The following is a 57671-nucleotide window of genomic DNA, read 5'->3' as shown; positions in this document are numbered from 1 at the left end:
TAATGACATAAGCAGTGGGAAGCTATCCTTCGAGAAGCTGAAGCTTGTGCCTGCACCCAAAACAGCACACTGGTCGTTTATCGAAAATACCTGTCCTAAAGAAGGCGACAATTATCTTGATAACCCATCTGATGGCCCATGCTACTGCCTTAAGTGGGAGCCTGAAACGCCTGATGACATAAAACTCCGCCCCCTTGCACATATAGGCATCAAAGAACAAACCATCATGACCCTTGTCATGATGTGCCTGGCAAATGATGTCGAAGCTCTGCAGGGCGATCCGTCGACCGATTATGATGAAGTGCACGAAAAGAAGGTTGTAAGTTACGGCAACCGGCTTTATTGCACATACAGTGAAGACTCTGAAGGAAATCTGACCGCTGAGCATAACTACGGCGCTACGACCATCTACAGCAAATACTTCACTGACTATCGCAAGTTCCTCCAACGCCCCTATCATTTTGCCGCCAAAACGCTCCCGGAAAAATCAGCCGATGAAGAGGTCTATCTGGTTGAGCTTGACCTCAAGCAATTCTTTGACCTGATCAACAGAAAAAAACTTGTCGAGAAGATTCGGGGGATCGTTCAGGCGGAGCAGGACACACCCATTTCTGCCAAAGGCACAGCTGAAACACTGCTCATGGCATTTAATAACTGGGACTGGTCAGAGTGTGCGAAAAAGGCATATCACCTTTGTGCGACAAACACTGTGCCAAAACCTCGCAAAGGTTTGCCACAAGGGTTGGTCGCTTCGGGATTTCTGTCCAACATTTACATGCTCGAATTTGACACTCAGATGTCGCAGTGGATCAAAAGCGGCTTACCTGAAACACCCGCAAAGAACCTCACCCTGATTGACTACTGCCGCTACGTGGACGATATGAGACTGGTCATAACAGGGCCTGCAAGGAATGCAGATAATCCTACTCCACTAAGGAATATCCGGAATGCGATCAATACATGGCTCGAACCAGAGCTTAAAAAAATTGGACTGGAACTAAATAAAGAAAAAACCAAGGTAGAGGTATACCGCGGTAAATCGAAAGGGATATCCAGCGCGCTTGAGGCTATGCAAAGTAATCTTAGTGGCCCCTTGAGCAACGAGAGTGCCGATGAGCTGCTCACTCAACTAGAATCGTTGTTGATGCTATCCGATAGCTCCAAGGTTGACCAGAATTCGGAAGAGGGTGAGTGTCGTATAAACCGGCTCGCCGCCATTGAGAAAAGTGTCTTCGATGTACGGGAAGACACGCTTAAACGTTTTGCCGCCAACAAAATCACACGGATTCTTAATGAGAAGCGTCACTTCACGTCACGTCAAACCGATGAAAGCGGTAACCCGATAGCCGGTGATTGGGACTACCTGCAAGAGCGTATAGCTCGCCGTCTGATTGCCTCATGGTCACATGACCCTGCCCTTGTTCTCCTGCTGAAGAAAGGTCTGGAGCTGTTTCCCAGCCCAAAAGTGCTTGAACCCGTTCTGGAGCAATTGAGGGATGTCAGACTCAGGAGATGTCAGACTTCAAAGAATATCGGCGAAGCCGAGCTAAAGCAGGCAGCGGTAGCAACTTATTGTCTGGCAGAAATTTTCAGGCACTCTGCAGTCACTATTCATCGTAAAGACCCTCAGGCGATACCAGCACATGCCGACGTGAATAGCTACTTTGATTTGCTGCAAAACGAAGCTGTGCACGTATTAAACGACATTGAGACGGATACTAAGCCAGGCAGTGATGAAAAAAGTAAGGTCAGCTCGCCTGCAAACAAAAACAACGATAGGCCATTCAATCTGCTCGCGGAGCAGGCCAGATTCCTGCTTCTTGTGAGACTCGATACTACCCTCGAAGAATCGTGCGGTGACATCGAACAAGACTTGATATTCAAACTGGCTAAAGGCTTCCGCAACATATCTCTTGAAAAGAGTATTACTGACGAAAGCATCGCATCTTGTATTCTACTTGCAAGCCAGCTTATTGATGACCAGAAGCCTATTCTGCGTGCTGCCAGCTGCTTATTTGATCTACACGTAGGACAAATAAGCATTCAAAATATTATTGAAAAGATAGCGACCCAGGATTCAGAATTTGTTCGTTCGTTGATACTGCACGCCAGAGCGATTAAGTATGAATGGTACGAAGCAAACAAGACTGGATTCATCAGCACACTATCCGACAGTATCTACCTGAATGTAAAACCATCAGCGAAGCCATTGAAAGATATTTCTAAACCGATGGGGATTTATCAGATCAGTAGTCGTGATGACAGCCCATTAGGCAACGAGATAATGGCACTCAAACTTTTTAGTGCATTATTGGACGCTGCAAAGGAATCGCCGATTGGTCAGGAAGATGTGATTGATCTGAGTCGTACAAAAGTAAAAAGCACTTCGGGATACAGTAATCCACCCTCCTTTTCAGTCTTCGAACAAGAATTAACAATAGAAGAATTTACCTCACAGACTTCATTATCTGTGATTTCAGAGCATCTTAAGCATACGGATGTTGAGCCTATGAAGCTGCAACGTATTGCCCTGGCAATGCGGGCCGTACTTGCTGGCTCTGCAGATCCAACCGGCTTCGGCCAATCGTTTACTCCAAGAACCGGTTACCGCGGCCTGAAATCAACCAGTTTCAAACGCCAATTTGGCATGATGACAACTCCTGAAGCCTTGGCAGGTGAAGCTGCGCAGTTTTCCACATGGCTATCGACCCTGTTAGCCAAGCTACTCCGTTGGCCCGGTATTCACGTTAATGACCAAGGCTTTGAATGGCCAAGGGAGTACACGTTTAAAAACGTCAGCGAATTAGTGAATAAGCGACTAAATGTTCTGAAAGAGAACTATTGTCAGTCTTCCGGTATGCCGGGGCTTCCTGAGCTTGTATACCCAGATTGGAACGAAAGCAAAAAGTCACTCAGGGTAGCCATGGTGCAGTCCAAGCTGCCGTTTAAGAAGGACTTCGTCACGGCGGGGACACTACTTGATAATCCTGACTACCGTTACAAACATCGTCGCCATGTAGCACGAGTAGCAGAGCTTGTCGTCAAACATATTCGAGCCCAGCAAATTGATGATTGTAAAGCAGGCGAACGAGAGCAGGATATTGATTTGATAGTCTGGCCGGAGTTGTCAGTTCACCAGGACGATATGGACATATTGGTTCAACTTTCCCGAAAAACACACGCGATTGTTTTAGCCGGACTAGGATTCATAAACCAGCCAAATGTTATGGGCCCAAACAATTGCGCCGTATGGATTGTGCCTCGCAAACACAATGGTAACCAAAATGAGATTAAACGCTTTCAAGGCAAGTTCCATATGATGGAAGGCGAGAGAGAATTAAAAATTCAATCCTGGCGCCCTTATCAACTCTTTATTGAACTCAAGCAGCCTAAGTTCAAAGACAAGCAAGGCTTCAAACTGACGAGTGCAATTTGCTTCGACGCAACCGACATAAAACTCAGCGCAGACTTACAGGATAAATCCAATGCACTTTTTATTCCGGCAATGAACACAGATGTAGGCTCTTTTGACACTATGGTAGAAGCATTGCACTACCACATGTATCAGCCTGTCGTTCTCGTTAATACTGGTGAGTTTGGTGGTTCTTACGCCATGGCTCCCTACAAGAAACGTCACAAGCGCCTGATTGCTCATTCAACGGGAAACAACCAAGTCGCCATCAATACTTTTGACATGAACATGTTTGACTTCAGAAGAGACAAAGTAGGTTCAGGTATGACCTCCGGCATTGAAACCAAAACACCGCCAGCTGGCGTACCACTAAAAGATGCCAAGTGATGACTGACATTCCAACACTTTATAAATACATGCCCTACCAGGCAGAGTTTTTCAGCAACTTCTACCTGCGCTGCACACCACGCAGCGCCCTGAACGACCCATTTGAAATGCTGCCGTCTACCGATTATTTAATCTATCACGCATGCAAACGGCAAATGCCGCAATCGGTCATCGATAACCTGCTGATGTGGTCGCATTACGCCGATGAACACCGGGGCATGGTGTTGGAGCTGGACAGGTCCCATTCATTTTTTCCGGTAAAGTCGAACATCACCGTCACTTGCGCCCGGTTCAGTATCGTCAACAGCGAATTACTGAACAGTCTCCGGAAAAAAGCGATTACGAATCGCTGCTGGATTTATTCTTCGTTAAAAGCCGCGATTGGGAATATGAACAGGAATACCGCCTTACCTGCGACCTTTGCTGTAGCGACGATATGCTGGAATGTAGGGATAAAACCACCCCAAAACTCCTGGGGGTAATACCAGCTGGGCTGATTCCATACGACCCGAACCGTATCCTGCATATGCCCACCGACGTCACTGTCTCGGTCATCTGCGGTGCCATGATGCCGCAAGAACAAAAAGACCGGGTAAAAAGCGGTGCAGACCAGCACGGCTTTATGTACTGCGAAGCGCAGATTGACCATAACGAATACCGGCTTGGTATTCAGACATTTTGATATTCACTAGGGTTATCTAAGCGACAGAAACCGTGGATCAAACTTACGGGCCCATTAAAATTACAGGAAGAACTTCTACAGGATTAACCGCTATGTCCTATTCCAGACCTTGGCTGAGTTACGAACAACAGCTTGAGCAACTCAAAGACCGCGGTATGCAGGTTTCTGATGATGCCGCGGCACTGACTTCGCTTGAGCAATTTGGATACTACCGTCTGAGCGCCTACTGGTATCCATTCAGGCACAAAGAGTTTGATGAAGCAGGGCGTCTGTCTCATATTACGGATAGCTTTATTCCTAATACCGAGCTGCGCGATGCTGTCAAATTGTACCTGTTTGATAAAAAGCTGAGATTATTGTTACTTGACGCTTTGGAACGTATTGAAATTGCGCTGCGTGTTGATATTGCACATTTACTGGGCAGGCTAGATACGTTTGCTCACACCAAGCCCGATAAATTGCACAAGTCATTCGCCAATAAAACAAAAGGCGGTGGCAAACCAACGGCTTTCAATGCGTGGACCCGAAAGCGCATTCACGTTGAAGCGCGCTCCAAAGAAGATTTTGTCGAGCATTACAAAGCGAAGCATGGCACAGACTTGCCTATTTGGGTGGCCGTCGAAACCTGGGATTTTGGAGCCTTATCGCAACTCTTTGCCATGATGAAAGTAAAACATCAGACTCAGATTGCCATGCAATATGGTGTTGCAGACTGGGAGGCATTTCAGAGCTGGTTGCGCTCCCTTAACTATCTTAGAAATATCTGTGCACACCATAGCCGACTATGGAATCGCAACATCGTAGACCAGCCCTCTCTTCCCGAATCTGGCGCATTAGAATGGCTGGATATGCTAAGAGGCCGTAATCTATCTGATGAAGAACTGATATCACGGCCGTTTCTGCTCATGGCCATTTGCCGGCATATGGTACTGCAGCTGAACTCATCAAGCCGGTGGCATTTGCGTGTAAAAGAACATCTTGAAGAATTCCCTGCCGTTGCGTCGGACTACAAAATCGGTTTCGAGGCAATGGGAGCGCCGGATGGCTGGGATGCATGGTGGTAAATTTTGGCTAGCAATAAAAAACCCCCGCGTATGACATCCTACCGAAGTAAGAGCAAAGAGGCGGGGGCCGTGTTACGCGTAACTTTAGTTTGTACCCGTGCATCTAGTCAAGTAACTATTACTCACCGTTACTCATTTTGAGTAACTAATCTACAAGTACGGGCTGTGGAATTGAGGGGTAACAGCCTGGGGGTATATTAAAAAAATAAAATCCAATAAATCTTATATATCAATATTTTACGCATTCTTTTCAGCCTCCAATGGAGGCCATGACTAACCCTCATCCCTCTTAGGCTGCAAGAAACGTACAAACTCTTCTGCGCTGACTGCCGGACTTTTTAAGTAACCTTGGAAATAATCACAGCCGAGGGAGCGCAACCATTCAAACTGCTCTTCTGTTTCCACCCCTTCCGCCAAGACTTTTAAACCAAGCGTATGCCCCATGGCAACGATGGTCGCGGCTATCTCACGATCATCCTGATTACTTTCGAGATCATCCACAAAACTCTTATCAATTTTGAGCACATCGATAGGGAAGGTTTTTAAATAGGCAAGAGAGGAGTAACCGGTGCCAAAATCATCTAGCGCCAAACTGACACCCAAAGCTTTTAACTCATCGAGAAGAGTTTCGGCCTCATCCTCCTGGCGCATTAAGGCGGATTCGGTCAATTCCAACTCCAGAAATTGAGCGGGATAACCGGTGCTCGCTAGCACCTCCTGGACCATGGCTAACACCTTGCCATGCCTAACCTGATAGGGTGACAAATTGACCGCCAAGGTCAGCGGTGCATAACCTTGCTGCTGCCAACGCAATCCTTGCTCACAGACCTGCTCTAACACCCAGTGACCTAAACGTAGAATCAAACCACTTTGCTCGGCGATAGGGATAAAGTGTGCGGGAGAAATCGCGCCTTGCTGGGGATCAAACCAACGCAACAAGGCTTCAGCACCGACCAGCTCACCTGTTTTTAGATCGATTTGTGGCTGATACACCACCTTTAACTCCTGCCGCTCAAGCGCCAGACGTAAACGTGCCTCTATTTCTAAGCGCTCACGCGAAGCGCGTGTTTGCTCATCACTGTAAAAGCAGACCTGCCCTCGTCCCGCTTCTTTAGCTTTATAGAGTGCGGTATCCGCTTGCCGCAGTAACTCCTCACCTCGGCGACCGCAATCTATATAACGACTGATCCCGACACAAGCACCGATACGAATCTCCATCCCCTCTGGCAGCAGAATTGGCGTCTGCAAAATCGCAATCAAATGTTTCGCCAAGCGCATCAAGTCTTGAGTTTCTGCCTCCAGCAACAAAGCAAACTCATCCCCACCTAAACGCGCCAAGGTCGCCGTTTCAGGTACTTCTCGCTGGAGAAGCTGTGCCACCTGACAAAGAAGTTGATCACCCGTTTCATGCCCGAAGGTGTCATTCACATCCTTGAAGCGATCTAAATCCAACATCAAAAGCGCTGTATTCGGATGAGCATGTGCCGCGATCTCATCTAAAACCTGTAGACGGTTATAGAGCCCAGTCAAACTATCGTGATGGGCAAGATAATCGAGACGCTGCTGGTTCTCCTTGCGCTGACTGATGTCACTGACCACACCTTCAACTGCTTGTATCTCACCTTGCTCATTACGCACCACCCTGGTGTGATCCTCAACCCAGATCACCTCACCCTGAGCGCAACAGATGCGGTACTCCTGGAAATACTCCTGAATCCCTTCCTGTTGCAGATAAGCCTCCACCTCCGCCGTGACGCGCTGCGCATCATCTGGATGCACAATATCGGCATAATTGAGCTGACCTGAAAGAAACTGTTCAACCTGATATCCCCAGCGCCGCACGTTTTGTGAGACATAACTGACGGGCCAAGTGTTAGAATCCAGCTCCCAGCGAAACAGCACCACCGGACTGGCCTCAATCACCCGCACCGCCGACTGCAAGGCTTTTCCCTGCTCCAAAAAGCGGATCGCAAACGCAATATCACTGGTCATCTCCAACAGCGTGGCCACGATATCCTGACTGAAAAAACAATCTTCATCCGCATACAGACTCAGAACCGCGTACACCCCTTCTTCAACCACGATAGGAAAACTGGCTGAGGACGCCACCTGCTGGTTTTGACAATAGGGACAATCTTGATTTAGGCGATCACAGATCACAGGTTGTAACTGAATGGCCGCAAGACTGACCGGATCCCGAGCCGAATCTGTTTCTATCTCAACACGCGCATAATGCTGACGAATAAACCCCTGATCTTGTCCTGCCTGGGCCACTGGATGCAGATGATTCTCCTCATCCAGACGACCGATCCAGGCAAATTTCAGCCCGCCGTAACGAATACAGATATCACAAATATCCTGAAAGAGCTTGGCTTCATGCGTGCTACGAATAATGGTTTGATTGGTTTGTGACAGGGTGTTGTAGAGATTACGCTGATGCAGCAGCTCCGCTTCGTGCGCCGCATGCCACTCCACTTCTTTGACCGCCGCTAACCAACGCTGACTTTGTCGCCAGACCAGATGGAGCGCACCACCCACCGCAACGGCGGTCGCCAGCGCCAGCAAAGCCACCCAGATGACTAACTGATAGACCGGCTGGTATATTTGAGCATAACTCTGCTCAGCCAACAGCCAGCCCTCATCACCTAAAGGCACCCAAGCACTGAGCTGCTTAGTTTCGGGCATCTCAAGATCTAACAGCAGCGGCCAGGTTTGCGTGTGCAGGAGGGATAAAGAAATAGGCAGATCGATGGCTGACAACTCACCGGTGGCATCCAAGCTCCACCAGCGCTCGTTTTGCCAGGTCACCCAGGTAAACTGTCCCTGCTGACTGGCGAGAGGCCAGAGTTCAAGATCCTGCTTCAGGGCTTGACGCTCAAGTGGCGACCACGCCAACACCTCAGATGTGCGACTAAGCTCATCTTCCCAATGCGCGCTCTTCAAAGTCACCAAGGCCGACAGCTGTTCACCCGCTTGCTGTAGCGCCAGCGGACGACTGAGCTGGATGGTTGAGACGGATAAGAGGGGCACCAAGAGCATCAAACCCATCGCAACCCAGAGAAAACTGCGCTTCATCGACTGAGATTGCTCAGCTCGGTTTTTTCTCGCCGTGACCCGCAGCACCAAATACAAAAGTGCCGAAGTGGTACAGACAAAAAAGATGCCCTTGAACATGCTCAAGGAGACCAGCGTACGACTGTCGCTGATCAGTCCACCCAAGAGATAATCCGAGGTCAAGATCCACAGCATGGCGAAAACAAAATAAGTCAACGCCACCCGTTCAGCACGCAACACTGGAGAATGCTTGGATGAATCAGACATACGCCTTCCTCCAGTGGTTAGCGCAATAGCAGCGCCAAGGAGCCTTTAGGTAAGGATTCAACCGGCTGTAATGACCAGTCCTGTAATTGCTGCAAGCGCTCACCTGCTTCGGGGCTCAAGGCCATCCGTGCGGTAAGCTGTAAAAAACGCTGTACCATTTTTAACCGATCGGCGCGCTTATCCGCATGATCTCGTGCCACTTCAAGATAAATTTGCGCCAAATTCAATAAGGCCAAGGCATTTGCAGGATTGTACTCAACCGCCATATTAAGATAACGCAAAGCCTGAGCGAACTTGCCGGCCAAATAATGTTGAGCCGCCAACCGATTCATCTTATCACTCATCGTCTGATCTTTCGGCATACCAACTGCCGCCGGCTCCTCTGCCACTGGCTCAAGGATCGGCACAGGATCTGCGGAGAGAATCAGGCCTTCACGGCGCAGATCGAGTGGCCTATCCAGCTGACGATTCAGCTGCTCAGCCTTACGCTGCATCTGCTCAGCTTCTACGCCATCCTGCAGATCCTCTGCCACCCGCGCACGCAACAGCGCACTGCGCACCTTCAACTCCGCATCCTTAGGGAAGGTGAACTCAGCATGATTCAACAACGTATCCAGATCGTTACGCAGTTCAATCTGACGCCCACTCGGGGCATCCTGCATCTCTAAACGCCGAATATTAGCCAGGCGTAGAAAAGGTTCTGGTGAGCGGTAACAGCTGCTGCGCCCGAGTTGGATCGAACGTTTGTACGCCCCCTCTGCCACCTGTAACTCCCGTGTTTGTGTCGCCACGCGGCCCAACTCTAACTGACGCGGGATGCCTAAGGGCGAACGCGCCGTCGCTTCCTGTAGCGCTTGCTGGGCAAGTTTTAACTCGCCCTTTTGTTCCCAAGCTTTAGACAAGAGATCCAAGGCGGGCACCAACAAAGGCCAGGTTTCTGTTAGAGACTGTAAAAGCTCGATCGCCTCATCCAGACGATTGAGCGCCAAGAGCGCTTCCGCCAAGACCAGGCCCGTATCCTTATCACTGGTGATCCAATAACGTGATTCGAGAATCTCAAAAGCTTCTTGAGCACGGCCCAATTGAATCAACAAACGCGCTTTAATACGTTGCGCTAAATCATAGCAAGGATCTTGAGCATTGATTTCATCACAAGCACGTAATGCGGCCAGCGCATCCTTTGCCTCTAAAGCGACATCAACCGGGCGCAACACCTGCTTACGCGCAATCAATGAATCGATGCGGTATTTCAGCTCTTCAGCACTAAAAGGTTTACTCAGGAGATAATCCGGATTGCTGTCAATCGCATGCAAGACAATCTCTTGCGAGGAATCGCTGGTCATAAAAATCCAGCCGGTGGTCGGGCGCATGTAACCCCGGTAACGCGCTTCTTCGAGCAACTGAATGCCGGTGATCTTGTCACGCGTATTGTGGCCCAGCAGAACGATGTCAAAGGGCTCATCACGCACCACATCCAGCACCCGCTCACTCAAGGTCATAGGGCGAATGTTCACGACCCCTAACTGGCGCAACATCTGTACGATGGTTGCACGCATATTGCCGCTGCTTTCCAGCAACAGGACCTGTTTGTCTGCATACGAAATTCTGCGAGGGTTCACGCTGCCCTGATTTCCTGTTCCGGCCAAGCGGGGGAGATGCGCCCTAGTATAACGAGCTTATTTCCTGGATGACCAGCACCTTAAGAAGGGGATTGTTTAAGAAGGCTCAAATCACAACCTGACTAAAGCCCGAACTGTTTATAACAAAAAAGAATATTTACTTTATACATTAGTTATATTTACTTTAGCTTAGGAAAAACTATACTCCCATGATCCGTCAGACCCGACCTTTAAGTCTCTGACGAGTCGATAAGAATGAAACCGGAGTCTCCCCCTTATGTCGAAACATACACCGGATTTGACGAATCTTCGTCGTCGCGATCTGCTTAAACTGGGTCTGGGTGCCGCAGCCGCGACCCCGCTGCTGGGCTTAGCCGGAAATGCAAGCGCAAACAGCATCTCTACCAATGCACACATCGTCATCAGCGGTGCCGGTGCCGGTGGTACGGCTATGGCCAACCGGTTATCGCGCAGCCTTAAGGGCGCGCGTATCACCGTCATTGATTCACGTGAAGAACATCATTACCAACCCGGCTGGACACTGGTCGCGTCTGGGGTTTGGAACAAAAATCAGACGATCAGCAAAACCGCTGAATGGTTGCCGGGTAGCGTGAACTGGGTACGTGCTCTGGTCACTGAATACGACCCTGAGAACAACCAGGTACGTCTGAATAATGGCGATAGCATCCAATATGACTACCTCATCGTGGCCTGCGGAGTGGAACTCCAGTATGACAAGATCGAAGGCATGGATGTGAATCTGATCGGCCAAGGCAAGGGGGTCGGTAGCGTCTACGCGAGCATCGATGCGGCGGACAAAACCAATCAAGAGATCGAGCGCTTCTTGGCAAAACGTCAAGGTACCGGCGTGTTTACCTTGGCACCTACGGCCATTAAATGTGCCGGCGCGCCCCTGAAAATGACCTTCACGACCCTTTCACGCATGGAAGATGCGGGCATTCGTGATGCGTTTGATATGCATTTCTTCACCCCAACCAATCGGGTGTTCAGCGTTGACTATTACAATGACTTTGTCAAAGCACGCTGGGAAGAGCAAGGCCTGACCCGCCACGACTTCCATACCTTGGTTGCACTGGATGCGGATCGTCGCGAAGCCACCTTCCGTTTACAGGACGGTGAAGAGGTTAAGCAGGATTACGACTTTATCCATGTTGTGCCGCACATGGCCGCCCCGAAAGCGGTACGTGAGAGCGAACTGATCTTTAAGGACGGTCCTTTTGCGGGCAACTGGATGGAAGTGGATCGTGAAACCCTCCAGCACCCTGTGTATAAAAATGTGTTTGGTATCGGTGATGTGATGGGCATGCCATTCAACAAAACCGCTGCCAGCGTCAAAAAGCAGGCGACGGTTCTTGAACCCAACCTCATTGCTCAGATTCAAGGCAAACCCTTACCTGAAAAACACAATGGTTACACCTCTTGCCCAATGATTACGGCAGTCGGTAAAGCGATGCTGGTCGAGTTTGGCTGGAATGCTGAACTTCTGCCCTCTTTCTCCTTCATTGATCCGAAAGAGGAATCCTGGGCGGTTTGGGTGATGAAAGATAAGATGCTGCAACCTGCTTACTACGCCATGCTTGAAGGCAAGATCTGAGGATAGACACTATGACACTTTCTGGAATTCTGACTGTTCTTTGGTTTGCTCTGAAGCCCTGGCTCTGGTTGATTATCCTGGCTTTAGTCGTGCTCGTGGCAGCACAACTGGCGGGACGTCGTAAAGGCTATCGCTGCCTGTCCACCCAAGGTCGCTTTGCCTGGATTTTCGGCCCAATACTTGGCTTGATCGCCTTCTTTGTTCTGCCGAGCTTTTTTAATTCGCAAATGGGCTATGTGCAGACCAGCATCGACTGGTTAGCACTGATCGGGGGCTCTTTAGCGGTCACTGTGTATGCACTGATGGTCTTGCGTCCACTCTGCCATCTGCGCAGCTGTAAACGTTGAGTTGAGCGCTGCAAGTTAAACCGCTGAATAGACTCAAAAGGCGCCCGGATCCTCGGGCGCCTTTTTTAGTTCTTTGGCTTTTTTTGATGCTTCAGCCGACCTAATCTAGGATTTTATCCCTCTTCACGACCTTTGCCACGAACGGCAGGTGGCTGCTCCGAATAATACTGGGGCTGATAGAGTTTGACGGCAGGGGAATTTTGCGCCCAGGTGTGGCAGGTATTAATCACCCCCTGCGAGCCGACATCCATATTATCCACTCCCTCATTCGGCCACAGCGCCTGAAAGGCGGTAGTCGCTAAAGGGCGCAGCAGATCATTCAGATGCGTACAACCTTGAATGGATCCTGTCAGCTCTGCCGCTTGGCGCAACCAGCCGGGCCCGATTCGTGTCCCTTCCAACAGCCGATAACGCTCAGCAATGCGCGGACACATTTTAAAGGGTGTGGAATCCATCACCGCTTCCACCGCATGAATCTTCATCTCTCGATCGATGGTCAAACGCATACTGATGTCATGGAAAGTTTCTCCGGCGGCGACAAAGCCTCCACGCTCAGGATTATTCACTGGATCGGTTTTGACATCCGTCATGCGTGCTTCGATATCCCACAGACCATCTTCGCGTTGAAAGGCATGGGAAAGTGTTTGACGGGTATGCAGGGTACGCCGACGTACCGGTTTTGACAGAGGCATCCTTGGCTCCTTAACGGTTGAGTAGATGATCAATACGACCTAAATAGGGACGCAAAGCATCTCGATCTGAAACAGGGACTTGCGAAAAGGCTTGGACGATCTGCATCGCCTGCTCAACCTGCAAACGCATCTCCGGCGGCAACATCGCTAACATTTGCGGATTCACACCCTGAAATTCAGATGCCATCGCAAATAACTGCGGGCTTTCCTGTTCCGCTTTTAACGCACCATACGCGAGGATAATCTGGTCACCAACCTCCGCCCAGCGCTCGGCGCTGGTAAAGCCGACCGCCGTGACGATGCCGGTCAGCTCAGCGTACTCCAGCGCGGCTTCTGTCTGCAAAAGCGCAACACCACGCTGATGCGGATTAAAGGCTTCACCTGCTTGGGGCACCACTTCCTGCAACCAGGCGTGATTGCGCCCTTCTTCCTCCATGCGCTGCCCCATCGCTTCGACCTTAGGCAGACTTTTAATATAGGCTTCGATGGCAACGGCGGACAGCCCCTCTTGTGCCCAAGCCGCTAGGGAGGTGAATCCCAAGATCAGACTTAAGACCAGCGAGCGCCCTAAACTTGAGGGTGTAAACATAGGTAATATTCCTTAGTACCAAGACTAAAGGCGCAATTCTAACAGTGTTTGCCGTTCGATCCACTCCAATACCGCATCTATTCTTGCCAGAGAGCGCCGCGCTGGATCACACACCCACCAGACCTCTCGTTTTGGACAGGCCTCTGACGTCTCGATCACAGACAGCTCTGGATAGAGTTTCAACATCCAAGTCGGCAACAATCCCCGCCCCACACCGGCTAACAACATTTGTAACCACGAGGATTCATCATTCACCGTCAAGAGCGCTGACTGGCCCGACATCTGTCGCGCTAACCATTTCGCTTCGGGCCGCTGAGCTAAGTCTCCGTTCAAACCTATCCAGGGCAAAGTGCTTGGCTCACAATCACGCCGCGCACAGGCTTGATATTGCATAAATCCAAGTGAGCGTGTCAGCAACCCCTCTTGCGTCGGGCGCGCCAGACGCAAGGCCAGATCGGCCTCACGACGCTGTAAGTTGAGGTTTTCGCGGCTGGATATAAAATTCACCTGCAACTCGGGATAGCGCGTGCGCAATTCCGGTAAAGCGGGAATTAATAAGTGATTGGCCAGCATCGGCGGGGCCGTAATCGTCACACAACCGCAAAGCCCCTGAGTTTCCTGATCCGCCCAATCGGCGGCACGGGTTAAGGCCAACTCAGCACTTTCCAACAAAGGCAATAAGGCCGTCACCGCATCACTTAACTGTAACCGCCCCTCTACTCGTTGCAGGAGAGCCATCCCCAACGCAGCCTCTAAACGTGTCACCGCACGACTAATCGTAGTATCGCTCACCTGTAGATGCCGTGCAGCAGCGGCTAAACTCCCGGCACGTACCAGCGCCATCAGATAGCGCAGATCATTCCAATTGAGTTCTCTGCTTTCTTGCGGTTGTGATCTGCTTTTTTGCGTCTGTGCGTTCATCTGACTTGCCTTTATTCTGAGTGTTCTTCTGCCCCTAACGCTTTTAAGGTGTATTTCATGACTCAAACAAAAACTCTATCTGACTACCTAGGTCTGCATCAGGACAGCGTGACACTGGCGAATGCCAATCTGGTGATCGTGGATGTACAAAATGAATACTTCAGCGGCGAACTGGCTCTACCTGAGGCCCAAACCTCCTTAGTGGTGATTCAGGATCTGCTACAACGCGCCCGTCAAGCTGGTACGCCGGTCTTTCACGTGCGTCACCTCGGATTAGACGGCAGCATCTTTGATCCGCAAGGACCGAGATCGGCGATTGTCGATGCGCTCACCCCTCTGTCCAATGAACCGGTTTTCAGCAAACAGCTGCCCAACAGCTTTACGGCTGAAGGTTTTGCTGAAGCCCTGAAAGCCAGCGGACGGCCGTATCTAATCGTAGTGGGTTACATGACGCACATGTGTATTAGCGCCACGGTGCGTTCTGCTCTGGATCATGGTTTTCTCTCCGTGGTGCCTGCCGATGCCACGGACACACGTGATCTACCCGATCCCTTGAGTGGTGAAGTCCTACCCGCCAAAGAGATCAAACGCCAGGCACTAACCGCTCTGCATGACCTCTACGCACGTGTCATCCCATCCGCTTCCAGCCTCTAATCACTCTGCCCTGTCTCTGCATCACTCGACCATAGTGCAAGTGATGCAGAGGCTCCGTACTTTAGTCGTAACTTTTCTCTGACATCCTGTATGATCTTCTTTGTGCGATAATCCTTTTGGGTAAGGCACACGTGCCTTTGCACCCAGCCAAGCATTTACAGACAAGAGATCAAAGCTGACGATGATTCTGACCCTATTTTTTGCCGCAGCGACGCTGGTCATCAGCATTCTGCTCAGCCCACTTTCCAATCGTATTGGGATGCCCGTCCTGCTGCTTTTTTTAGGTATCGGTATGCTAGTGGGTCAGAACAGCTATATTCCTTTACTCCCAACCGACACTGAAACCACCTTTCTGATCGGCCACCTCGCACTGGCCATCATCCTGCTGGATGGCGGCATGCGTACCCGCGCAGAAACCTTCCGCGTTGGCCTCAAACCGGCCATCACCCTCGCCACGATAGGTGTAGTAATCACTGCAGGAATCACCGGTCTAGCTGCGGTTTGGATTTTTGATTTACCTCTGCTGTACGGCCTCTTGATCGGCACCATCATCTCCTCAACGGATGCTGCAGCCGTTTTTGCACTCTTGCAAAACCATGGTTTACGCCTGAATCAACGCGTCAGCGCAACCCTGGAAATTGAATCCGGTAGCAATGATCCGATGGCCATCTTCTTAACCATCGTCTTACTGGAGCTGATCACACGCGACACCCCACCTCAGCTCTGGGATGCGCTTTGGTTGCTGATCAAACAAATTAGTCTTGGTGCGCTTGGGGGGCTGCTCGGGGGTTGGCTGCTTGCCAAACTGATTCAACGTGTGCACCTGCTGGCCGCTTTTTATCCACTCCTGGTGACAGCGGCAGGACTCACCGTTTTTGCGGGCACCTATCTGCTCGACGGCAGTGGTTTTCTGGCCATCTACCTGATGGGAGTCCTTGTCGGTAACCGTTGCCAGAAAAAGCTCAGCGACATCCTGCAAGTCCATGATGGCCTGGCCTGGCTCGCTCAGCTTTGCCTCTTCTTGATTCTCGGTTTAATGCTGGCACCCGAAGAGAAAATGGCCTATATCGGTGAAGGTTTGATGCTGGCTCTGGTGTTGATTCTGGTAGCACGACCTTTATCCGTCTTTCTGACACTTTGGCCCTTCGGCTTTCGTTGGCGTGAGCAACTCTTTATCGCCTGGGTCGGTTTACGCGGCGCGGTCCCCATCGTCCTAGCCATCTTCCCTCTGATGGCAGGCATTGATCAGGCACATCTTTTTCCAACAGTGGCGTTTATCGTTGTGGTCTTATCTTTGATAGTGCAAGGGGGCACTCTGGCACGCATGGCGCGTTGGCTCAAACTAGAGCTGCCCGCCGAGGCCAAACCTTTGCAGGAAATACCACTGGAGTGGGGTGGCGAGAAAGCGCATCAGCTGATGATTTTTGAGCTGGATGGCGAGCACTGGACGCCCCCCCGTACGCTGGAAGGCATCCGCCTCCCCCCCGACATTGTGATCAGTGCTCTGTTAAGAGACCATCAGCTCCTGCCTTATCATGCTCAAACTCAACTGCAACCTCAGGATCGCCTGGCGGTGATTGGCCCCATCGAGACACAAGCGCCCCTCGCAAAACTCTTCAGCTCGGCCGAGTCGATCCCGGCGCTCAAAGAAACCACCTTCTTTGGTCTTTTTGAACTGAATGCCAATATCACCCTCGCCGATTTGCAACAAGGTTTTGGTATACCAATTGAAGGGGAAGCACAGATATCCCTAGGCGATTACTTGGCACAAAATCTCCCCAACCATCCTGTCGTCGGTGATCGTGTGAAAGTAGGGCCGGTTACCCTGGTAGTCAAAGCTATCGAAGGAGATACCATCTTGCGTGTGGGTTTAAAACTTGCGAAAGCGGATAAGAATTGAGGAAGACTATGGATCACATCCTGCGCCAACTGATACTGGTTCGTCACGCTAAATCCAGTTGGAAAGACCCTGATTTGGCGGACTTCGACCGCCCGTTAAATCGCCGCGGACGCCAGAACCTGCCCGCCATGTGCGAGCGCGTACTACAGGCAGGCTTATTCCCGGATCAATTGATTTACAGCCCGGCTCGACGCACCCTACTCACCGCTCAGGCTCTCATCGGCGTACTGGATCTCCAGCCCACTCAGTCTCGCGCCGAGAAGAGCCTTTATGAATGCAGTGGCCAGCATCTGTTGCAGTTTCTCTCTGAGCAGCCAGACTCCAGCCATTCTCTGATGCTTGTCGGCCACAACCCAGGTCTCCAAGAGTTGGCCGAAATTCTATTAAAAGAGCGCTTAGAGGCCTTTCCGACTTCAGCCGTTCTCGCCCTCCAGTTGCCTCTGAATCATTGGGCTGAAATCAGTTCTGCTTCTGCTTCCATACAGCTTTTTGATTATCCGAAACTCCACCCTTAGCGTATGCTGCCTCTCCTCTGGATATGCCACCGAGGAGCGGCACCTTGAACCTCTATCTCGACACTCTGGCCTTCACTGCCAACATTGTCACCCCAATTTTTTTTATTGTCTTTTTGGGTTATCTACTCAAACGTCTAGGATTAATCGATCAAAATTTCGTGAATGTGAGCTCCAAGCTGGTATTCACCATCACCCTACCGGCACTGGTGTTCATGTCGATTGCCCAGATGGATTTTCATGCCGTCTTTAATCCAGGGCAGCTAATCTATGTGGTGATCGGCACTCTGGTGATTTATCTACTGATTTGGGTATTGGCTGCGCGCTGGATCAAAGCCGCCGAAGATTTAGGCGTGTTTATTCAAGGTGCTTTTCGGAGCAACTATGGCATTATTGGTTTAGCCGTCAGTTTTAACCTCTACGGTCAATCCGGTCTTGCTCAGGCATCCTTGTTACTGGCCTTGGTGATCCCTCTCTATAACACGCTCGCGATCATCTGTTTAACACTACCGATGCGCAGCCAGCAAGCGGTCAGCCTGGGTTCAACGCTGTTGGAGATTTTCAAAAACCCTTTAATTTTATCCGTCCTCCTAGCCCTACCCCTGTCTTATCTCAGCATTCCTTTACCCGAAGTTGTTTCAACGACTGGCCGCTATTTTGCCAACCTCACCCTGCCTTTAGCCCTCCTCGCGATTGGCGGCACATTGAATCTGAAAAGCTTACAGGACACCTCCGGACAGGCTTTCTGGGCGACCAGCACAAAACTGGTGTTTATGCCGGTGCTCCTAACGCTAGGTGCTTGGTTGAGTGGTTTTAGAGGACAAGAATTGACGGTGATGATGGTGCTATTTGCTTGCCCCACGGCGGCAGCGAGTTTTGTGATGGCCAAGTCGATGGGAGGGAATGCCGCGCTTGCCGCCAACATCGTCCTGACCACTACACTCGGCTCTGTCCTCACCCTCAGTTCCGGGATCTATCTAATGCGCCTTTTAGACATCGTTTAATCCACCCGAGTACTCAGTCTCAGCCAGTTTGCCTTGCTGGCGCTGAAGGCAAACCGGGCAAGCCGGATCTTGACGTAGCGTCATTTCCCGCCAACGTAGACTCGCCCCTTCCAGGAGAAGTAAGCGTCCAGCCAAGCTCTCGCCAATACCGGCTAGAAGCTTCACCGCTTCCAAGGCTTGCACGGTTCCTATCACGCCCACCAGAGGCGCTAGGACTCCCGACTCAGAACAGGTCATCGCTTGATCATCGCCTTCTGGATATAAGCATTGATAACAGGGTGTATGCGCCTGACGGAAATCGTAAACACTGACCTGGCCATTCAAACCAATGGCGGCACCCGACACCCAAGGTACTTGCGCTTGGGCACAGGCTCGATTCAGCGCAAAGCGGATGGCAAAGTTATCGGTACAATCCACCACCAGATCCAGATTCTGCAACAGCTGCTGCAGACGCGCTTCATCCAAACGCTCACGCAGCGGATGTAAAGTCACTCCTGGGTTTAACGCCTGCAGACTCTGCATCGCAGAATCCACCTTGCTTTCCCCGATACGCTGCGCTGTGTGTAGAATTTGCCGCTGCAAATTACTTAAATCCACAACATCATCATCGGCTAACCAGAGCTGGCCGACACCTGCGGCCGCGAGATAAAGTGCAACGGGGCTCCCCAGACCACCCAAGCCCAAAATCAGCACGCGGCTGGCCAGCAAGCGTTCCTGACCTTCCACATCCATTTCGGGCAAAAGGAGGTGACGACTGTAACGCAATAACTCTTCATCCCGCATAAAGCCCTCCACTGATACGCTCTCGACCCGCCCAGTCTTGCGCACTAAAGACTTCCTGATAACCCAAAGCCAACAAAAGTGTTCGCACTTGAGCAGCCTGCTGCCAGCCATGCTCAAGCAGCAACCGTCCTCCGGGTCGTAAATACTCAGGTGCTTGCTCAGCCAGTTCACGAATATCCGCCAATCCCTGTTCCGGTGCCACAAGTGCCGACAGAGGTTCAAAACGTACATCCCCCTGCTGTAAATGCGGATCTTCGGCATCTATATAGGGGGGATTACTCAAAATCAGATCAAACTTTCCTGTTAAGGCCTGACACCAGGAGCCCAAGCAAAATTCGATCTGCTGCGTGAGCTGCAAACGTTCGGCATTACGCTGCGCCAGCGCCAAGGCTTCGGGAATTCGATCGCTGGCGCACAAGGACCAGCTCGGGCGCTCGCTGGCAAGCGCTAAGGCAATCGCGCCCGTACCTGTCCCCAAATCCGCAACACGATAGGGGCGCGCATCATAATGCGCCAATACCCACTCAACCAGTGTTTCTGTATCGGGACGCGGGATCAGAGTGGCCGACGAGACTTCCAAGTCCAGCGTCCAGAAGGAGGCTTTACCTAACAGGTAAGCGATGGGCTCTCCCGCTTGCCGCCTGCACAAAAGCTGTTGATAGGCCTGAATCTGGGCCGGCGTTAACACCCGTTCTGGCCAGGTAAAGAGATAACTGCGTTCTTGCTCTAACACCGCACTGAGCAAGAGCTCCGCATCTAAACGTGGAGATTCCGAGGTTTCCAGCGTTGCACTCAGCGCTAAGGCTTCCGCAAGCGTCATGCGTCACTCTCATCACTCAGCGCACCCAGTTGTTCAGCCTGATACTCCTGTCGCAGAGGCAGAATGACCGCATCCAAATCCCCTTGCATCACCTCGGTGAGTTTATACAGGGTGAGGTTGATACGATGATCTGTCACGCGGCCTTGGGGAAAATTATAGGTGCGAATACGCTCAGAACGATCACCGCTGCCCACCAAGGATTTACGGGTACTGGCTTGAGCCGACTGAATCCGCTCCTGCTCAGCTTGCTGTAAACGTGAAACCAGTAGCGCCATCGCTTTCGCCCGGTTCTTATGCTGGGAGCGCTCCTCCTGACACTCCACCACCAATCCACTAGGCAGGTGAGTGATCCGTATTGCCGAATCTGTTTTATTGACGTGCTGCCCACCAGCACCCGAGGCGCGATAGGTATCAATACGCAGATCCGCTTTATTGATGGCCACCTCAGCACTTTCATCTAACTCAGGCAGGATCGCCACCGTACAGGCAGAGGTGTGAATACGCCCTTGCGACTCAGTTTCTGGAACCCGCTGAACCCGGTGAGCGCCCGATTCAAATTTCAGATGCGCATAGACTTCATCACCGGCAATGCGTGAAATGATCTCTTTAAAGCCACCATGCTCACCCTCATTGGCACTGATCACCTCAACACGCCAACCTTTCAGTTCTGCATAACGGGAGTACATACGGAAAAGATCACCGGCAAAAATCGCCGCTTCATCTCCACCGGTTCCCGCTCGCACCTCTAGAAAGACGTTGCGTCGATCATTCGGATCCTTGGGTAAAAGCAAGAGTTGCAAGGAGGCTTGTAAACGTGCGATCTCTGCCTCGGCCGCAACCATCTCCTCTTGTGCCAAATCGCGCATTTCGGCATCCGCATCCGCGCTTAACAACTGAGCCGCTTGCCAATCTTCCTCGGCTTGTTGATAAGCATGAAACTCCTGCACCAGAGGTTCCAATTCCGCATACTCAACAGAGTAAGCACGAAAGCGATTCTGATCCGCAATGACTTCAGCTTCACTCAGCAGAGCAGCCAATTCAGCAAAGCGGTCAGAAAGGTGTTCTAAGCGATCACGCAAACGGGTTTTCATTGTTTTGAATGTCCTATCAGCCTGAATTGCTGACGTCTTGATCCGGTAATTGAAACAGCTCGATCACAAGGCGATTGAGGTCTTTACGCCCGGCTGCGGACGCTTCACGCAGCTGGACCGTCGGAGAGTGAAGCAGTTTGTTGGTGAGACCACGCGCTAAAATCGACATCACCTCTTCAGCCGGCTTACCGCTTTGTAGTTGCCGCAAGGCCTTCTCCAGCATCTCGTCACAGATCACCTGCCCCTGCTGACGCAAGGCCGTGAGCGTGTCCACAGCATCCAGCTCCCGTAGCTGGCGCATAAACTCATGCGTCCCCGCTTCGATGAGCGTCTCAGCTTCTTGAGCTGCCGTTTCACGACCACGCTGATTTTCTTCGATCACATCCTTAAGATCATCCACGGTGTAGAGATAGACATCATCCAGCTCTCCCACCTGAGCTTCAATATCACGAGGAACGGCGATATCAACCATAAACATAGGTTGATGACGGCGTTTTTTTAACGCGCTTTCCACCGCGCCTTTACCCAGAATGGGGAGTTGACTGGCGGTGGATGAGATGACGATATCAATCTTCGGCAAGACCTCTGGGATATCACCCAGAGCAATCGCACGACCGGAAAACTCCTGTGCCAACTCCAAAGCACGCCCGAGTGTACGATTGGCCACCGTCATCTCACGCACGCCAGCACGGTGCAGATGGCGTGCCACCAATTCGATGGTCTCACCGGCGCCAATCAACAAGGCGCGGCTCTGGCGTAGATCAGCAAAGATATGCTGCGCCATACTCACCGCCGCGTAGGCCACAGACACCGGATTTTGGCCAATGGCGGTATGGGTACGGACCTTTTTGGCCACATTAAAAGTGTGGCGAAACCAGCGCCCCAACTCTGCGCCTAAAACACCGGCCTCTTGCGACAGGCTATAGGCTGACTTGAGCTGCCCTAATATCTGTGGCTCCCCTAACACCAGAGAGTCCAGACCGCAGGCCACCCGCATCATGTGACGCACGGCAGCCTCCTCTTCGTACAAGTAGCTGCACGGGGCGAGAAGGTGAGGATCGAGCTGATGGTACTGCCCTAACCATTGCAGCAATTGCTCTTTATCTTCACTGTTAGCAGAACAATAAAGCTCAGTACGATTACAGGTAGAAAGAATGGCAATTTCTTGCAAATCCGCATAGATCTGCGCTTGCCGCATGGCGTCCGCCAGCTTTTCCGGTGCAAAAGCCACGCGTTCGCGCACCTCAACCGGAGCGGTTTTATGATTGATACCTAACGCCAGCAATGCCATAGAAACGTTACACTACGCCGTCTAACTGAAATAAGCGGCTAATCATACACCTTTCAACTGCGCGGATTAAGTCATCCATCTGGACAGGTACCTCGTAGAGTGAGGGATAATCGACAAAAGCCTGAGAGTTACTCTATAGTGGCACTATAATCCGGCGTATAGGATCCTCCCTACTGATGAATAAGTTTGTCGCCCTGGCGATCAGCTGCGGCCTTTTCCTAACGGGCTGTGCCACCGCCCCACAAACGATGAATTCCCCACCTGAGTGGACACTCAGCGAACACCCCTTACCTGCGATTGAATACCTGCCCGGACAACTGAATCGGGAATCCCTATTTGATCTATTAAGCGCTGAGATTGCAGGGCATCGTGGCTTATTTGATGAGGCTTTGGAAAAATATCTCTTCCAAGCCAGCCTTACGCGTGATGTCGCGGTGGCAGAACGTGCAACCCGCATTGCCCAATTCATGCGTGACAGTTCCGCTGTGTTAGAAGCAGCGCAGATCTGGTCTCTAGCCGACCCGCAAGCCGCTGAACCTCGACGCTTAGTCGCCAGCATTCTTTTGCATCAGCAACGTTTTAGTGAAGCACTTCCGCTTTTACGCGATCTGTTAATGGACGAAGAAGGTGAGGCCGATGCTCTGTTGTTGATCAGCAGCCAAAGCGAGGCCCTCTCTGTAGAGGTGGCATCACAATATCTGACTCTGCTGAATGAAATCAGCGCAGTGCAGCCTGAGCGCTTGGATCTCTTTTTAGCCCGAGGCTTGTTGTATCTGCGTCTGAACGAACCCGAACTGGCACTGCAGATGTTTGATCTAGGCCTGCGGCAGCAGCCCTACCAGCCCCAGCTGGTTTTGCAAAAATCCGACATTCTGTTACAACTTGGCCGCAATAACGAAGCTCTCGATCTGCTCAGTCGCGCCGTTGCGCGCCACCCAGAGCAACAGCCTCTACAGATTCAGTATGCACGCACCCTGCTTGAGCTGGGCGAATACTCACGTGCCGAACGCAGCATTCAACAACTGCTGCAACGTGCTGCCCATGAACCACAACTGCAGCTCTATTTTGCCCTGCTCCTGCTCGATCATCAGCGCTTAGATACCAGCCGAGAATGGTTACAACGCCTACAGCGCCAAATGCCTGAGAACCGTGACCTCGAATTTTATCTTGGCCATATCGCACAACTGCAAGGGCAGAGAGAAATTGCCATTGGGCACTATCAGGCGGTTGACCAAGGTGCCACCTTCCTGCAGGCACAAGCACGCTTATTAGAGCTCTTTAACCAAGCCGAACATCGCGAACAAGTTGAAAGCCTGATGCGTCAGGCCAGTTTACGCCAGCCTGAGCAGAGCGTTGAGTTGACCCTGATGCTGGCAGAGTGGTTACGCAAACAAAACCTGAAGAAAGAGACACAAGCCGTTCTCAGCGAAGCATTAAAAACGCGTCCCAACAACACCCGTTTACTCTACGCACGCGCACTCAGCTACGAACCCGAGCAGCCCGAGCGCATGCTGCGTGATCTGCGCCGTGCTATTGCTCTCGAACCCGACAGTGCGCTCTTGCAAAACGCCCTTGGCTATACCCTGACTGTCTACACTCAGGACTATGAAGAGGCACATGCCTTAATCAGCCGTGCCCTAGAACAAGAACCCGAGGACCCCGCGATTCTCGACTCTATGGGTTGGGTACTTTTCAAGATGGGGCGCGCTGAAAAAGCGCTGTTTTTCTTAGAACGCGCCTATGCACTCTACCCAGATCCAGAAGTCTCTGCGCATCTGATTGAGGTGCTCTATAGTCTTGGACGTAAAGAAGATGCTTTAAGCTTACTCACACAAGAATTGGCCGAGCATCCGGAAGATCGTCATCTGCTCGATATGGTTCAACGCTTACACCGAGGTCAGCCCTAATGCTGCGTTTTTTGCTCCTCGTCGGATTCATGCTCCTGCTGGCAGGTTGTAGCAGCCTGCGCACAGAAGCCCCTCTTCCGGAAAATCAGGATCAACGCCAAGCACGGCTCCTCAAAGATTGGCAGCTAGAAGGACGCATTAATATCCGCCAAGCCGACAAATCAGAATCGGCCAGCATTCAGTGGCAACAAAAGGACACGGCCTATCTGATCAATCTAACCGCAGGCCCGTTTAACCAAGGTGTAGCGCGCTTAGAAGGACGCCCTGGACAGGTCGAAATGACGGTTGCCGGGGAAGACGATCGTTATGTCGCACGCTCTCCCGAAGCCTTAATGCAGGGAGTGCTCGGCTGGAGCCTACCGGTCAGTCATGCCAACTGGTGGATACGTGGTGTTCCCGACCCCTTTTTCCCCTTCCAAGAAGTGGTGATGGATCAAGGTTATGCGTTTCATCAAGCCGGTTGGCAAATCCAGATACAGCGTTATCAACAAACCGAGCAAGGTTTGATTTTACCAGGACGTTTACGTATGCAGCGCGAGAGTTTACAGGTCACGCTGGCGATACACCGTTGGCGGCTGCCGTAACCCCTGACAAGGTGTGCAGGCAGCAGGCCTCTAAACCGCACTCAACCGGAGCCTAAAGGCAGTATCAGGGTTGATTTCCGATCAATTTTTGTGGAGAATACGCGCCTTCCTAACCAGGCAGTTCTCTGCTTAACAGGAGATTACTGGGGTATCGCCAAGTTGGTAAGGCACTGGATTCTGATTCCAGCATCCGGAGGTTCGAGTCCTCCTACCCCAGCCATTGAATATGACTGAGATCCTCTCTGCTCCCTCAATCCATACTGAAACGATCGAAAAGGTAAAGCGCATGTCCAGCATGATGATCTTCACCGGCAATGCCAACCCTGAACTGGCAAAAAAGGTGGTAGAACGCCTCGACATCCCTATGGGAAAAGCCTCTGTCGGTCGTTTCAGCGACGGTGAAGTCAGCGTCGAAATTCAAGAAAACGTTCGTGGTAAAGACGTTTTTATCATCCAATCGACCTGTGCCCCCACCAATGATAACCTGATGGAACTGATCGTGTTTGTGGATGCGATACGTCGTGCCTCTGCAACGCGCATCACCGCTGTTGTTCCCTATTTTGGTTATGCTCGCCAGGATCGTCGTCCACGCTCAACACGTGTTCCGATCAGCGCTAAAGTGGTTGCGACCATGATGACCAGCGCCGGCGTCGATCGTGTACTAACCGTAGATTTACATGCCGATCAGATCCAGGGTTTCTTTGACATTCCGGTTGATAACGTTTACGGCTCTCCGGTTCTGCTCGACGATATTATGGATCAGCACTACGACAACATCATGGTGGTTTCACCCGATGTCGGTGGTGTAGTCCGTGCGCGTGCGGTGGCTAAACAGCTGGATTGTGATCTGGCGATCATCGACAAACGCCGCGAGCGTGCAAATGAATCTCAAGTGATGAACATCATCGGGGATGTCGCGGGACGTACCTGCATCCTGGTCGATGACATGTGCGATACTGCTGGCACGCTCTGCAAAGCCGCACGCGCTCTAAAAGAGAAAGGCGCCGCGCGCGTTGTTTCTTATGTCACACACGCTGTACTTTCTGGCCCAGCCATCAGCAACATCAGCAACTCTGAACTGGATGAGCTGGTCGTGACTGACACGATTCCGCTGTCGCCTGAAGCAATGAAGTGTGCAAAAATTCGCCAGTTAACGCTGGCACCTATGTTGGCAGAGGCGGTACGCCGCGTTTGCAACGAAGAATCCATCAGCGCCATGTTCCGTTAAGGAAACAGGCCTGATTCTGCCCAGCCGGGCATCACAACAAAACTGCAAATACCTGGTCGCGGGATTTGCAGTTTTTAATTTATAAGGGAAAAACCCATGTCTAAGTTTGTTGTTCATGCTGTTAGCCGTGAAGATCAGGGGAAAGGTGCGAGCCGCCGCCTGCGTCATCAGGGCCTGGTTCCAGGTATCATCTACGGTACTGAAGCACCTAAAGCCATCTCTGTCATCGGTAAAGATCTGTACCGCATGCTGCTGGAAGACGGCTTCTATTCGTCTATCCTGAGCATCGACCTGGAAGGCACTCTGACTCCTGTTATCATCAAGGATCTGCAGCGTCACCCAGCGAAGCCTGTGGTTCTGCACGCTGACTTCCAGCGCATCGATGAGAGCAAAAAGATCAAGATTCAGGTACCTCTGAACTTCATCAACTTCGAAAAATCTGCTGCATCTAAAGCTGCTGCGAAGTTTGCTGCTGAAGCCTCAACCGCTGAAGTCCTGTGTCTGCCAAAAGATCTGCCTGAAATGCTGAATGTTGATCTGTCGAAGATCGAACTCGGCCAGATCGCTCACTTGTCAGACATCGTTCTGCCAGAAGGCGTTGAAATCGTTGCACTGCGTCGTGGTGAAGATCACGATCAGGGTATCGGTTACTGCTACGCTCCACGCGGTGCTAAGAAGTAAGTTTCACGAACTTCTTAAACCGGCATGAACGATCGGATTCAGCTCATTGTTGGCCTCGGCAACCCCGGCAGCCAATATGCCCACACCCGACACAATGCCGGTGAAGATCTGGTGGCGCAGCTTGCTGCCCACCAGCATCTCTCCTTAAAGGCCGATCCTCGCTTTCACGGCCTCTATGGCAAAACCCTGATCGAAGGGCAAGCCATACATCTTCTTATTCCCAGCACCTTTATGAATTTAAGCGGCAAAGCCGTTGCGGCACTGGCCGGTTTTTATAAGATCCCGCCAGAAGCCATTCTTGTGGTGCATGATGAACTCGACCTACCTCCAGGCTGCGCGCGCTTCAAACAAGGCGGCGGACATGGGGGGCACAACGGTTTACGCGACATCATCAGCCGACTGGGTAATTCGCGCAATTTTTACCGCTTACGCCTCGGCATCGGCCACCCCGGCCATGCTAGCCAAGTCGCCGGTTTTGTTTTAACACGCGCCCCAGAGACTGAACGCCTGAAAACTCAAGCGGCAAGTGATGAAGCCCTCAGATATCTGCCACTCGCCCTCAGCGGCCACTGGCAAAGAGCAATGAATCAACTACACAGCTTTAACGGCTGAATAATCAACAGGATAGGATCATGGGTTTTAAATGTGGCATTGTTGGCCTGCCCAACGTAGGCAAATCAACCCTTTTCAACGCTCTGACCAAAGCGGGTATCGAGGCACAGAACTTTCCTTTCTGTACCATTGAGCCGAACGCCGGCATTGTCCCCATGCCTGATCCACGCCTCAACGCCCTGGCTGAGATCGTGAAACCTGAGCGCATTCTGGCAACAACTATGGAGTTCGTGGACATTGCTGGGCTGGTTGCCGGAGCCTCACGCGGTGAAGGCCTAGGCAATAAGTTTCTAGCCAATATCCGCGAAACTGACGCCATCGCACACGTAGTCCGCTGCTTTGAAGATGACAATGTCATCCACGTGGCGAACACCATTGATCCCCTAGCGGACATAGAAACGATTAATCTCGAACTGGCTTTAGCCGATCTCGAGTCCGTGGAAAAACAGTTGCAGCGTGTTCAGCGCAACGCCAAGGGCGGAGATAAAGAAGCCCTTGCCATCAAGGCGCTATTAGAAAAACTTCTCCCCCACCTCAGTGAAGGCTTGCCGGCGCGCGCCCTCTCTCTGAATGAAGAAGAGCAACGCTTAAGCAAAACCCTACACCTCCTAACCACTAAACCCACCATGTATATCGCCAACGTGGCGGAAGATGGTTTTGAAAACAATCCACATCTCGACAAGGTGCGCGAACTTGCCGCTGCGGAGGGGGCTGAAGTTGTTGCCATCTGCAATAAGCTGGAATCCGAGATCGCCGAACTGGATGACGAAGAAAAGCTTGAGTTTCTACAAGAGATGGGCATGGAAGAAGCCGGCCTTGACCGTGTTATTCGTGCCGGATACCAGCTTTTGGGGTTACAAACCTACTTCACCGCTGGTGTCAAAGAGGTTCGCGCCTGGACCATCCGCGTGGGTGATACCGCACCGAAAGCAGCGGGCGTCATTCATACTGACTTTGAAAAAGGCTTTATTCGTGCTGAAGTCATCGGCTACAACGACTTCATTCAGTACAAAGGTGAACAAGGTGCTAAAGAAGCCGGCAAGTGGCGTCTGGAAGGCAAAGACTATGTCGTTCAAGACGGCGACGTTGTGCACTTCCGCTTTAACGTCTAAAGCCTGACGCCTAACTGTTTTAATTGAAGTTTTTTTCGCAAAACACTGTTGACACAAGGCCGCAAAAAGCGAATAATTTGCGGCCTTGAAAGAGCGCTGGCAATGTAGCTCAGTTGGTTAGAGCAACGCATTCATAATGCGTGGGTCGCAGGTTCGAATCCCGCCATTGCCACCAAAGCGCGTTTCAAGTCGGTCTAGGGGTATCGCCAAGCGGTAAGGCAACGGGTTTTGATCCCGTCATGCGGAGGTTCGAATCCTCCTACCCCTGCCATCTGGCAATGTAGCTCAGTTGGTTAGAGCAACGCATTCATAATGCGTGGGTCGCAGGTTCGAGTCCCGCCATTGCCACCATTATGTTTGGGGTATCGCCAAGTTGGTAAGGCACTGGATTCTGATTCCAGCATCCGGAGGTTCGAGTCCTCCTACCCCAGCCATTCGTCACTTCTCCCCTCTTCATATATTTTATCAGCCGTTATTTCGTTACCCTTGAGTTTGAGCTGACAGCTTGCATCAGAGCGATTATCATTAGATTCAGTTTGTGAACATAGCTTAGCAGCTGAAACCAGCACTCACAGCCAAGCACTCAAGGGATCGTCTGAATGTCAACACCGGATGCGTTACTGGAAAAACTTTCGCAACTGAGCAATCCTGCCAATCGGCCTAGTGTTTCAATTCTGTTCATTGGTTTTTTTAAAGAACATGCGGCAAGCATCCAGGCCGTTTTACGCCATGTGCAAATGTCACCGATGTGCCGGTTTATTAATGATGAGAAAGAATTCCTCAGTTCTTTACCTGAACGCAGCTGGGATCTGATCTTGAGTTGTGATGAGAATGCACAAGCTCCTACCCCTATCGATATCAGCCTGCATCTAAAACGCTTGGAAAAAGAAATTCCAGTCCTAGCCTTGCTCCATCGGATACCCGATACAGCAGAATATCTCGCTCTACTTAAAGCGAATACGTTACCTATTCTGGCTGCAAAAGATCCCCAAATAATTATCCAATACATCAACCGCACACTCGAACAGAGCAAGGTTAAACGTGAGTTGCGTCACATCGAAAATCTACTGATAAAAACAGAGCAGCGTAATCAGGATTTAATTGCACACTCACGCACGGCCATCGCGTATTGCCAAGAAGGGCAATTACAATATGTGAATGAGAGTTTTGTGGAGTTATTTGGTTATGATCAGCTCGGTAGTTTAAAAGGATTATCTTTAGATCGGTTTATCACATCCGCTGATCGTGAGGCGCTATATACAAGCTTAGCGCAAGTTGAAAAAGGTGAGTTCAATCAGAGTGAACTTCTCGTTACGGCGTTGCGCCCAGATCATACCGAATTCCGTGCTCAGTTCACTTTCTTTATATCTGCGTTTCAAGAAGCCACTTGTCTACAATTAGAAGTCACTCTGCCTTTTCATTCAGATCAAGATGTTTTTGCCAAAGAAGATCCGATCAGCGGCCTTCATAACGATGCCTTTTTCCTAGCAGAATTAGATAAAGCGATTAATAAGGCACGCGAAGGCGGACATGACTGTAACCTTCTTTACCTATCCCTAGATCAATATGAAACTATCTTGCAAGAAGCAGGCAGCGAAGCGGCCGATTTGATGACCCATGCCGTAGGTAAACTTCTGGAAGAAAAGATCAATCCTGCACACTGTGTCGCACATCTGGATAATGAAGCCTACGGCATTATTTTTTCTGATGCGAGTACCGAAAAAGCCACCGCTTTAGCACGGCAACTCTGTTTAGCCATCGCAGAAATCGAAGAAAACTTTGCCAACATCTCTTTGCGCACCACCTGTTCGATCGGTATTGCTTCGATCAATGAGACGGCACCACGCGTCACCGAAATGCTGACCCGCGCCAAAACGGCGGCCGCCAGCCTGCATCACGCTGGGCGGCGCGGTAATGGTTATAGCCTGCATAAACTGGAGCATTCAGGCCACCTACCCGAAAGTGACCATCAAGCCGTACGCAAGCTGATGGATGCGATCAGCCATAATCGCTTTCGCCTGCTCTTCCAGCCCATCGTGCCGTTGAATACCGAAGACAAGGCCTGCAACTACGAGATACTCTTGCGCCTGTTAACCGATCAGGATCACGAAATCTCACCGAATATTTTTCTCAGCTCCATCAGTGATGACTCGGTGATGGCACGTATGGATATGTGGGTGTTAGAGGAGTGTATTCTGCTGTTGCGCCAGGCGCTCGATCAAGGCGAACGCAACCGTCTTTTCATCAATATCACCAGCCGCACTCTCAAGAACAAGTCGCTCCTTCCCTGGTTATCCGAGCAGCTACGCAATATGCGCTTACCTGCGGATCATCTGGTGTTCCAGATCAGCGAAACAGATGCGCTCGCCAACCCATCTCACTATAAGGCCTTCTGCCGCGCCTTGAAAAAATTGCATTGCCGTATCTGCCTGAAACACTATGGCAGTACTTCAGAATCGGAGTATCTGTTAAAAGATACGCCTTTGGATTATATCAAGCTGGATGGTAATTATATGAAAGACCTGTCCTCTGGGCAGATCACTCTGAAGCAGTTACAGCGTGTACTAGAACCCGTGCAGGCACAACATATCTCTTTAATCGTCCCGATGGTGGAAGATACACGCGTCATGGGCAAACTCTTCCACCTGGGTGTCCACCTGATTCAAGGGCATTATTTACAGCCGCCTCGTCCGAAGATGGATTATGCGTTTTTTGAACACTGATCCTACACGCGGGGCTTTATCCAAAAAAATCACCTCGCTTAAGCGAGGTGATTAGACAAGCACATGTTCTCTACTGGTTTAGGAAGACGCGTGCTGATCCTGGTCAAGATCATCCCGGTCGCGGAAACCGATCAGATATAAAATACCATCTAGACCGAGCGTTGAAATCGATTGCCGCGCACGTTCGCGCACCAAAGGCTTGGCGCGGAAAGCAATACCTAATCCGGCAATGGATAACATCGGCAGATCATTGGCGCCGTCTCCGACAGCAATGGTTTGCTCTAAACGTATTCCCTCACGCTCAGCCAACTCGATTAAGAGTTGTGCCTTACGCTCGCCATTAACGATACTGCCTACCACTTCTCCGGTAACTTTCCCTTCAGAAATATCCAGCTGATTAGCGTAGACGTAGTCAAAACCTAAACGTCTCTGTAAATATTCAGCAAAGTAGGTAAATCCACCTGAGAGAATAGCCGTTCGAAAGCCTAGGGCATGCAAACGCGATACTAGACGTTCTGCTCCTTCCGTCAACTGCAGTCGCTGGGCAATTTTTTCCAAAACACTCGCATCCAAGCCTTTTAGCAAGGCCACTCGACGCCGGAAGCTTTGATCAAAATCCAATTCACCGCGCATGGCCGCTTCGGTAATCTGAGCCACCTGCTCACCGACACCGGCCTCTTTCGCCAACTCATCAATGACCTCTGCCTCAATCAAGGTTGAGTCCATATCAAATACCACTAGGCGGCGATTACGTCGAAAAATATCATCCTGTTGGAAGGCGATATCTACATCGTAATCCGCAGCCGCTTTCAGAAACTCCTGACGCAGTGCCGAGGCATCTGCGGGAATCCCCCGCACCGAAAACTCGACACAGGCTTTGGTATTCAGATCATGACTGGCAATCTTCTCCAAGGGTAAACGCCCAGAGAGTCGATTCACGTTATCAATATTCAGCCCATGACGTGCGGCTATATCCGTCACACGTGCAATATGGGCCGCACTGATACGCCGTCCAAGCAAGGTAATGATATGGCGAGATTTGCCCTGGCCGGCGACCCAATCCTGATAATCCGCTTCGGAGACAGGCTCAAAACGTACCATCATATCCAGCTCATGGGCGCGAAATAGAAGATCACGCAACAAGGGCGAAGACTCAGACTCAGGTGGAACCTGCAATAGAATACCTAAAGACAGGGTGTTATGAATCACCGCCTGACCGATATCAAGAATATTGACCTGATAGTTCGCCAGGATGGCCGTGAGGGCCGAAGTCACACCCGGCTTATCCTTGCCGGAGAGGGTCATGAGTATTATTTCAGTCATTTAAATCAGCGTTTCCGAGACGGTTTTTTACCGGATGCAGAGGTTGCGCCACGTGGGCTTTTAGCGGCTTGGGTATCCCCACGACGCAACTTATCACGGGTTGATTCTTTACGTTTAGGGGCAGGCGCTTTACTCGCATTGGAACCTGAGCTCGAAGCGGCATCCACCAGTTCAAAATCAATTTTACGCTCATCTAGGTCAACCCGCACTACCCGCACTGAGACTCGATCTCCAAGCTTAAAGATTTTGCGCGTACGATCACCCACTAAGCGCTGCTTGGCCGCATCAAAATGATAATAATCGCTCGGTAAACCCGAGATATGCACTAAACCTTCGACATACAGATCACTGATTTCGACAAACAAACCAAAACCTGTGACCGCCGCGACCACACCGCTGAAATGACTGCCGATATGATCCAGCATATATTCACATTTCAACCAGGACACGACATCACGTGTGGCTTCATCCGCACGCCGCTCGGTCATAGAGCAGTGCTCACCCAGAGCTAAAGCCTGCTCAACACTGTACTCATGGACAAAATGAGGTTGCGGTTTAAAACCGTCGGGACGCGCTAGATGCTTTAACTTCACCCCGGCGTGCAAGGCACTACGAATCACTCGATGCACTAAAAGATCAGGGTAACGACGAATAGGGGAAGTGAAATGCGCATAGGCCGCATAGGCCAGACCAAAGTGTCCTAAGTTTTCTGGACTGTAGATCGCTTGCTGCATCGATCTCAACATCATTGTTTGGATGATATGTTGATCTGGACGCGCTTCTATCACCGAAGCCAGCTTCAGATAATCTTTGGGTTCAGGCTTAGCTCCACCGGGCAGATTCAAACCCAGCTCACCTAAGAAGGCTCGCAGATTCTCCAGCTTCTGATCTTTTGGGCCTTCATGGATACGGTAAAGTGCGGGCTTTTTTGCCTTCTCGAGAAAACGAGCCGTCGCCACGTTGGCACACAACATACATTCTTCAATGATTTTATGCGCATCGTTGCGGTGAATCGGCACTATCTCTTCAATTTTTCGATCAGCACCAAATTTAATCCGTGTTTCAACGGTATCAAAATCGATCGCTCCACGCTCATCGCGTGCTTTTCGCAGCGCTTTGTAGAGGCTATACAACTGCTCTAAATGCGGCACCACCTCGGCATAGGTCGTGCGCAACGCCTCCTGCTGATCCGACTCCACCGCACCCAAAATCGCAGCCACCTTGTTGTAGGTCAAACGCGCTTTCGAGTTGATCACCGCCTCATAAAAACGGAAATCACTCAACTTACCGGAACGGCCCAGTGTCATCTCACAGACCATCGCCAAACGATCCACTTTGGGATTCAGCGAACAAAGGCCATTGGATAGGAGTTCAGGCAGCATCGGTACAACATATTCTGGGAAATAAACCGAGTTACCGCGCTTAATCGCCTCTTCGTCTAAAGCACTTTGCGGACGCACATAATAGGAGACATCCGCAATGGCCACCCAGAGACGCCACCCCCCAAAACGCTTTTTCTCCGCATAAACCGCATCATCAAAGTCGCGCGCATCCTCACCATCTATCGTCACAAACGGCATCGCTCGCAGATCAAAACGGTTCTGTTTATCCGCTTCAGCGACTTCGGGGGTCAACTCACCGATCTGCTGATGTACTGCTTCAGGCCACTCATTGGGAATGTCATGGCTATGAATCGCCACTTGAATTTCCATGCCAGCCGCTAAATGATCCCCCAGCACCTCCACCACACGTCCACGTGCAGGCAACTTACGGCTTGGTTGTTGGATCAGCTCCACCACAACCAGTTGGCCACTTTCGTAGTTCAAACCGGCCTCAGCATCAGGTACGACGATCACTTGATGGGTGATACGCTGATTCTCTGGGATCAGGGTGCCAAAACCGTTCTGGCCATCAAAACGCCCGACCAGCTTACGCGTATTACGCTCAAGCACTTCAACGATCTTACCTTCGCGGCGCCCCTTGGTATCAAAACCGATTTGCTGCACCAAGGCACGATCGCCATCAAAGACCTCACGCATATTGCGCGGGCTTAAAAACAGATCATCACTGTTGTCGTCTGGGCGAATAAAACCAAAACAATCCCGATGACCGATCACTCGCCCAGAGATTAGGTTCATCTTCTCGATCAACCCGAACTCATTACGGCGATTGGAGATCAACTGCCCATCGCGACACATTGCGATTAAGCGGCGGCGGATCGCCTCAATATCCTCCTCCGAGTGCAGGTTTAACTCGGCACAAAGATCAGGGTGAGAAATGGGTACGCCCCACTTCTTCATAAACTCCATGATAAATTCACGGCTGGGCACAGGCTTCGCGTATTTTTCGGCTTCCTGCTGTGCGTTGGGATCTTTAGAAATCCACTCTTTACTCATATTAATTCCGTATTTTTCTCATTAATTCGCTCACCTGAAGAGAAAAAGCCGGCTATCTGGCCGGCTTTTCAATCACGGGAGCTGTTCCGCCTCATCCTCTTCTTTCGGAGGAGGCGGTATCAGATCTTCACGACTGACATTCAACATCAGCAGGATATTGCCTGCTACATAGATCGAAGAGTAGGTTCCAACCACCACCCCCACCAGGAGGGCAATCGCAAAACCATAAATCATCTCACCACCAAAAAACGCCAGTACCACCAACACTAAGAGTGTAGTCAAAGATGTAACAATAGTACGGCTTAGGGTTTCATTTAAAGATTGATTGAGTACTTCGATCGGCTCACTCACCCGCATAATGCGAAAATTCTCACGAATCCGATCATAAACTACGATGGTATCGTTAAGTGAGTAACCAATCACGGCCAAGGCCGCTGCCAACACCGTTAAATCAAAATCGATTTGCAGAAAGGAGAAGAAACCCAACACCAGAATCACGTCATGCGCCAGAGCCAAGACCGCTCCAACCGAAAACTTAAACTGGAAGCGAAATGCCAGGTAGACCATGACCATCATCAAGGCAACCAGCAGGCCCAGCCCACCTTGCTCGCGCAGTTCTTCACCGACCTGGGAACCCACAAACTCATTACGCCGCAGCGTGACGGTTTGCTCTTCTGCTGATTGCAGAAGCTGCAGGATGGTCTGCCCCAGCTGCGGATCATGCGCCTCACCCAAGCGAATCAAAATATCGTTAGCGGCACCAAAGGTTTGCACAACCGCATCCTGATAGCCTGCACCACGCAGAGTGGCACGCACAGCCTCCAACTCAATAGGGCGCTCATAGGTAACTTCTACAAGACTACCGCCGGTAAAATCCAAACCAAACTTTAAACCATTAATGGCCAAAGACAGAATGGACGCCAACAGAAGGATGATCGATAGGGCTGCAGCACCTTTGCGCAGCCCCATGAAATTAATTTGACGCTGAATATGAATCATTCTTTTGCCTCACAACCAAAGCTTTTCAAGCTTACGACTTCCATACACCAGATTCACCAGCGCGCGTGTAATCACCAAGGCCGCAAACATCGAGGTGACGATCCCTACGGACAAAGTCACGGCAAAACCTTTAACCGGCCCGGTTCCCATCGCAAACAGGATCACCGCCGCAATCAAGGTGGTCACGTTAGCATCTAGGATGGTACTAAAGGCGCGTGAAAAGCCGGCATGGATCGCAGTCTGTACCGGACTTCCTGATCGCAGCTCCTCTTTAATGCGTTCAAAGATCAGCACATTGGCATCCACCGCCATACCCACTGTGAGAACAATACCGGCAATCCCTGGCAGCGTGAGTGTCGCAGACAACAAAGACATGACCGAAACCAATAAAATCAAGTTCAAGGTCAGCGCAATATTCGCTAAAAGACCAAACACCCGATAGAAAAGCAGCATAAAGATCAGTACCAGGGCAAAGCCTATCTGTACCGACTTCATTCCCATTTCGATATTTGCGGCCCCCAAACTCGGGCCAATGGTACGCTCTTCAACAAAATAGATAGGCGCAGCCAAAGCCCCGGCCCGCAACAACAAGGCTAACTCTGAGGATTCACGCGGACTGTCCAAACCGGTAATTCGGAACTGATTGCCTAGCACGCTTTGGATAGTCGCCAGAGAGATGATACGCTTTTCGGTGTAAGGGATACGACGCTCAACCATCTCCCCATCCACTCGTTCCATCACATTCCGCGTTTTATGCTCGACAAAAACCACCGCCATACGCCGTTGAATGGAGGTACGCGTAACACGACTCATCATCTGCCCGCCACGTGCATCCAGCGTGATCGAAACCTGGGGCATGCCATTCTCATCAAAGGCCGCATTCGCGTTAGCGACACTAGAGCCGGTTATAATAATTTCACGTTCCAGTGTCGCTTTGCGATCTGGATCGGAGCGGAACTCAAAGACTTCTGTACTCGCACGACTGGCATCTGCTAACGCCTCGAGACGGAACTCCAGATTAGCCGTCTGACCAATGACGCGCTTCGCGGCCGCCGCATCTTGCACACCCGGCAACTGCACCACGATACGATTACGCCCCTGACGCTGCACCAAAGGCTCCGCCACGCCTAACTCATTTACACGGTTACGCAGTGTCGTCAAGTTCTGTGCGATCGCATAATCTTCAATTTCACGCACCGTTTGCTCATTTAAGCTGATAAAGAGCAGATACGCTTCCTCTTGTTGAGCCGCTTCAAAAGCAAACTCAGAGAAATCACGACGCAAACGGCTCTGCGCCTGGTCACGCGTTTCCGCATCCGCGAAACGTGCGGCCAAACGACCATCTTCCATCAATTCAACACTGCGGTAGCGCAAACGCTGCTCACGCAAAGTTGTGCGAATATCGCTGGCATAGACTTCAAGACGCTGCGCCACGGCCTGTACCGTATCCACCTCCATCAAGAAGTGCACACCACCGCGCAGATCAAGTCCTAACTTCATCGGACCTGCACCCAAGGCCATCAGCCAATCGGGTGTCGTGGGGGCCAAATTCATCGCCACCACATAATTCTCGCCCAAGCTACGCGCCAACACCTCGCGGCCACGCAACTGTGCATCACTGTCGCTGAAACGAATTAAACCGGCTCCCCCTTCAATCCCACCTGATTTGATGGCAATCCCTTCATTTTCCAATACGGAGAGCGCCTGACCCATCACACGGTCATTCACTTCATGGACTGCGCGTGAACCGGAAATCTGCACAGCATAGTCATCCGGATAGAGGTTAGGGGCGGCATAGATCGCTGCCACCGCTAAGACCAGTACAATCAGGAGATTTTTCCACAGGGGATAACGGTTGAGCATCGTGCTCCGTCCTCAGCAAACAAAAGCGCCACCTGTTTCAGTGGCGCTAGATTCAACCTAAAAGGTTTTAGATTTCTTTGATGGTACCTTTCGGCAACTCTGCCGCGACATGCGCTTTCTGGAATTTCAGTTCCACGCCATCGCTGACTTCAAGCACCACATAGTCATCCGTCAAACGCACGACTTTACCAATGATGCCACCAGCGGTGATCACCTCATCGCCCTTGCTCAGACCACCAACCAATGCTTTATGTTCCTTGGCACGCTTAGATTGTGGACGCCAAAGGAAAAAGTAAAAAATCAGAGCAAAACCGACCAGAAATAGCATGTTAAACATGCCTGGGTCCATTTGCCCAGCTTCCGCGTAGGCAGGGGAAATAAAGAAGCTCATTCAGCGTTCTCCAAGGGTTGAGTGATTGAATCAATGGGGGCAAGTGGCGGGGTTTGCAAGCCCCTTGCCGCATAAAATTCGTCTACAAAGTCGCACAATTTACCCTGTTCAAGGGCGTTGCGCAAACCTGCCATCAGGGTCTGGTAGTAGTGCAGATTGTGCAGGGTATTCAACTGCGCACCCAGGATTTCGCCGCACTTATCCAAATGATGCAGATAGGCTCGACTGAAATTACGACAAGTGTAGCAATCACAATTTTCATCCAGTGGGCGGGTATCGGTTTTGTTTGCCGAATTACGAATTTTCACCACACCGGTTGAGGTAAACAAGAAGCCATTACGCGCATTGCGGGTCGGGATGACACAATCAAACATATCCACACCACGACGCACGCCTTCAACAATATCTTCGGGCTTACCCACCCCCATCAAGTAGCGAGGCTTGTCTTCCGGGAGCTTCCAGGCCGTATGATCCAGCACCCGCACCATATCCTCTTTCGGCTCACCGACGGATAAGCCCCCTATGGCATAACCATCAAAACCAATTTCAACCAGGCCTTTTAAGGACTCATCGCGCAGATGCTCATACATTCCCCCCTGAACGATGGCAAAGAGTGCCGAGGGATTATCTCCATGCGCCCTCTTTGAGCGCTCTGCCCAACGTAAAGACAAGCGCATGGAGTCTGCCGCTTCCTTTTCCGTGGCCGGATAGGGTGTGCATTCATCAAAAATCATCACCACATCCGATCCCAGCGCCTTCTGCACTTCCATTGAGCGCTCAGGGCTGAGGAACACCTTACTGCCATCCACAGGCGAGCGGAAAGACACACCCTCTTCGGTAATTTTGCGCATCTTACCGAGGCTGAAGACCTGAAAACCTCCAGAATCGGTCAATATCGGGCCTTGCCACTGCATAAAATCATGTAAATCGCCATGCAAACCGATAATTTCAGTGCCCGGTCTGAGCATCAGATGAAAGGTGTTGCCCAGAATCATCTGCGCCCCAATCTCTTTGATATCACGTGGCAGCATCCCCTTCACAGTGCCATAGGTGCCCACCGGCATAAAAGCCGGGGTTTCCACACTACCGCGAGGGAAAGTTAAGCGCCCACGACGCGCTTTACCCTCGGCGGCTAAGCACTCAAACTGCATAAAACATTGACGACTCACAAACTCTCCTCATCCAACAGGGTGCGTCGGGTTAAAAACATAGCATCACCGTAGCTAAAGAAACGATAACGCTCAGCAATCGCCTCCTGATAAGCCTCCATCATCGACCGATATCCCGCAAAGGCAGAGACCAGCATCAACAGCGTGGATTCCGGTAGATGGAAATTGGTAATCAGTGCATCCACACTGCGAAATTGATAACCGGGATAGATGAAAATCTGACTATCTCCGCAGAAGGGCGCAATTTCACCACTCTGACTAGCGCTTTCTAAAGCACGTACACTGGTTGTCCCCACCGCCACAACACGACGCCCGCGCGCGCGGGCGGCACGCACCGCCGCACAGACCTGCTCACTGACTTCGATATATTCCGCATGCATTTGATGCTCATGAATATTGTCTACCTTTACGGGCTGGAAGGTTCCAGCACCCACATGCAAAGTCACGAAGGCGGTGTTGATCCCCTGATCTTTAAGCTTTGCCAACAAGGGCTCATCAAAATGCAAGCCGGCTGTCGGCGCCGCGACGGCACCAGGTTTGGCGTTATAAACCGTTTGGTAACGCTCACGATCTGAATGCTGATCTTCTCGCTGCATGTAAGGCGGCAAGGGGATATGGCCGTGGTCTTCCAACGCTTGCAGCAGGCTGCACGACATAGCTTGGAAGCGCAACTCAAACAGATTGCCACGCCGCCCCAGGACTTCAGCCTGCAACCCACCCTCTAATATAAGCTCGGTGCCAGGCTTGGGCGCACGACTCGCGCGCAAATGCGCCAGAGCGTGATCTTCACCCAGAATTCGCTCAATCAGTAATTCAATTTTGCCGCCACTAGCCTTTTGCCCATATAAACGCGCGGGAATCACACGCGTATCGTTAAACACCAATAGATCGCCTGGCTCAAGTAAAGCCACCAGATCGGTAAACTGTCGATGTTGACGCGCCCCTGTATTACCCTCGACACAGAGCAAGCGACTGGCGCTGCGTTGCTCCAAGGGATAACGTGCGATTAATTCATCAGGAAGATCAAAGTAAAAGTCACTTAATTGCATGATGCCGATCTGTACAGAACAAAGGTGGCGCAGTTTAACTCAACTGAAACTTTTTTTCAGTCTTGATTGACGCCTCGAAAAAACTCGCTATAATCTCGCCTCACTTCACCAAGCAAGACTGAGTTCGAGCAAGGGTTGAAGCTTTCGAGTTGGCGGTGTGATGGAATTGGTAGACATGACGGATTCAAAATCCGTTGCCTTTACCGGCGTGGCGGTTCGAGTCCGCCCACCGCTACCATCTTTTTTGTGACAAACATCGGCCCGTCACAATGCTTGTTAAATCCCACAGTACTTATATTTACAAATATTTTATTTCCAAGCCTTCTCCAAGCACTGAATTTAGCCCTCGTTTAACAAGCCCAAGCCTCTCTCTGATCGATCCAGGCTCCTCGCTGAACACCTTCTGCTTTGATCTAAACTTTTCAGCCGCAAGCTTCGAAGTTTCTGCCGCTTTGTTACAAAAATTTAACACTTCTGTAACAATTCAGCGTCAGAATGCCTGTCACAAAAACTTAACCTCCCTGTCACATTTAAAAGCCAGGCCCCGTCATGACCTATAGCATTTTTGATTTCCTCCAGTTAATCGGATCTCTGGGGATTTTTATTTTCGGCATGAAAATCTTCAGTGAGGGACTGCAGAAGATTGCCGGCAACCGCCTCAAAGGCATCCTCGGTGGCATGACACGCAACCGTTTAACCGGGGTTTTGACTGGCTTTGGCACCACCGCCATCACCCAATCGTCCACCACCACCACCGTGATGGCCGTCAGCTTTGTGAACGCAGGCCTCCTCACCTTTGTGCAATCCACTGGCGTCATCATGGGTGCCAACATTGGCACCACCATTACTGCCTGGCTGGTCGCACTATTTGGCTTCAAATTTAAGATTACCCCCATCGCGCTGGCGTTGATCGGTTTGTTTTTTGCGTTCCTCTTCTCGAAAAATGCACGCTGGCGCAACATTGCAGAAGCTATGGTGGGTTTTGGTATTCTGTTTATCGGTCTGGAATTTATTAAGGGCTCGGTACCGGATATCAATAACAACCCGGCTATGTTCGCTTTCCTCGACAGCTTTACTGATTATGGATATTTATCCCTAATCCTATTTGTCTTGGTGGGTACGATCCTCACCCTGCTGACACAATCGTCCTCTGCCGCAACTGCGATCACCCTCGTTATGTTGTTTGAGGGCTGGATCTCCTTCCCAATTGCGGCCGCGATGATCCTCGGTGAAAACATCGGCACCACGGTGACGGCCAACATTGCCGCCCTCGTCGGGAATGTGCATGCCAAACGCGCCGCCCGCTTCCACTTTTTCTTTAACGTGATTGGCGTGCTCTGGATGATGCTCCTCATCTATCCGGTCCTCAACGCGCTGGATATGATTGTACAGCTGTTCACTGAATCTCCCGTTTCCGTTTTAAGCGGAGATGTGGAAGCACGTTCTAACGCCACCCTCGCCCTCTCGTTATTTCATACCACTTTTAACGTACTGAATGTCTGCTTACTCTTTGCACTGGTGCCTTATCTGGTGCGTTTTGTTGAATACATTCAACCTGATCGCGGCGGTGAAGAAGATGAGTTTCATCTGCAATACATCAGTACCGGGATGATGACCTCACCTCTGTTTGCCATTCAACAGGCACAAAAAGAGATACAGATCTTTGCCGGTATTGTTGATCGGATGCACGGCCGAGTGAATGAACTCTTGTTTGATCCGAATGCCGATCGTGAAGATCTGTTAAAAAAGCTACGCAAGGATGAGAAGGCCACCGACCAGTTGGAAGTGGAGATTTCGGACTATCTGGTACGCATCAGTGAACGCACCTCTTTAGAGCATGAGCTCACCGAGCGGATTCACAATATGCAGGCGATGCTCAACGATCTGGAGCGTATTGCCGATATTTATTATCAAACTGCCAAGACCACCGACAAGCTCTCTGAATACCAGAGTGATTGGCCCGAAGAAGCTTTTGAAGAGCTCAGAATCATGATGGAGGTTTTACATGATGCCATCCTCAACATGGTTCAAAACGTGGCACGCGAACCGGAAGAGGTCAAACTGGAAGAGGCTGTTGCGCTGGAAAAACGTATCAATAAGCAACGCAAACAGTTCCGCAAAAATCACTATAGCCGCTTGGAAAATGGAAATTACCCACCCCGTTCCGGTATGGTCTTCATTGATGCCCTGAACCGTTTAGAGCGCATTGGGGATCACGTGATTAATGTGAACGAATATGCGTCCGGTCACCGCTTGAAACGCGAGCGCTGATTGCATCTGATTTAACCCTCAGAGCCAAACCGGGGCTTGGCCACAAGCTCAGCCCCGAGATCAAGCCAACGCAACAGGATTGACCTTATAAATCCAGTGCTTATACTGGGCAACTCCCTGCTTGTCCTGAGAGGTCAGTTTGCTTTATCTGAAAAGCTTTCTCCACGCCTTCCTTCACGCTCTGAAGAATCTTCTTCCGATCGTTGCGGTTGTGCTTTTCTTCCAGCTCGCCATCCTTCAGCAGGTGCCGGACAATAGCCTGAGCATGGCGTTTGGTCTGTTGATCGTAGCCGTTGGCGTCGCACTCTTTCTCCAGGGTTTAGATTTAAGCATCTTCCCCGTTGGCAAAAGCTTATCCAATCAGTTTGCACGCAAGGGCTCAGTGCCTATTCTGCTGGCATTTGGTTTTGCGCTGGGTTTTTCCGCCGTGGTGGCGGAACCTGCGCTGATTGCAGTGGCCAATCAGGCACAAGAGATCAGCGAAGGGCGCATTGACGCCTTAGTGCTGCGTCTTTTAGTCGCCACCTCGGTGGGCCTAGTCATTGCCCTCGGGGTGTTTCGTATCATCTTTGGCCACCCGATTCACTGGTACATGATCATTGGTTATATCCTGGTCGTGATCGTGACCTTCTTTGCACCGGAAGAGATTGTTGGATTAGCCTACGACTCCGGCGGCGTGACCACCAATATTGTGACCGTTCCGCTCATTGCCGCCTTGGGCATAGGCTTAGCCTCTTCTATCCGCGGCCGTAACCCTCTGATTGATGGTTTTGGCCTGGTGGCTATGGCGGTGATGGTGCCGATGATCAGCGTGCAGCTATACGGGATCTATGTGTATTCGATGCCCGCTGAGATGGTTTCCCTAGTGCATCAAACTCAAGATCAAATAGTGGGTCATTCAGCCTTGATGCAGGGCATTCTTGATCTGCTGAGTATGTTCCGTGATGTCCTGCCGATTCTGATTACCATTTTGTTCTTTCAGTACATCATTCTCAAACGCCCTCTGAGCAACCCACCTAAGATAGCCTTTGGTTTTCTCTTGGTGATCATCGGTCTTTATGCGTTTGTTGTTGGCCTCAAGATCGGCCTTTTCCCGATTGGTTACAGCATGGCCGAGCAGTTGCTCGCTCTTGATGGTTACACCTTTGTGTATCTCTTTGCTTTCATGATAGGTTTTGCCACTACTATGGCGGAACCGGCACTGATTGCAGTTGGACAACAAGCGGAAGAAGCGGCGGCTGGTAAAATCCGAGGTAACGCGATACGCATCATGGTCGCACTGGGTGTCGCCTTAGGCATCTCCATCGGCGTTTATCGTTTAATCACCGGTGGCTCCATGCACTATTTCATTATCGGGGGTTATAGCCTGGTGATCTTGCTCACGGCTATCTCACCTAAATATATCATCGCTTTAGCTTTTGACTTAGGCGGGGTGACCACCTCGGAAGTCACCGTACCTCTGGTCACCGCGCTTGGCATCGGCCTGGCAACCCAGATCGAAGGTCGAAACGTATTAATTGATGGTTTTGGTTTGATTGCATTTGCTTCAATCTTCCCCATAGTAACCGTGATGAGCTATGCAATCCTGATGGATCTGCTGAGTAAAAAGAATAGGGTGAGCACATGAAATTCTCCGTACTGGCCGCAATCGTTCCAGAAGATCTGGAACAATCGGTGATCGACAAAGCCCGCGATCTTGGCGCAGGCGGCATTACCATTTTAACTGGCCGCGGCATCAGTAATAACAGCAAAAAAACCTTCTTTGGGCTGACCTATGAGGGTAGCCAATCGGTACTTTTGATGGTGCTGGAGAAGGGGCTCTCATTGGAGATCCTAAAAGCGGTGCAGCAACTTCTGACCACCGATAAAGAGAACAACTCACAGGGAGTGGTGTTCAGCTTTCCTCTGGAACATCTAGGTGGTATTGATCTCTCGCAACTGGAAAAGTTTGAGCGTCACTTAAAAGAAACTCTTTGATAAAGGAATCCCTTATGCTGGTTAAAGACGTTATGGTACGAGATGTCGTCACCATCTCCCCTTTCGCCACCCTGCGTGATGCTTTGAGCTTGATGAAAAGCAAACGCATTAAATCTTTAGTGGTTGAAAAGACCAACGACAGTGACGCTTATGGACTGGTGACCTACACCAATATCATTAAGACCGTGATCGCAGAAAACGGCGATATTGATCTGATCAATGTCTACGACATCTGCATCAAACCTGTGATTTCGGTGGGTGAGAGCCTAGCGGTGAAGCATGTTGCTGGCTTGATGGCCCAAAACCGCATCAAACGCGTTCTGGTTCTTCAGGACAATACTCTCTTGGGTATTGTCTGCATGGACGATCTGGTCGAAACCATCTTTAGCACGCTGTAACAGGCTAAAGATGGTTTGAGATGGGGGGGGTTAAGGTCAGCCGACCTTCTCCCCCTTGGCTTGTAGATCCGCATGATAAGATGAACGAACCAAGGGTCCACTGGCTACATGCGAGAAACCCAATTCCTTGGCAATCTGCTCAAATTCGGCAAACTCCGCCGGCGTAACAAAACGATCAACAGGCAGATGATTGCGACTTGGCTGCAAATACTGACCGATCGTAATCATGTCGATATCATGCGCGCGCATATCCCGCATGACTTCAATAATCTCTTCATTGGTTTCCCCCACACCCACCATCAAACCCGACTTGGTACGAACCTCTGGGCGCAAGGCTTTAAAACGCTTCAGCAACTCCAAAGACCAAGCATAATCCGCACCCGGGCGCACTTTACGATATAAACGCGGCACGGTTTCTAGGTTATGGTTAAACACATCGGGCGGAGTGGCTTGTAAAATCTCCAGAGCAATATCCATACGCCCACGGAAATCCGGCACAAGTGTTTCGATCTGGATGCTTGGGATACGCTCACGTGTTTCACGAATACACTCGGCAAAATGCTGAGCACCACCATCACGCAGATCATCACGATCTACTGAAGTAATCACCACGTAACGCAGCCCCATGTCCGCAATCGCGATGGCCAGCTCTTTCGGTTCATCCTGAGCCAGTGCATTAGGCCGACCGTGGGCAACATCACAAAACGGACAGCGACGTGTGCAGATATCACCCATGATCATAAAGGTCGCTGTGCCGTGGCTGAAGCACTCACCGATATTTGGGCAGCTGGCCTCCTCACAGACTGAAGCCAGCTTATGCTGACGCAACTTATCTTTAATGCGCTTAACTTCAGTATTAGAGCCCATGCGTACACGCAACCAATCAGGCTTACGTGGCATTTCGTCTTTTTCGGTCGGCAGAATTTTAACTGGGATACGCGCCATTTTTTCCGCGCCACGCAGCTTAACGCCCTGCTCCACGCGAACGCTGGCTTTGGATGGGGTTTCAGACATAACTTCAGTTTTCCAATGAGGTGTAGGAATCGATCTGAGTATAACCGATCTTATTAACCAAGTAATCTAGTAGGACTTTCGCACAGGCATTTAGCGTCAGGGCACTGCCCTCATTCCGCACTTGGGTCATCCGCATTCCCGCATAACCGCAGGGATTAATACTGAGGAAAGGGGTCATATCCATATCCACGTTCAACGCCAGACCATGAAAGGAGCAGCCTCGACGCACGCGCAAGCCTAAGGACGCGATTTTAGCATCGGCGACATACACACCGGGAGCGTCGGGGCGCGCTTGGGCTTGAATCCCTTGCCCAGCTAACAGATTCACCACGGCGTCTTCCATCAAGGTGACGACATCGCGCACACCCAGTTTACGCCGGCGCAGATTCAACAAAAGGTACACCACCAGCTGGCCTGGGCCATGATAGGTCACCTGCCCCCCGCGGTCAGCTTGAATCACGGGAATCGTGCCAGGATTCAACAGATGCTCCGCTTTGCCCGCTTGCCCCTGCGTAAACACCGGTTCATGCTGGACAAACCAGATCTCATCCGCCGTCTGTTCGTCACGCTGATCGGTAAAGCTCTGCATCGCCTGCCACACGGGCAGATAGGGTTGCAGACCTAAATCGCGCACCCGCAGCTGCTCCATCACCATGCCTTAGAGCACCATGTGCACACGCCCGGAGGCCTTTAAATCCTCAAACAGCCGTTTCAGCTGAGCTTCACCCGTAGCGGTAATTTTCAGGCGTACCGATTGAAAACGACCATTACGACTGTCTTGAATGCTAACTTTCGTCAGATCAAGATCCGGCGCATGAATTTGTACGGTTTCTACTACAAAGCCGTAAAAATTGTTTTCGTTATTGCCCACCACCTTAATCGGATAGTCCGCACAGGGAAATTCGATCTTAGGGGCTTCTGTCATCTCACTCATGTTTCACTGTTCACTCAAAATGGGTTACTTACCCAACAATCCCATAAAGAACTGTAGGATACTGTGCCAAATCCGTTTCAATAAACCGGCGGGTTCCACCGCTTCCAGTGCGACCAGATCTCGGCTTTCCAGCTCTTCGCCATTTAAATTCACCACCACACGGCCTAACACCTGCCCCTGCTCTAAGGGCGCTTTAATACGCGCCGGCAGATCCAAGGTCACTTCAATATTATCTTCCTGGCCACGCGGTAGGGTAACCGCCATCAACTCCGCCACTCCTAAACGCACCTGGTCACTGGCACCGCCCCAAACCCGTGACTGACTCAAGGTTTCACCGGCTTGATAGAGCTGATGTGTGCGGAAGAAACGATACGCATAGGCCAGCAACTGCTGTGTCTCCTGAGCACGCGTTTCTTCACTCGCCGATCCCATCACGACACTGATTAAACGCATGTCATCACGTACTGCCGACGCAACTAAGCAATAACCTGCGGCATTGGTATGGCCGGTTTTAATGCCATCCACCGTATCATCACGCCACAGCAAACGGTTGCGATTAGGCTGGCGAATCTTGTTGTATTCGAAGTATTTTTCCGCGTAAATCGGATAATAATCAGGGGAATCATTGATCAAGGCTCGTGCCAGCAAAGCAAGGTCATAGGCCGAAGCATATTGATTATCTGAAGGCAGACCCGTGGCATTCTCAAAATGAGTATTGGTCATGCCAATACGTCGTGCATGCTGGTTCATTAAGTCCGCAAACGCCTCTTCACTACCGGCAATATGCTCAGCAATCGCGACCGATGCATCGTTACCGGACTGGATAATAATGCCGCGCAGTAGATCGATCACACTGACTTGAGTTCCTTCCTGCACAAACATACGCGATCCGCCGGTACGCCAAGCTTTTTCGCTGATCGTGACCAAATCATTTTCGGCCAAGTTGCCGCGAATAATCTCTTGTTCCGCGATGTAACTGGTCATAATTTTGACCAAACTCGCCGGAGGATAACGCTCATGTTCATTCTGCGCGACCAGCACCTGGCCACTGTGCGCATCCATAATCAAATAGGAGCGTGCCGCCAACTGCGGTGGCGAAGGCATCAGATTATTCGCCTGAGCCAGAGGCACCAAAATCAGACTAAACAGCAGTAACACTAAATAAATAGAGGGGCGAATAGGGTTCATCAGAGAAAAATATCCTGTTCATTAGGTTCATCTCGAAGAGCGGATCACTCTACCTTTCGAATTAGGGCATGTCCACCAGGTGCGGTGAGTGGAAACCGGCCGCGGCTAAGCGTGAGATCAATCCCTCAAGGGATTGCCCTGCTTGCAAGGGGCCAATTTTTACTCGATAGAGTGGACGCTCGCTAGGGTTCACTTGATAGACCCCCACGGGCAAACCCTCACTCAAGGACACCAGACGAGTTTGCACTTGGCGCGCGGTCGCCTCCACAGAGAAAGCTCCGACCTGAAGGTAACGGTTATCTCGAGTGACCACAGGAGCGGCGGCAGGTTCCACTCTCTGTGCAGGGATGTTGGCTGAAGCAGCGCCTGCTTGTGCACCACTTTGTGCAATCGCTTCTGTCCAACGTCCCGGTGTCAGTGCCTCCACCTCAACGCGCCCAGTCCCTTCACGCAAAATATCCAGGCGATGGGCCGCGGCATAAGAGAGATCAATAATTCGATCTTCATGGAAAGGACCGCGATCATTGACCCGCACAATCACCGAGCGGCCGTTATCCAAATTGGTCACACGAGCAAAGGTCGGCAAGGGCAGACTCTTATGTGCTGCGGTCATGGTATACATGTCATAGACCTCACCATTCGAGGTGTGATGACCGTGAAACTTTTCACCGTACCAGGAAGCCATGCCTTTTTCTCGATAGCCGACCGCGGTAGGTAAAACATAATAAGTCTGACCAAACACTTCGTAGGGGCTACGATTACCGCCCCGACTGTAGGGTTCAAAACGCGGTTCCGCGTCTGGAATCTTACTCACATCGGGGGGATTCACCGGATAGCGGTCATGCTTCATAGCATAACGCCCGCCGCTGCTAGCCGGTGGTTTAGTCCCGCCGTCTGACACCGAAGGAGGCTGTGTAGCACAGCCAGAGAGCAGCAGAAATGCGACACTTAGAAAAATAAAAAGAACACGCATCGATCAACTCCGCGACGCCAAACGTGCTTGTTGTATAGCCTGACTGAACTCATACACCGCCATACCATACATGCGGCTGTGGTTATAGCGCGTAATCACGTAAAAATTATGCAATCCGAACCAATACAGCTGGCCGTCATCCGTATCAAAACTCAGCAAAGCCGCGGCCTGGGAAAGTTCCTGATCCGCGCTGGTCGCTATCCCTTCTTGTGACCACTCCATTAAACTTTTTTCAGGCAGCAGACTGGTATTAAACAGCGCAGCATCCACCGGTTTTTGTAATAGAACCGGCGCCCGTACCGCCGCACCCGTTTTCCAACCATGTTCGCGGAAATAGTTGGCCACACTGCCAATCGCATCAACAGGGTTACTCCAGATATCTCGTTTACCATCCCCATCAAAGTCCACCGCATAACGACGGAAACTTGAAGGGATAAACTGACCATACCCCATCGCCCCAGCATAGGATCCAACCAGCTGCCCAGGCTCTACCCCTTCTTCACGCACCAGGCGCAGATAATCCTCTAACTGACCGCGAAAAAACTCAGCCCGACGCGGATAATCAAAACCAAGCGTCGCCAAGGCATCTAAGACTCGATGACGCCCCATAATGCGGCCATAACGTGTTTCCACGCCGATAATTGAGACGATGATTTCAGCCGGTACGCCATATTCCGCTTCAGCTCGTGCCAAGGTTTGCTCATGCTCAGCCCAAAACTCCAAAGCCTGCTGCAGACGCTGCGGCTCGACAAAGAGCGCACGATACTCTGTCCAATTAAAACGTCGTTCAGCCGGTCGATCCATCGCTGCCAAGATCGAATCCTGGCGCTGCGCTTGAGCAAGCGTTGAACGTAACCAAGCTTCATCAAATCCCTCAGCTACCAGGCGTTGAATCATTGCCTGCGCATCCGGATGCTGAGCATAATTGGCCTGTGCTGGCGTCACCCCTACACCTGTAAACAAAAGTGCCGCCAAGGCGATCGATTTAAATCTATGAAGTCGCATACTATCTCCTTAACGCCGCTGCAGAGGGGAATGTGCGTTGACAGACATTAGAATGCCAAAGCCGGCCATCAGTGTCACTATGGAAGTCCCTCCATAACTGATCATCGGCAAAGGCACACCCACCACCGGCATTAAGCCGGTTACCATGCCAATATTGACCAACACATATACAAAAAAAGTTAAAGTCACACTGCCGGCCAAGAGGCGTGCAAAGCTATCGGTAGCGCGACTAGCAATCACCAAGCCCCGTGTAATGATCAGCAGGTACAGACAGACCAGTAATAGAATGCCATACATGCCCAACTCCTCACCCACCACGGCAATGATAAAGTCGGTATGGGATTCCGGCAGGAAGTTTAGCTGGGATTGCGTTCCCTGCAACCAGCCTTTACCCGAGAGCCCACCGGAGCCGATCGCAGTTTTGGATTGAATGATGTTCCAACCCGCACCGAGCGGATCACTTTCTGGATTCATAAAGGTCAACACCCTCTGCCGCTGGTATTCCTTCATCACACTCCAGAGCACTGGTAGCGCCGCACCACAAGCCGCCAGGGCCAGAAAAACATAGCGCCAGTAGATGCCGGAAAAAAGAATCACAAAGGCTCCAGAGGAAGCAATCAACAGACTGGTGCCTAGATCTGGTTGTTTCATAATCATCGCGACCGGTACAGCAAGTATCAACAGCGACACCAATAACCGCGGTAGACTAGGTGGCAAACTGCCGCGCACCAGATAGGCTGCCATCGCCATCGGCAGCACCAACTTCATCAGCTCTGAAGGCTGAAAACGCATTCCTGGCAGAGCGATCCAGCGCTGCGCACCTTTTGCCTGCACACCGAACAAGAGTACAGCGATTAACAAGCCGACTCCGAATACATAAAGCCAAGGAGCGAGGGTTAGGTAGGCACGTGGTCGCAGATGCGCCATCAGAATCATTAAGAAAAAACCGGCGCCCATACGTACGGCTTGACGCTGTACATACTCCATATCCTGCCCCGATGCACTGTACAGGATATACAGCCCATAGGCGCACAACAGCAGCAGAAAACTGAGCAGCCAAGCGTCTAAACGGGTGTAACTCCACCAACTGGGTGCCTGGCTAAAGTGATCTCTAGCCCCTGGCATGGTGCGCTGAAAATCACGACTCATCAGGGCAACCTCAAATCATTGGTGTAATCATCCAAGAGCCAGGCATCCATCACTTCGCGAGCAATCGGCGCGGCCACACTGGAACCGCCCCCCCCATTTTCCACAACCACCGCGATCGCGATTTTTGGATCTTCAACCGGTGCAAAGGCAATAAAGAGCGCATGATCGTGGAAGCGCTCGTCGATTTTACTGGCGTCATAACGTGCATCCTGTGCAATCCCGATCACCTGCGCCGTTCCCGTTTTACTGGCCATTTTATATTGCATCCCCTGCGCCACGCGACGCGCGGTGCCCGTTGGGCCATGCACCACATCCACCATCCCTTGGATAATTGGCTCCCAAAACTCTGGATGATGCACGACTACATCCTCAGGTACCGGGCGTTCAGTCACTAGATCGGGCAGCGTCAACTCATCCGGATTCTCCTCCGAGATCACACCCATCAACAATCTGGGTTGTACCCAGCGCCCACGGTTGGCTAAAACTGCCGCTGAAATGGCCAGCTGCAAGGGCGTTGCAACCATGTACCCCTGACCAATACTCATATTAATCGAGTCTCCAGGATACCAGGGCTCCCCCATCGCCCCGCGCTTCCACTCTCGTGTCGGGAGCACACCGCGGATCGCTTCCGGTGTATCCACGGCAGTGATCTCACCAAAACCAAACATGCGCATATAGTGCGCCATGGGCTCATTACCCATACGATGGCCCACATCGTAGAACCAGGTATCCACAGATTGAGCGATGGCAAGATTCAAATTAACTCGGCCATGCCCGCCCCGTTTCCAGTCACGATAACGCCGACCTCCTTGAGTGACCTGATAATACCCTGGGTCCCAAATGGTGTAGTCGGGGCGTACGGTTTTGCTGTCAATCGCCGCCATAGCCATAATTGGTTTGATGGTCGAGCCCGGAGGATAGCCGCCGCGTACGGCACGATTAAACAAAGGCAGATCGGGGGAATCACGCAAAGCGTTATAGTCGGTTGCCGAAATTCCCATCACAAATAGGTTAGGGTCGTAAGCGGGGGTGCTGACCAACGCTAAAATACCGCCGGTATTCGGGTCGATCGCCACGACAGAGGCGCGCCGACCTTGCAACAGAGATTCCGTAAATTGTTGCAAGCGTATATCTAAACTGAGCTGCAAATCCGCGCCTGGCACTGGATCTTCGCGCTCAAGAATACGTAGCACTCGGCCACGCGCATTGGTTTCCACTTTTTGTGAACCGACCTGACCATGTAGAATCGGTTCATAAAACTTCTCCACCCCCAGTTTACCGATGTAATGAGTACCGGCATATTTGCGCGGATCGATCTGCTCAAGATCACGCTCATTAATGCGTCCGACGTAGCCCAAAGCATGCGCCAGAGTTTCACCAAAGGGATAATAACGGATCAAATCCGCCTCCACCTGCACTCCCGGCAGTTGATGGTAGTTCACTGCAATCTTGGCAATCTCTTCTTCATCTAAACGAAAGCGCAACGGCACAGTTTCGTAAGGTCGTCGACGCTGATTTAACCTCTGACGAAAACGTTCGATATCACGATCACTGATCTCGATTAACTCAGCAAGGGTTGCAATCGTGGTATCCAGATCACGAATCTCTTCGCGTAACAGCGTCACACTAAAAGTCGGCTGATTATCGGCCAGCAATACCCCCTGGCGGTCATAGATCAGCCCGCGTCTGGGTGCGACGGGTTGCAGCTGAATGCGGTTACGGTCTGAAATCGCGGTGTAACGCTCATACTCCACGACCTGCAAGTAATACACACGACTGATCAGAATGATGAAGGCCAGCAGCACCAAAAAAAACGCAAGCCAAGCACGCCGCTGAAAGGTTGCGGTTTCATTGCTTGGATCTTTGATTCGCTGGCTTTCTGACATAACGCCCAATTATTTATGGTAAGGATGGCCTTGGAGCAGAGTCCAGGCTCGGTACAACTGTTCGGCTAACACAATGCGAACCAAGGGATGAGGTAAGGTGAGCGCCGATAAAGACCATTTCTGATCCGCGGCAGCAACACAACGCGCATCTAAACCATCCGGTCCACCGACAAGTAAGGCCAGATTACGTCCATCCATACGCCAATTTTCGGCTTCCTGCGCCAACTGCTCGGTTGACCAAGAACGCCCGCCAACCTCCAGAGCGATCACCTTTTCATTTTTTTGCAGCGCGGCCAGCATCGCATCCCCTTCACTGCGGATAGCACGGGCAATATCAGCGCCCTTGCCACGATAGCCTGGCGCGATTTCAACCAGTTCCAACTGAAAATCAGTCGGTAGGCGTTTGGCATACTCATTAAAACCCGCTTCTACCCAGCCGGGCATTTTCTGACCCACCGCCAAGAGCCGGACACGCATTAAGCGTTCACCTGCACATCCGCGCTGGGATCGGCACGCCAAAGGCGCTCAAGATCGTAAAACACACGCGCATCCGGCATCATCACATGCACGACCACATCACCGAGATCGACCAAAATCCAATCTCCAACATTCTGCCCTTCGGTACCGATAGGACGGACTCCTGCGGCCTTTACCTTCTCTAACACTTCCGCCGCTATAGAGCCCACGTGGCGTTTAGAAGTTCCACTGGCGATCAGCATATAGTCGGTCACGCTGGATTTGCCAATCACATCCAAAAGCACCACATCGCGTGCTTTCATATCATCAAGAATGGTTTGAACCAATTGAATCAGTTGTTCTGTTTGCATGAGTTGCTTATTACCTTAATTGATAGCCGTAAAGCTGATGTATTTTGATATATTCCCACACCTGATCTGGCAGTAGATAGCGGGGTGACTGACCGCTGGCAATTAACTGCCGTATCTGTGTGGCGGAAATGCCCAGCGGAGTTAATTCATGAATACAAACCTTGCCTGCCGCTTGGCGAAAGAGTTGATTGACGTCCTGAGTTTGATGCTGTTGCAACCAAGCCTGGAGTTGTGGATCCGGTTGCAAGCCAAAACCGGGGCGCGTGACCACGATCAAATGACTGAACTGCAGCAGCTCCTGCCATCGATACCAGCTCGGCAGCCCCAAGAAGGCATCCATGCCCATCACCATACAGATCGGAGTCGTGGCTCCGAATTGCTCACGTAAGGATTTCAGGGTGTACCATGAATAGGAGGGTGCATCCGATCTCACTTCACGATCATCCACGCTGAGATGCGCGGCATCACGCACGGCTAAACGCACCATTTCCAAACGATCCTGCGCCGAACAACCGGTTTGCTCACGATGCACCGGTTGCCCCGAAGGCAACAGGCACACCTGAGCGCAGCCTAACCATTGCTGTATCTCGAGCGCGGTACGCAGGTGGCCGTTATGCACGGGATCAAAAGTCCCGCCCATAAAGACGAAGGGTTGAGCATTCATCAACGACGCAGGTGCCCATCACCTAGAACGATATACTTCTGAGAAGTCAGCCCCTCTAGACCCACCGGACCTCGGGCATGGATTTTATCTGTGGAGATCCCGATCTCCGCACCCAAACCATACTCAAAACCATCGGCAAAACGCGTCGAAGCATTCACCATCACAGAACTGGAATCCACTTCACGCAAGAAAATGCGCGCATCGGTGTAATTTTCCGTGACGATTGCATCGGTATGATGCGAGCCGTAATGATTGATATGTTCGATCGCTTCCGCCAGATGATCCACAACCTTGATCGCCAGTACGGGCGCTAGATATTCCGTCGACCAATCCACTTCCTCTGCGGCTTTAATGCCGGGCAGTAACGCCAAGGTACGCGCACACCCTCGCAACTCCACTCCAACCGACTGATAACGTTCGGCAAGATCAGGTAAAACCTCGGCCGCCATCGCTTGATGTACCAACAGGGTTTCCATGGTGTTGCAAGTACCATAACGATGCGTTTTTGCATTCAGTGCGATATTAATCGCTTTCACCTTATCGGCTGCCTGATCAATAAAGACATGGCAAATACCGTCTAGATGCTTGATCACTGGAACCTTGGCTTCGGCAGAAATGCGCTCAATCAGGCCTTTACCTCCACGTGGGACGATCACATCGACATATTCCGGCATGGTAATCAAATGCCCGACTGCCGCTCGATCTTTGGTTTCAACCACCTGCACGGCGGCTTCAGGCAAACCGGCCGCTTTTAAGCCCTGCGCGATACAACGTGCAATCGCCTGATTGGAATGCACGGATTCAGAGCCGCCGCGCAAAATCGCCGCATTGCCCGACTTCAAACACAGACTGGCTGCCTCCACCGTCACATTCGGACGTGATTCAAAAATGATTCCGATCACACCGAGGGGAACACGCATTTTGCCAACCTGAATTCCAGAAGGGCGATAGTTCAGATCAGTCATCGCACCGATTGGATCGGGTAGCGTCGCCACCTGATGTAACCCTTCGATCATGGTATCAATACGTGCTGGGGTCAGCTCTAAACGATCGAGCATCGCCGCATCCAAACCCGCTTCACGACCGGCCTGCAGATCCAGTGCATTGGCTTCCGCTAGCTCAGCACGTGCGGCATCCAGCGCTTTGGCCATCGCCTCCAGGGCGCGATTTTTAACACCTGTGTCTGCACTGGCCATCCGCCGGGAGGCAAGGCGCGCTTGCTGACCCAGCGTCTTCATATACTCTTCTACATTCATCCTGCCTGGTTCCCGAGAAAGGCTAAAAGCCGCTATTATAGCGCTCTCTGAAACAGGGGTCATTCTGCTTCTGCACACTCTCTGCAGATCTCTGTGAGCACCCGCCGAGACCTGTTATGATTTACGGGTTTTTTGGCCTTATTTTCTTGGATTTCAATAACCGCGGAACTTCATCTTTCATGAGCCAAACGCCTGTCCATCCACCTCGCTCACGTTTGCGCCCGCTGCTGATCACGACTCTGGTTCTGATCACCGGCTTGCTGACGACCTCCGCTTACCTGCGCATGGAAACGCGCCAGCAAGCAGAAGTCTATTCAGAACAGAATAATCAACGCTTAGTGAATAGCATCAGCCCCTTGTTTCTCAACTTACTTCTAAGCAATGACCGCATCAGCGCCAGCTACCTACTTAGTGAATTAACCCAACTGCCCATGATTGCCGGGATGCGTTTAACGGATGCCGAAGGCCACTTAGTCGGAATGGCCGGTCAACATGAAGGGATCGCTGTCAGCCGTGAACTGATCAGCTCCGGTGAGCGCTTAGGTGAAATCAGTCTTTGGAGTTCACCTGAGCCCCTAGAGGTTATGCTGCAAGAGCAACAGAAACAGTTTCTGATCGCCGCCGGCACCACCGCGTTCCTTACCCTCTTTTGTCTTTGGGTCAGTCTCAGCAGCCGCCCCACACCGGCAAGAGCCACCGCAGAAGATGAAGATGCGTTAGTGTCGAGTGACGACCTGGATCTGACGACATCCGACCGCTACCGCAGCGCCCAGCTGTCTGAAGAAGCGCTCAGAGACAGTATTCCGATTATCAATCCAGATGATATTTTACCTCTGGTCATCCCACCGCCAGTTGAAAGTACACCCGCCAAAGCCGCCGTTGCGCCACAGCCACAGCCACAGCCACAGCCACAGCCACAGCCACAGCCACAGCCACAGCTTGACGAGGTTGTGCTAAGCCCTCAGGATCGGCAAGCGCCTTTGGCAGCTGATGCTGAGCCGGAAATCGCCACCCAAAGCTGGACTGTCGATTTAGACACTCCGCCTGTGCTGAGCGAACCCTTAATCAGTCGCGTCACCGAATTTGAACTGGATTTAGATGCCGAGTTGAGCGCTTTGAATCTACGTGCAGAGCCACAGACTCCAAGTAAATCTATCAGCGCACCCACACAAGCCACCCAGCCAGCGCGATCGCCTGAACACGCTCGACTCGAACCTTTTTTCCAACCCGAAACTGGAATAGCAGCGGAAACCCCTGAATTCCCTGAAATTCCTGATCAGACGCTGACACCCGAACCCAGCCTAGCGGCCCAAAATCGTCCTGAGATCCGCCAGGACACTCGCGCTTTCGATAACCAGGATCTGGTCTCTCTATTAAAACCGGAGCCC

At 51.3% G+C, this 57671-nt stretch carries 49 protein-coding genes and 6 tRNA genes (2 of these 55 cut by a window edge); 27 read left to right on the top strand and 28 right to left on the bottom strand.

Annotation, left to right across the window (positions count from 1 at the left end; genetic code table 11):
• The 3 genes from E1H14_RS02300 to E1H14_RS02290 form a co-directional block, all read left to right on the top strand.
• Positions 1–3799: the 3' portion of an RNA-directed DNA polymerase gene (locus E1H14_RS02300; protein WP_149389821.1), read on the top strand. 185 nt of this gene lie to the left of the window's left edge; 3799 of the gene's 3984 nt are visible here — the last part of the coding sequence; its start codon lies beyond the left edge, outside the window; it ends in the stop codon at positions 3797–3799.
• A complete protein-coding gene (locus E1H14_RS02295) occupies positions 3799–4281 on the top strand; it encodes a DUF2971 domain-containing protein (RefSeq protein WP_149389820.1) in 483 nt (160 codons plus the stop codon). Before E1H14_RS02300 ends, E1H14_RS02295 begins: the two co-directional genes overlap by 1 nt.
• 292 nt (positions 4282–4573) lie before the next feature.
• Entirely contained in the window at positions 4574–5545 is a 972-nt protein-coding gene (locus E1H14_RS02290) for an Abi family protein (RefSeq protein WP_149389819.1), read from the top strand.
• A gap of 273 nt (positions 5546–5818) precedes the next feature.
• Here E1H14_RS02290 and E1H14_RS02285 read toward each other — a convergent pair whose 3' ends face one another.
• Both E1H14_RS02285 and E1H14_RS02280 read right to left on the bottom strand, forming a co-directional pair.
• A complete protein-coding gene (locus E1H14_RS02285) occupies positions 5819–8866 on the bottom strand; it encodes a bifunctional diguanylate cyclase/phosphodiesterase (protein WP_149389818.1) in 3048 nt (1015 codons plus the stop codon).
• Positions 8867–8883: 17 nt separating this feature from the next.
• Positions 8884–10485, bottom strand: coding sequence for a response regulator (locus tag E1H14_RS02280; RefSeq protein WP_149389817.1), 1602 nt, complete (start codon positions 10483–10485; stop codon positions 8884–8886).
• A gap of 277 nt (positions 10486–10762) precedes the next feature.
• Between E1H14_RS02280 and E1H14_RS02275 the strand changes: the two genes are divergently transcribed.
• Positions 10763–12100: an NAD(P)/FAD-dependent oxidoreductase gene (locus E1H14_RS02275; RefSeq protein WP_149389816.1), complete on the top strand. Its 1338-nt coding sequence runs from the start codon at positions 10763–10765 to the stop codon at positions 12098–12100.
• 11 nt (positions 12101–12111) lie between these two features.
• Entirely contained in the window at positions 12112–12447 is a 336-nt protein-coding gene (locus E1H14_RS02270) for a hypothetical protein (RefSeq protein WP_149389815.1), read from the top strand.
• Between the two features lie 113 nt (positions 12448–12560).
• Here E1H14_RS02270 and E1H14_RS02265 read toward each other — a convergent pair whose 3' ends face one another.
• The 3 genes from E1H14_RS02265 to E1H14_RS02255 are packed head-to-tail and all read right to left on the bottom strand — an operon-like array spanning position 12561 to position 14649.
• Positions 12561–13139, bottom strand: coding sequence for a DUF2889 domain-containing protein (locus tag E1H14_RS02265; RefSeq protein WP_149389814.1), 579 nt, complete (start codon positions 13137–13139; stop codon positions 12561–12563).
• A gap of 10 nt (positions 13140–13149) precedes the next feature.
• Positions 13150–13728 (bottom strand): hypothetical protein, encoded by a 579-nt coding sequence (locus tag E1H14_RS02260; protein ID WP_149389813.1) that lies wholly within the window; start codon positions 13726–13728, stop codon positions 13150–13152.
• A gap of 24 nt (positions 13729–13752) precedes the next feature.
• Entirely contained in the window at positions 13753–14649 is an 897-nt protein-coding gene (locus tag E1H14_RS02255; RefSeq protein ID WP_149389812.1) for a LysR family transcriptional regulator, read from the bottom strand.
• Positions 14650–14706: 57 nt separating this feature from the next.
• Here E1H14_RS02255 and E1H14_RS02250 point away from each other — a divergent pair, with 57 nt between their 5' ends.
• From E1H14_RS02250 to E1H14_RS02235, 4 genes are all read left to right on the top strand, one after another.
• The gene (locus E1H14_RS02250) at positions 14707–15303 is read left to right on the top strand and encodes a cysteine hydrolase family protein (RefSeq protein ID WP_149389811.1); all 597 of its coding nucleotides are present in this window, start codon (positions 14707–14709) and stop codon (positions 15301–15303) included.
• Between the two features lie 181 nt (positions 15304–15484).
• Positions 15485–17203 (top strand): potassium/proton antiporter, encoded by a 1719-nt coding sequence (locus tag E1H14_RS02245; protein ID WP_149389810.1) that lies wholly within the window; start codon positions 15485–15487, stop codon positions 17201–17203.
• Positions 17204–17211: 8 nt separating this feature from the next.
• Complete coding sequence (locus tag E1H14_RS02240; RefSeq protein WP_235017359.1) at positions 17212–17718, top strand: SixA phosphatase family protein; 507 nt, start codon at positions 17212–17214, stop codon at positions 17716–17718.
• A gap of 44 nt (positions 17719–17762) precedes the next feature.
• Positions 17763–18719, top strand: a complete 957-nt coding sequence (locus E1H14_RS02235; protein ID WP_149389809.1) for an AEC family transporter — start codon at positions 17763–17765, stop codon at positions 18717–18719.
• Here the strand turns inward: E1H14_RS02235 and moeB are convergent.
• Genes moeB through hemA form a run of 4 tightly spaced genes read right to left on the bottom strand, consistent with a single transcriptional unit; the run spans position 18705 to position 22704 of the window.
• Positions 18705–19502 carry a molybdopterin-synthase adenylyltransferase MoeB gene (moeB, locus tag E1H14_RS02230; RefSeq protein ID WP_149389808.1) on the bottom strand — a complete coding sequence of 266 codons (798 nt, stop codon included), beginning with the start codon at positions 19500–19502 and terminating at the stop codon, positions 18705–18707. The two genes, E1H14_RS02235 and moeB, sit on opposite strands and share 15 nt — an antisense overlap.
• Complete coding sequence (gene prmC, locus E1H14_RS02225) at positions 19492–20322, bottom strand: peptide chain release factor N(5)-glutamine methyltransferase (protein WP_149389807.1); 831 nt, start codon at positions 20320–20322, stop codon at positions 19492–19494. Before prmC ends, moeB begins: the two co-directional genes overlap by 11 nt.
• Positions 20319–21413, bottom strand: coding sequence for a peptide chain release factor 1 (gene prfA, locus E1H14_RS02220; RefSeq protein WP_149389806.1), 1095 nt, complete (start codon positions 21411–21413; stop codon positions 20319–20321). Before prfA ends, prmC begins: the two co-directional genes overlap by 4 nt.
• A 16-nt stretch (positions 21414–21429) precedes the next feature.
• Positions 21430–22704: a glutamyl-tRNA reductase gene (gene hemA / locus E1H14_RS02215; RefSeq protein ID WP_149389805.1), complete on the bottom strand. Its 1275-nt coding sequence runs from the start codon at positions 22702–22704 to the stop codon at positions 21430–21432.
• A gap of 176 nt (positions 22705–22880) precedes the next feature.
• Between hemA and E1H14_RS02210 the strand changes: the two genes are divergently transcribed.
• The 12 genes from E1H14_RS02210 (at position 22881) to E1H14_RS02155 (ending at position 31551) form a co-directional block, all read left to right on the top strand.
• Positions 22881–24611: a tetratricopeptide repeat protein gene (locus E1H14_RS02210; RefSeq protein WP_149389804.1), complete on the top strand. Its 1731-nt coding sequence runs from the start codon at positions 22881–22883 to the stop codon at positions 24609–24611.
• Positions 24611–25195 (top strand): lipoprotein insertase outer membrane protein LolB, encoded by a 585-nt coding sequence (lolB, locus tag E1H14_RS02205; RefSeq protein ID WP_149389803.1) that lies wholly within the window; start codon positions 24611–24613, stop codon positions 25193–25195. The genes E1H14_RS02210 and lolB overlap by 1 nt, the downstream gene beginning before the upstream one ends.
• 144 nt (positions 25196–25339) lie before the next feature.
• Positions 25340–25415, top strand: a tRNA-Gln gene (locus tag E1H14_RS02200).
• A 66-nt stretch (positions 25416–25481) separates the two neighbouring features.
• Positions 25482–26423 (top strand): ribose-phosphate pyrophosphokinase, encoded by a 942-nt coding sequence (locus E1H14_RS02195; RefSeq protein WP_149389802.1) that lies wholly within the window; start codon positions 25482–25484, stop codon positions 26421–26423.
• 96 nt (positions 26424–26519) lie between these two features.
• A complete protein-coding gene (locus E1H14_RS02190) occupies positions 26520–27104 on the top strand; it encodes a 50S ribosomal protein L25/general stress protein Ctc (protein ID WP_149389801.1) in 585 nt (194 codons plus the stop codon).
• A gap of 24 nt (positions 27105–27128) precedes the next feature.
• A complete protein-coding gene (gene pth / locus E1H14_RS02185; RefSeq protein WP_149389800.1) occupies positions 27129–27716 on the top strand; it encodes an aminoacyl-tRNA hydrolase in 588 nt (195 codons plus the stop codon).
• 20 nt (positions 27717–27736) lie between these two features.
• Positions 27737–28828, top strand: a complete 1092-nt coding sequence (ychF, locus tag E1H14_RS02180) for a redox-regulated ATPase YchF (protein ID WP_149389799.1) — start codon at positions 27737–27739, stop codon at positions 28826–28828.
• Between the two features lie 98 nt (positions 28829–28926).
• A tRNA-Met gene (locus E1H14_RS02175) sits at positions 28927–29003 on the top strand.
• Positions 29004–29024: 21 nt separating this feature from the next.
• A tRNA-Gln gene (locus E1H14_RS02170) sits at positions 29025–29099 on the top strand.
• Between the two features lie 3 nt (positions 29100–29102).
• A tRNA-Met gene (locus E1H14_RS02165) sits at positions 29103–29179 on the top strand.
• A 7-nt stretch (positions 29180–29186) separates the two neighbouring features.
• Positions 29187–29262, top strand: a tRNA-Gln gene (locus E1H14_RS02160).
• A 165-nt stretch (positions 29263–29427) separates the two neighbouring features.
• The gene (locus tag E1H14_RS02155; protein ID WP_149389798.1) at positions 29428–31551 is read left to right on the top strand and encodes an EAL domain-containing protein; all 2124 of its coding nucleotides are present in this window, start codon (positions 29428–29430) and stop codon (positions 31549–31551) included.
• A gap of 78 nt (positions 31552–31629) precedes the next feature.
• On the opposite strand, the gene serB is transcribed toward E1H14_RS02155, so the two are convergent.
• From serB to queA, 7 genes are all read right to left on the bottom strand, one after another.
• Positions 31630–32874: a phosphoserine phosphatase SerB gene (gene serB / locus E1H14_RS02150; RefSeq protein WP_149389797.1), complete on the bottom strand. Its 1245-nt coding sequence runs from the start codon at positions 32872–32874 to the stop codon at positions 31630–31632.
• A gap of 5 nt (positions 32875–32879) precedes the next feature.
• A complete protein-coding gene (gene rnr / locus E1H14_RS02145) occupies positions 32880–35270 on the bottom strand; it encodes a ribonuclease R (RefSeq protein ID WP_149389796.1) in 2391 nt (796 codons plus the stop codon).
• Between the two features lie 72 nt (positions 35271–35342).
• The gene (gene secF, locus E1H14_RS02140; protein WP_149389795.1) at positions 35343–36269 is read right to left on the bottom strand and encodes a protein translocase subunit SecF; all 927 of its coding nucleotides are present in this window, start codon (positions 36267–36269) and stop codon (positions 35343–35345) included.
• 9 nt (positions 36270–36278) lie between these two features.
• On the bottom strand, positions 36279–38132 hold the full coding sequence (gene secD, locus E1H14_RS02135; protein ID WP_149389794.1) for a protein translocase subunit SecD: 1854 nt from the start codon (positions 38130–38132) through the stop codon (positions 36279–36281).
• Between the two features lie 67 nt (positions 38133–38199).
• A complete protein-coding gene (gene yajC / locus E1H14_RS02130) occupies positions 38200–38523 on the bottom strand; it encodes a preprotein translocase subunit YajC (protein ID WP_149389793.1) in 324 nt (107 codons plus the stop codon).
• Positions 38520–39674, bottom strand: a complete 1155-nt coding sequence (gene tgt, locus E1H14_RS02125) for a tRNA guanosine(34) transglycosylase Tgt (RefSeq protein ID WP_149389920.1) — start codon at positions 39672–39674, stop codon at positions 38520–38522. The genes yajC and tgt overlap by 4 nt, the downstream gene beginning before the upstream one ends.
• 14 nt (positions 39675–39688) lie before the next feature.
• On the bottom strand, positions 39689–40741 hold the full coding sequence (queA, locus tag E1H14_RS02120; RefSeq protein ID WP_149389792.1) for a tRNA preQ1(34) S-adenosylmethionine ribosyltransferase-isomerase QueA: 1053 nt from the start codon (positions 40739–40741) through the stop codon (positions 39689–39691).
• A 151-nt stretch (positions 40742–40892) separates the two neighbouring features.
• Between queA and E1H14_RS02115 the strand changes: the two genes are divergently transcribed.
• The 5 genes from E1H14_RS02115 (at position 40893) to E1H14_RS02095 (ending at position 45387) form a co-directional block, all read left to right on the top strand.
• Positions 40893–40979, top strand: a tRNA-Leu gene (locus E1H14_RS02115).
• 311 nt (positions 40980–41290) lie between these two features.
• Positions 41291–43012 carry a Na/Pi cotransporter family protein gene (locus tag E1H14_RS02110; protein ID WP_149389791.1) on the top strand — a complete coding sequence of 574 codons (1722 nt, stop codon included), beginning with the start codon at positions 41291–41293 and terminating at the stop codon, positions 43010–43012.
• Between the two features lie 139 nt (positions 43013–43151).
• Positions 43152–44639: a DUF1538 domain-containing protein gene (locus E1H14_RS13390; protein WP_149389790.1), complete on the top strand. Its 1488-nt coding sequence runs from the start codon at positions 43152–43154 to the stop codon at positions 44637–44639.
• A complete protein-coding gene (locus E1H14_RS02100; RefSeq protein WP_149389789.1) occupies positions 44636–44989 on the top strand; it encodes a transcriptional regulator in 354 nt (117 codons plus the stop codon). Before E1H14_RS13390 ends, E1H14_RS02100 begins: the two co-directional genes overlap by 4 nt.
• A 14-nt stretch (positions 44990–45003) precedes the next feature.
• Positions 45004–45387 carry a CBS domain-containing protein gene (locus tag E1H14_RS02095; RefSeq protein WP_149389788.1) on the top strand — a complete coding sequence of 128 codons (384 nt, stop codon included), beginning with the start codon at positions 45004–45006 and terminating at the stop codon, positions 45385–45387.
• Between the two features lie 36 nt (positions 45388–45423).
• Here E1H14_RS02095 and lipA read toward each other — a convergent pair whose 3' ends face one another.
• From lipA to E1H14_RS02035, 12 genes are all read right to left on the bottom strand, one after another.
• Entirely contained in the window at positions 45424–46401 is a 978-nt protein-coding gene (gene lipA, locus E1H14_RS02090; protein WP_149389787.1) for a lipoyl synthase, read from the bottom strand.
• Positions 46402–46405: 4 nt separating this feature from the next.
• On the bottom strand, positions 46406–47056 hold the full coding sequence (gene lipB, locus E1H14_RS02085; RefSeq protein ID WP_149389786.1) for a lipoyl(octanoyl) transferase LipB: 651 nt from the start codon (positions 47054–47056) through the stop codon (positions 46406–46408).
• A 3-nt stretch (positions 47057–47059) separates the two neighbouring features.
• On the bottom strand, positions 47060–47335 hold the full coding sequence (locus E1H14_RS02080) for an HP0495 family protein (RefSeq protein WP_149389785.1): 276 nt from the start codon (positions 47333–47335) through the stop codon (positions 47060–47062).
• Between the two features lie 24 nt (positions 47336–47359).
• Positions 47360–48523, bottom strand: coding sequence for a D-alanyl-D-alanine carboxypeptidase family protein (locus E1H14_RS02075; protein ID WP_149389784.1), 1164 nt, complete (start codon positions 48521–48523; stop codon positions 47360–47362).
• A 61-nt stretch (positions 48524–48584) separates the two neighbouring features.
• Positions 48585–49496 (bottom strand): septal ring lytic transglycosylase RlpA family protein, encoded by a 912-nt coding sequence (locus E1H14_RS02070; protein ID WP_149389783.1) that lies wholly within the window; start codon positions 49494–49496, stop codon positions 48585–48587.
• A gap of 3 nt (positions 49497–49499) precedes the next feature.
• Entirely contained in the window at positions 49500–50501 is a 1002-nt protein-coding gene (mltB, locus tag E1H14_RS02065) for a lytic murein transglycosylase B (protein WP_149389782.1), read from the bottom strand.
• Positions 50502–50510: 9 nt separating this feature from the next.
• Positions 50511–51650, bottom strand: a complete 1140-nt coding sequence (gene rodA, locus E1H14_RS02060; RefSeq protein ID WP_149389781.1) for a rod shape-determining protein RodA — start codon at positions 51648–51650, stop codon at positions 50511–50513.
• On the bottom strand, positions 51650–53536 hold the full coding sequence (mrdA, locus tag E1H14_RS02055) for a penicillin-binding protein 2 (RefSeq protein ID WP_149389780.1): 1887 nt from the start codon (positions 53534–53536) through the stop codon (positions 51650–51652). Before mrdA ends, rodA begins: the two co-directional genes overlap by 1 nt.
• A 9-nt stretch (positions 53537–53545) precedes the next feature.
• On the bottom strand, positions 53546–54013 hold the full coding sequence (gene rlmH, locus E1H14_RS02050) for a 23S rRNA (pseudouridine(1915)-N(3))-methyltransferase RlmH (protein ID WP_149389779.1): 468 nt from the start codon (positions 54011–54013) through the stop codon (positions 53546–53548).
• The gene (gene rsfS / locus E1H14_RS02045; protein ID WP_149389778.1) at positions 54013–54363 is read right to left on the bottom strand and encodes a ribosome silencing factor; all 351 of its coding nucleotides are present in this window, start codon (positions 54361–54363) and stop codon (positions 54013–54015) included. Before rsfS ends, rlmH begins: the two co-directional genes overlap by 1 nt.
• A 10-nt stretch (positions 54364–54373) precedes the next feature.
• Positions 54374–55027, bottom strand: coding sequence for a nicotinate-nucleotide adenylyltransferase (gene nadD, locus E1H14_RS02040; protein WP_235017358.1), 654 nt, complete (start codon positions 55025–55027; stop codon positions 54374–54376).
• Positions 55027–56283, bottom strand: a complete 1257-nt coding sequence (locus E1H14_RS02035; RefSeq protein WP_149389777.1) for a glutamate-5-semialdehyde dehydrogenase — start codon at positions 56281–56283, stop codon at positions 55027–55029. The genes nadD and E1H14_RS02035 overlap by 1 nt, the downstream gene beginning before the upstream one ends.
• A gap of 179 nt (positions 56284–56462) precedes the next feature.
• Between E1H14_RS02035 and E1H14_RS02030 the strand changes: the two genes are divergently transcribed.
• Positions 56463–57671 carry the 5' portion of a hypothetical protein gene (locus E1H14_RS02030; RefSeq protein WP_149389776.1) on the top strand. It continues 807 nt past the right edge of the window, so the window shows 1209 of its 2016 coding nt (coding positions 1–1209); the start codon lies at positions 56463–56465; the stop codon falls past the right edge of the window.

This window comes from Nitrincola tapanii, from assembly GCF_008368715.1.
GTDB lineage: Bacteria > Pseudomonadota > Gammaproteobacteria > Pseudomonadales > Balneatricaceae > Nitrincola > Nitrincola tapanii.
This window is presented reverse-complemented; position numbering and strand designations above follow the sequence as displayed.

Coding starts and splice junctions, on each gene's coding strand:
- E1H14_RS02295 (WP_149389820.1), top strand. CDS start 3,799: ATGACTGACATTCCAACACTTTATAAATACATGCCCTACCAGGCAGAG.
- E1H14_RS02290 (WP_149389819.1), top strand. CDS start 4,574: ATGTCCTATTCCAGACCTTGGCTGAGTTACGAACAACAGCTTGAGCAA.
- E1H14_RS02285 (WP_149389818.1), bottom strand. CDS start 8,866: ATGTCTGATTCATCCAAGCATTCTCCAGTGTTGCGTGCTGAACGGGTG.
- E1H14_RS02275 (WP_149389816.1), top strand. CDS start 10,763: ATGTCGAAACATACACCGGATTTGACGAATCTTCGTCGTCGCGATCTG.
- E1H14_RS02270 (WP_149389815.1), top strand. CDS start 12,112: ATGACACTTTCTGGAATTCTGACTGTTCTTTGGTTTGCTCTGAAGCCC.
- E1H14_RS02265 (WP_149389814.1), bottom strand. CDS start 13,139: ATGCCTCTGTCAAAACCGGTACGTCGGCGTACCCTGCATACCCGTCAA.
- E1H14_RS02260 (WP_149389813.1), bottom strand. CDS start 13,728: ATGTTTACACCCTCAAGTTTAGGGCGCTCGCTGGTCTTAAGTCTGATC.
- E1H14_RS02255 (WP_149389812.1), bottom strand. CDS start 14,649: ATGAACGCACAGACGCAAAAAAGCAGATCACAACCGCAAGAAAGCAGA.
- E1H14_RS02250 (WP_149389811.1), top strand. CDS start 14,707: ATGACTCAAACAAAAACTCTATCTGACTACCTAGGTCTGCATCAGGAC.
- E1H14_RS02245 (WP_149389810.1), top strand. CDS start 15,485: ATGATTCTGACCCTATTTTTTGCCGCAGCGACGCTGGTCATCAGCATT.
- E1H14_RS02240 (WP_235017359.1), top strand. CDS start 17,212: ATGGATCACATCCTGCGCCAACTGATACTGGTTCGTCACGCTAAATCC.
- moeB (WP_149389808.1), bottom strand. CDS start 19,502: ATGCGGGATGAAGAGTTATTGCGTTACAGTCGTCACCTCCTTTTGCCC.
- prmC (WP_149389807.1), bottom strand. CDS start 20,322: ATGACGCTTGCGGAAGCCTTAGCGCTGAGTGCAACGCTGGAAACCTCG.
- prfA (WP_149389806.1), bottom strand. CDS start 21,413: ATGAAAACCCGTTTGCGTGATCGCTTAGAACACCTTTCTGACCGCTTT.
- hemA (WP_149389805.1), bottom strand. CDS start 22,704: ATGGCATTGCTGGCGTTAGGTATCAATCATAAAACCGCTCCGGTTGAG.
- E1H14_RS02210 (WP_149389804.1), top strand. CDS start 22,881: ATGAATAAGTTTGTCGCCCTGGCGATCAGCTGCGGCCTTTTCCTAACG.
- lolB (WP_149389803.1), top strand. CDS start 24,611: ATGCTGCGTTTTTTGCTCCTCGTCGGATTCATGCTCCTGCTGGCAGGT.
- E1H14_RS02195 (WP_149389802.1), top strand. CDS start 25,482: ATGTCCAGCATGATGATCTTCACCGGCAATGCCAACCCTGAACTGGCA.
- E1H14_RS02190 (WP_149389801.1), top strand. CDS start 26,520: ATGTCTAAGTTTGTTGTTCATGCTGTTAGCCGTGAAGATCAGGGGAAA.
- pth (WP_149389800.1), top strand. CDS start 27,129: ATGAACGATCGGATTCAGCTCATTGTTGGCCTCGGCAACCCCGGCAGC.
- ychF (WP_149389799.1), top strand. CDS start 27,737: ATGGGTTTTAAATGTGGCATTGTTGGCCTGCCCAACGTAGGCAAATCA.
- E1H14_RS02155 (WP_149389798.1), top strand. CDS start 29,428: ATGTCAACACCGGATGCGTTACTGGAAAAACTTTCGCAACTGAGCAAT.
- serB (WP_149389797.1), bottom strand. CDS start 32,874: ATGACTGAAATAATACTCATGACCCTCTCCGGCAAGGATAAGCCGGGT.
- rnr (WP_149389796.1), bottom strand. CDS start 35,270: ATGAGTAAAGAGTGGATTTCTAAAGATCCCAACGCACAGCAGGAAGCC.
- secF (WP_149389795.1), bottom strand. CDS start 36,269: ATGATTCATATTCAGCGTCAAATTAATTTCATGGGGCTGCGCAAAGGT.
- secD (WP_149389794.1), bottom strand. CDS start 38,132: ATGCTCAACCGTTATCCCCTGTGGAAAAATCTCCTGATTGTACTGGTC.
- yajC (WP_149389793.1), bottom strand. CDS start 38,523: ATGAGCTTCTTTATTTCCCCTGCCTACGCGGAAGCTGGGCAAATGGAC.
- tgt (WP_149389920.1), bottom strand. CDS start 39,674: ATGCAGTTTGAGTGCTTAGCCGCCGAGGGTAAAGCGCGTCGTGGGCGC.
- queA (WP_149389792.1), bottom strand. CDS start 40,741: ATGCAATTAAGTGACTTTTACTTTGATCTTCCTGATGAATTAATCGCA.
- E1H14_RS02110 (WP_149389791.1), top strand. CDS start 41,291: ATGACCTATAGCATTTTTGATTTCCTCCAGTTAATCGGATCTCTGGGG.
- E1H14_RS02100 (WP_149389789.1), top strand. CDS start 44,636: ATGAAATTCTCCGTACTGGCCGCAATCGTTCCAGAAGATCTGGAACAA.
- E1H14_RS02095 (WP_149389788.1), top strand. CDS start 45,004: ATGCTGGTTAAAGACGTTATGGTACGAGATGTCGTCACCATCTCCCCT.
- lipA (WP_149389787.1), bottom strand. CDS start 46,401: ATGTCTGAAACCCCATCCAAAGCCAGCGTTCGCGTGGAGCAGGGCGTT.
- lipB (WP_149389786.1), bottom strand. CDS start 47,056: ATGGTGATGGAGCAGCTGCGGGTGCGCGATTTAGGTCTGCAACCCTAT.
- E1H14_RS02080 (WP_149389785.1), bottom strand. CDS start 47,335: ATGAGTGAGATGACAGAAGCCCCTAAGATCGAATTTCCCTGTGCGGAC.
- E1H14_RS02075 (WP_149389784.1), bottom strand. CDS start 48,523: ATGAACCCTATTCGCCCCTCTATTTATTTAGTGTTACTGCTGTTTAGT.
- E1H14_RS02070 (WP_149389783.1), bottom strand. CDS start 49,496: ATGCGTGTTCTTTTTATTTTTCTAAGTGTCGCATTTCTGCTGCTCTCT.
- mltB (WP_149389782.1), bottom strand. CDS start 50,501: ATGCGACTTCATAGATTTAAATCGATCGCCTTGGCGGCACTTTTGTTT.
- rodA (WP_149389781.1), bottom strand. CDS start 51,650: ATGAGTCGTGATTTTCAGCGCACCATGCCAGGGGCTAGAGATCACTTT.
- mrdA (WP_149389780.1), bottom strand. CDS start 53,536: ATGTCAGAAAGCCAGCGAATCAAAGATCCAAGCAATGAAACCGCAACC.
- rlmH (WP_149389779.1), bottom strand. CDS start 54,013: ATGCGTGTCCGGCTCTTGGCGGTGGGTCAGAAAATGCCCGGCTGGGTA.
- rsfS (WP_149389778.1), bottom strand. CDS start 54,363: ATGCAAACAGAACAACTGATTCAATTGGTTCAAACCATTCTTGATGAT.
- nadD (WP_235017358.1), bottom strand. CDS start 55,027: ATGAATGCTCAACCCTTCGTCTTTATGGGCGGGACTTTTGATCCCGTG.
- E1H14_RS02035 (WP_149389777.1), bottom strand. CDS start 56,283: ATGAATGTAGAAGAGTATATGAAGACGCTGGGTCAGCAAGCGCGCCTT.